The organism is Aeromonas sp. HMWF016 (genome assembly GCF_963878195.1).
Classification (GTDB): domain Bacteria; phylum Pseudomonadota; class Gammaproteobacteria; order Enterobacterales; family Aeromonadaceae; genus Aeromonas; species Aeromonas lacus.
This window is the reverse complement of sequence record NZ_CAWNWX010000102.1, coordinates 7,542-64,973: the sequence shown is the minus strand read 5'-3', so window position 1 is coordinate 64,973 and position 57,432 is coordinate 7,542. Positions and strand designations below refer to the sequence as shown.

Sequence of the window (57,432 nt, the reverse complement as noted above, 5' to 3'; positions counted from 1 at the left end):
TTATCCATGCTTCTTATTTCCAAATATAAAGATTTTATTCATGATGGTAGTGTATCGCCAATGTAAATTTGTCAGAAGTATTTAATGTAAAGATTGAGATATACTGCAAATCACCAATGGTTGGATATATTTATCCCCATATATTACTTAATATTCTTGAGGTACTTGGTTAGCGAGAAAGGCAGAGCAAATTCCTTCATGCCAGCCAACCTGTCCAGCTCTGTCTGACCAATCTGCTGCAATTGGGTTTGCTGGGCTTGAGTGAGCGTGGTGGTTCTCGCCTTGATTAAGGTGTCGAGAAAACTGCGGTCTCCCTCAACCGCCTTATGGAACGCCTTGAGCGCCAGCGCATCGACCTCTGCTGCGGTGCAGCGCTCCATGCTTTTCTCATGCAGATAGATCAGCACTGTCGTCTGTTGTTCCCTCTCCAGTGACCAGAAGGGGTCGCTTTTTGCGGGCAGTATGGCGCTGTGCTGTGACTTGATTGCTTCGCACCGCTCAAATGCCGGATCCAGATCGTGTAGTGACAGGGCAAAGGCGCTGGAGCTGGTTGCAAGCAGCGCAAAGAGCAAGGCAAGGCGCCTGTAGAAGGAGAGGCTCCTGCTACCCGGCGCCTTGTCTATTGCAGGGCTGTTGCGGCTGCTCATCGGCTTATGACTGCTTTTTCAGAAAGTAACTGATATGCCCCGGCGGCATATCGGGCAGCTGGCCAAAGACCTCGTAGCCCTGCTTCTGGTAGAAGGGGAGGGCCTGAAAACTGGTGGTTTCCAGATGGTAGTTGGTGATGCCCTTGCTCTGGGCGTACTGCTCCATGGCGCCGAGCAGGCGGCCGCCCCAGCCACCCTGGCGGATGCTTTCGTCGATCCAGAGCCAGTCGACGTGCAGCCAGCCCCACTTGATGTCGGCGATGATGCCGCCGTGTACCTTGCCCTCTTCATCCTTGATAAAGCTGGCGATCCGCTCGCGCAGATGGGTGCCGGCGTGACCCGTGTTGAAGCCCGAGAGACCAATGCGCAGCGCTTCGATCTCATCGTCCTGAGGCGGTTGGGGTGGGGTGAGTTGCATAGTGCTTCCTGCTTGATGGTGGTTGTCTCTATGGGGCTGCCGCTTCCAGCGCGGCTATCTCGCCGCCGCTGATAAGTGGCAGGTTGCGGCTGATCTGCTCTACCGGCCAGTCCCACCAGGCGATGGCGTTGAGACGGGCAATGGTGTCGTCGTCGAAGCGGTAGCGGATCACCTTGGCGGGGTTGCCGCCGACCACGGCGTAGGCGGGCACGTCACCGGTAACCACGGAGCGGGCGGCGATGATGGCGCCGTTGCCGACTTTTACCCCCGGCATGATCAGGGCGTCATAGCCAATCCAGACATCGTTGCCGATGACGGTATCGCCCTTGTAGGGGAGGCTGCCCGGGGCGGGGGCGGCGCTCTCCCAGCCGTTACCGAAGATAAAGAAGGGGTAGGTGGAGAAGCCGGAGGTCTGGTGGTTGGCGCCGTTCATGATGAACTTCACCCCGCGGGCGATGGCGCAGAACTTGCCGATGATGAGCTTGTCGCCGATGAAGGGGAAGTGGTAGAGGACGTTGCGCTCGAAGCCCGCCGAATCCTCCGGGTCGTCGTAATAGGTGTAGTCACCCACCTCGATATTGGGCCCCTTGATGGTGTTCTTGATAAAGCACACCTGGGGAAAGCCGTTCATGGGGTGGGGATTGGCGGGATCGGGTCCGTGCATCTGGTCTCCTTGGAGTGGCCGGGCTAGAGCGCCGGGAAGTAGCAGGCGCTCATATCGATGGGGTGATCGGGGCAATCGGGCAGATAGAACTGCCAGCCCGCATAGGAGAAGGCGCGCAGCTCGGTCTCGACAAACTTGATGGCGAGGCTCAGGGCCTGCAGGCTGTCGATGCCGTAGATAAAGGTCTTGTCGCTCAGCCCCGCCAGCTTCACCTTGCAGCGCCAGTCACCGCCAGCCGAGCGTGGATCCGGCTCGGGGGCCTTGATGGCGATCTTGAGGGTGAGCTGTTCCCCTTCGAGACTGACCGCCTCGAAACGGGCTTTGACGATGGCATTCTTCATCCTGCAACTCCTTGTGCGATTCCCCTCCTGCGGCATTGGGCTGCGTCTCCATGGAGGGATAAAAATGGGGGCGAGCCACAGGAGCCTAAACGAAGCCTCTTTTTGAAACAATGGGATATGGGCGGATCTCGGTGGTTTGCTGGTCGCGCCGGGCTGTTTCACCGTGCGGGGTACACTTGCTGTAAAGGATTGTTGGCTACCGCTGCAAATCTATCTCTTATGTTGATTGCTGGTGGGGCACCGGCTTGGGGCACAATAGGCGGCCCCTGCTGGCCACACACAAGCCACACACAAGAAGTACAGGAGCATCCATGACTCTTTCGGTATCGCAGCTTTACGAGGTGATGGCCCAGTTGCCCGATCCCGTCTTTATCCTGAGTGAAGATGGCTATTACGTGGAATACATAGGGGGCGTGGAGCAGCAATCCTATCAGGACGGCAATCCGCTGGCAGGCAAGCAGCTGCGGGATGTGCTGCCGGAGACGATGGCTCTCTGGGTCATGGCGCAGGTCGCGCTGGCGCTGGATAGCGGCCAGGTGCAGGTGGTCGAGTACGATCTGGCTGCCAGCGAGGTGGGTGGTATTAATGCCGGTGTCGGGCCGCAAGGGATGCAGCGCTTTGAGGGCAAGATTGCTCCTCTGCCATCCCTTTACGACGGCAAGCGGGCGGTCGCCTGGGTGACCCGCAATATCACCCGCCAGTTCGAGTTGCAGCAGCGCCTGCAGCGCCAGAGCGAGACCGACCAGCTGACCGGCCTCCATAACCGCCGCTACTTTTTCGAACATTGCCAGCAGGTGAGGGGCAACGAGGCCCCCTGCGGCCTGCTTATGCTCGACATCGATCACTTCAAGCAGATCAACGATCGCTTCGGCCATCGGCAGGGGGATCTGGCACTGCAGCGTTTTGCCACCTGCGTCGATGGCTGGCTGCGGGCAGACGATCTGTTTGTGCGCAGCGGCGGCGAGGAGTTCGTGATCCTGCTGCCACGGATTGATGAGGCCGGGTTGTTGCAGATGGCCGAGGGGATCCGCGCTGCGGTCGAGGCGCTGCCCGCCGAACCGGTCGGCATGACGGTCAGTCTGGGCTCCACGCTGGTTGCGCCGGGGGAGGATATCAATGTGGCCCTGGCCCGTGCCGACGAGTGGCTCTATCAGGCCAAGCGGACGGGGCGCAATCGGGTGGCGCACTGTCCTGTCTCCCCCGAAAATTAATGAACAACCCCTTGTTGATGTAAACATTAATTGGATGAAAAGTTCGCCATATTATTTCACTGATATCTCGCGAGCTATGGTGGTAATATTGGCTGCCCGATCGCTGTTCTTATTTGTGTTGTTGGGCAACAGAACAAGGGTTTATCGGTATGTTATCAAACGGGGACAAATGGGAGTGCTGGTGACGAATGCGATACATCTCACCCCGTTTTGAAACAATCCGATTCAAACGGTCATGAATTATTAACCTTGACCCGGATGGCGATTTCAACGATGGTAGCGTGGCATCTCCATTTCACTCCGGTGGCCCTGTTGGCCGCTGGTGGATTTGCTTTTTCTGCACCTGCGGCCAAATGCCGCCTGATATTGCCAGCCTGTTATTCGGGCCAATAAAAATAATGATGACAGATTAATAAGGTATATATTGCAATGAGTGTTTCTATTGCTGAAAAGAGTAACCCGGTTTCAAAATTGAAATGGGAGAAAAGTGATTCGGTATGGACCATGGGCTTATATGCCACTGCGGTCGGTGCCGGTACGCTATTTCTCCCAATTACTGTCGGCAGTAATTCGCCGGTTATTTTATTGTTTATTTTACTGCTCGCATTTCCGCTCTCTTATTATTCCCATCGAGCGTTGAGCCGCTTTGTGCTCTCCAGCTCCCACAAGGAGGGGGATATCACCCACGTGGTGGAGGAGCACTTCGGAGCGCGGGCGGGCAAGCTGCTGATGCTGGTCTATCTGACCGCCTTCTACCCCATCATTCTGGTCTACAGCATCTCCATCACCAACGCGATCCAGAGCTTTGTGGTGCACCAGCTGGGGGATGCCGAGATCCCGCGCGGTCTGCTGGTATTGGGGGTGATGCTGGGTCTGCATCTGGTACTGCTGGCGGGCAAGCAGATCGTGGTATCTGCCATCAGCGTGCTGGCGCTGCCCATGGTCGCCTTTCTGATCGGCCTCTCCATCTATCTGCTGCCCCAGTGGAGCCTCTCCTACTTCAGCGAGAGTCAGGCGCTGGACTGGCGTGATCCGGCGTTCTGGAAATCCCTCTGGCTGATCGTGCCGGTGATGGTGTTCTCTTTCAGCCATGCGCCCATTATTTCTTCCTTCAGCGCGGCGCAGAAAAAGCGCTGTCAGGAGAGTGCCGACCTGCGCGCCAAGCGGATCATCAAGTGCAGCAGCCTGCTGATTTGCGGCAGCGTGCTGTTCTTCGTGGTGAGCTGCGTGATGAGCCTGAGTCAGGCCGAGATGGCGCAGGCGCGCATCGACAATATCTCCGTGCTGTCGGCGCTGGCGAACAAGTTCTCCAATCCGCTGATCGCCTATGTGGGGCCGCTTATCGCCATTCTGGCCATGTCCAAATCCTTCCTCGGCACCTCCATGGGGGTGAGCGAGGGGACGGTGAGCATGGTGAGCGGCGCCTGTCAGGGGCTGGGACTTTCCCTGCGTGAAGCGACCATCGCGCGGGTCTCGTCAGTCATTCTGTTCGTGGTGACCGGGGTGATTACCTACTTGAACCCCAACGTGCTGGAGATCATCGAGAAGGTGAGCGGGCCGCTCATCGCGGTGATCCTGTTCCTGCTGCCGGCATGTTCCATCTATCGTCTGCCCGCCCTCAAGCGTTATCGCGGGGCGAGTACCCTCTTCGTGCTGGTGATCGGGCTGCTGGCCATCTCGGCCCTTATCTACGATCTGCTGTAACGGCGGATCCCGCACAAGTCAAAAAGGGCGACCGGATGGTCGCCCTTTTTCTTTGCCTCGGGTTTAGCCGAGCAAACTGGTGGCGCTCTGGCCCGCCATCAGCAGGCCGGCCGCCAGTACGCTGAACCAGACCAGGGTCGCGCTCACCAGCAGGTAGCCGCCGGCGACAAACAGACCATCCCGCTGCAGCATGCCGGTAGCCAGCAGCAGAATGGCCCAGGCGGGCAGGGCATTGGTGAAGGGGATGGCACCAAGGGGCAGCATCAGCAGCAGGGCGGCCAGCATGATCAGCAGACCGTTGCAGCGGTTGATGGTGCTGCTGGCGGTCAGGGCGAGCAGGCGCGGGCGGATGTAGCGGTCGATGCGGGCCAGCAGATCGGCCCCCTTGGTGAGGGTCGGCTTGAGCTGGTCGGCGGCAAAGCGGCGCTCCATCAGGATGGCGGGCAGCCAGGGTACCCGGTTTAAGGTGATGCCAATGCCGATAAAGAGGATCAGCAGGCCAAACGGGGTGCTGACGCCAGGGATGGAGACCGGCAGCAGAAAAGGGACTGTGAGCAGTACGCAGAAGATCAGCATCCCCTGCTCGCCCACCAGCGCGAGCATCTGGCGCAGGCTGATATGGCTCTCCTCGATGGCGTGGGCGGTGGCCCGCAGGGTATTGGCGAGGGTGTGTTGCGGGTCGTTGAGGGGGGCTGTCGCCATCTCCGGCATCCTTCTGCTGTCGGCTTGTGCCGGGCCACCATGACCCGGATTGGGCGTCAGCATACGTGGCCGGGGTTAATGGCCGATGAATGGCGCAGGTGCTTTTAACGCCGCGGAAAATGAGCCGGTACAGGTGCCATTTAGGATGGCGATGGGGCGGCTCTGGTATGCTTTTTGAGCAAAATGGATTGGCCGGAGGTGAGGATGAGACGAGTGGGGATGGTGATGATGGGGGCTCTGCTGCCCCTTGGGCAGGCGTGGAGCGGTGAGGGGGAGGCCGGGGTCGGATTGAGCTGGCAGGTGACGCCATTTTACGGCTACAACTCCGCCATCGATTTCAAGCGCAGCGAGGATCCGCAGCCCGCGCCGGTGTCGACCAGCCTTGACGAGCTGAAGGGGCAGGCCTCCGGCAGCTGGGGGCTGTTCATCAGCAAGGAGGTGGATGATCCCGGCATGATCGAGCTGCTCTACAGCCACCAGTCCACCACCCTCTCCCCCGATCAGCCGGATCGCCTGACGGTGGATACCCTGCACTTTGCCGGTGCACTGACCCTCGCCGACAACCTGATGGCGCCCTATATCGGTGCCGGTATCGGGGTAACGCGCTTTGCCGCCTACGACAGCGAGGTGATGCCCTCCATGTCGCTGGCGCTCGGGGTTCAGCCCCGCCTATCCGAGCATCTTGCCCTGCGGGCCGAGGTGCGGGGTTACGGGTCGCTTGCCAACGACAGCAGCGAGTTTCTCTGCAACCCGGATCAGTGTCTGTTCAAGGTGAAGGGGGATCTGGTGACCCAGTGGCAGGCCAATATCGGGCTCACCTTCCGCTTTTAGGCGGTGGAATTTCACGGAGGGAAAAGGGGCCATGGGGCCCCTTTTCCATCAGCGATGTTATGGCTAGGCCATCCATCACCCGGTCGTTCTCTGGCCGGGCTTTACTCCCCGTTATTGGCAGGGATAGCCGACACATAGCGGTCTCTGCCTGTCTCCTTGGCACTGTAGAGCGCCTGATCCACCCGCTTGAACAGCGAGACCGCCGGCTCCTGCGGCCCGCGGATGCCAAACCCGATGCTGACTGTCAGAGGATGGGCCGGATCGGGGGTTATGGTGCGGGTTGCTGCCAACAGCGCCTCTGCCAGCAGCTCCAGTTCCGTCTGGTTGGCGTCGGGCAGCAGGATCGCGAACTCCTCACCGCCGACGCGGGCTGCCAGCCCTCCGGCTGGGCAGTGCTGTTGCAGCAAGGTGCCAAACTGCTGCAACACCTTGTCCCCCATGTCGTGGCCGAAGTTGTCGTTGATCCATTTGAAGTGATCAAGGTCCAGCAGGAGCAGCACCTGATAGTCCCCCTGTTCCAAAAACAGCTGCTGATGAAAGCAGCGCCGGTTGGGCAGTCGGGTCAGATCGTCAAACAGCGCCTGTTGTCTGAGCTGGCTATTGATATGAAAGAGGTAATGCATGGTGCTCAGGATACCGATGCTGCTCAGCAGGATACCGCTGGATCGCAGCAGATCCTCGGCATAGATGGCGATCCAGAGTGGCTGCGCGACCAGTTCATCCATGATGTCGGCGGTTGCCCCCAGGATCCACAGCATCAGGCCGCAGGAGAGCAGGCGATAGGTTTTGGCTGGCAGATGGGCGCACTGCACCACCCAGAACAGAAAGATCATGGTAAGCCAGTTGACCAGCTCGAACCCCAGGCTGCTGGCATGGATCCGTTCGGCGGGGTAATGGGGCAGCAGGGTGAGATGGGTGGAGATGATGGTCAGCACCAGTATCCCCAGCAGGGCGCTATGGGCGCGGTGTTCTGCGTCAAAGTGGCGATAGCGGGTGACGCTGAGGTCGAGACGATCGGACTGCATGGTGTTCCTCGGATTGAGCCTGCCATCAGAGTGTCGAAAATGGCCCTCATCATGAATCTGTCGTGCCGTTTGTGGCGGCATGGCGTTCAGCCAGTGTAAACGGCGAGCAGGCCGGGCGCGATGATCATCACTTCGGCATGTGGGATAGCGCCTGATTTTGTGCATTTCTGGTGCGAGGGAGCCCGCTTGCCCTGTCACAGGGCGACCGGCCGTGGCTTAGCGCAACGCTCGCGCCATTTTGGTGCAAAAAGGAGTTTGTTTATATCTAATATCATGATTTAAATGGATTTTAACTTTTGGCCCACTTTATGCTTTTTACCATCAGGCGGTCATTTCTGGCCATCTGCGCCCGGCGAATCGAGGCTCGCGAGCAGTGGCCACAAGTTCAATCAAGGAAACGGAGCCGGTTTATACCGGTACGACAGGGAAGGAGAGTGCTCTATGGTCAAAAAATGGATGATGGCGGGTCTGCCGATACTGACGGCGTTGCTGGTGACCCCAAGTTGGGCCGATGAGGTCTCTCAGGTTCAGGCTGCGGTGGCACCGGTTGCCAGCGTAACGATCAACAAGGGTGACAACACCTGGATGCTGCTCTCGGCCGCACTGGTGATCCTGATGTCGATCCCCGGTCTGGCGCTCTTCTACGGCGGGTTGGTGCGTGCCAAAAACATGCTGAGCGTGCTGATGCAGGTCTTTACCCTGTTCTGCCTCATCTGCGTGCTCTGGGTCATCTACGGCTACTCGCTCGCCTTTACCGAGGGCAACAGCGTGTTCGGCTCCTTCAGCAAGGTGCTGCTCAAGGGGGTCACTCCTGACTCCATCGCGGCCACCTTCAGCAAGGGGGTCGGTATCAGCGAGTTCATCTATGTGGTGTTTCAGGGGGCCTTTGCCGCCATCACCTGCGGTCTGATCGTCGGTGCCTTTGCCGAGCGCATCAAGTTTGCTGCCGTGCTGCTCTTCTCGGTCATCTGGTTCACCTTTGCCTACATCCCGCTGGCCCATATGGTGTGGTACTGGGCGGGGCCGGATGCCTACACCAGCGCCGATGCGGCTGCCGCTGCAACCGCCACCGCCGGTTATCTGTTCCAGCATGGTGCGCTGGACTTCGCGGGCGGCACCGTAGTGCATATCAACGCCGCCGTGGCGGGTCTGGTGGGTGCCTATCTGGTGGGCAAACGTCTGGGCTACGGTCGTGATCCCATGACCCCCCACAGTCTGACCATGACCATGATCGGCGCCTCTCTGCTCTGGTTCGGCTGGTTCGGTTTCAACGCCGGCTCCGCGCTGGAAGCCAACGGTGTTGCGGCGCTGGCCTTTATCAACACCTGGGTCGCTCCGGCTGCGGCAGCCCTGTCATGGACGCTGGCCGAGTGGGTGATGAAGGGACGCCCCTCCCTGCTGGGTGCCGCTTCCGGTGCCGTCTCCGGTCTGGTGGTGATCACTCCGGCGGCCGGTCTGGTCGGCGTCGGTGGTGGTCTGGTGATGGGCCTTATCAGTGGCGTGGCGGGTCTGTGGGGCGTCCACGGTCTCAAGCGCCTGCTGGGGGCCGACGACAGTCTGGACGTGTTTGGCGTACACGGGGTGTGCGGCATTCTCGGTGCCCTGCTGACCGGCGTCTTTGCCAGCCCGGATCTGGGCGGCACGGGGGTGTGGGACTATGTCACCAATCAGGTTGCCGAGGGTTACTCCATTCTGGCGCAGGTGAAGATCCAGGCCATCGGGGTTGGCGTTACCATCCTCTGGTCCGGTGCCGTGGCGGCGATCTCCTTCAAGCTGGTTGACCTGGTGGTCGGTCTGCGGGTGAACGGCGATGCCGAGCGGGAAGGGCTGGATGTGACCACGCACGGCGAGAAGGCCTACAGCATGTAATTCCGAACGTCAGACAACAAAAAACCGCCGGTTCCGGCGGTTTTTTTATGGTGCAAGCGCGGTGGCGCGTTTAGTTCGAACTCTTAGTTCACGACGGCGACGTTGATGCTGCCGTTACCCTGGGTCATGCGGACACGGGCACCCGGGGTGAAGGTGGGGCTGGCTTTTTGCACTACCACGATGGCTTCGCCGTTCTCTTTCTTGATCTCCAGCTCGACGCCGTCGACCTGATTCATCTTGTTGCCGATGGCGTTACCGGCTGCGGCACCGGCGATGGCGCCGCCTGCGGCTGCGATATCGCGACCGGTACCACCACCGACGGTGCTACCCAGCAGACCGCCGACAACGGCGCCGCCGATGGTACCCATCAGGGAGTTCTCATCGGCCTGGATCTTGACCGGGCGGGTAGAGATGATGGTGCCGTAGCTGACGGTCTGAACCTGCTTGGCGCGGTCTTTGGTGTAGACATCGCCAGAGTAGACATCGCTATTGGCGCAACCAGTGATGGTGGTGGCGGCCAGCAGGGCAATAATGGTCATTCGTTTCAACATGATAGGCCTCCAAGGCTGAATAGAATTCAAACAATCAGTTTGATGAATTGAACTTTACTCCAAGCAAGCGGGACATGAAATCGGCAAAATGTAACCAATTATGCGTTCTGTAACCGCTTTTATCCTTGAATCGCAGCTGTATCAGTGAGCTTTTTGACCAGCACCAGCCGATCCTCGCCGGGGCCGAAGTAGTCGGCCACCTCTTCGACCAGTTGATAACCGAGCCGGTAGTAGAGGCGCTGGGCCGGGTTGGCGGGATCGACCGTGAGCCGCAGTTCGCTGATCTGCAGCCCCTCCATATTGGTCTCCATCTGACGCATCATCCGCTCGGCCAGCCCGAAACCACGCGCCTCGGGCAGCACCGCCAGCGAGAGTACCCACCCTTTGTCCCGCTCCTGACCAAAGCCACCCAGCACATAACCCACCAGCTGCCCCTCGTATTCGGCTACTAGCAGCAGATCGGGCCACAAGTCCATCGCCTGACGGAAGAAGAAGGCGGGATAGATATCTTCGCCAAAGACCTTGGCATCGATTTGCCAGATGGCGTGCATGTCGGTATGGGTCGCGGGGCGCAGCAGGGGCGGGTTGTGGTGCATCAAGGCGTCTCTGGTCAATATTGGCGAAAGGTGATGCCCTGGGTCTGTACCTTGCGATCGCTGCCACCGCGCCATTGGGCGGGGCGGGCCAGCTCGCGGACATCCAGAGCGGTATAGGCAATGTCGTGGTGAAACAGGCTCTCGGCGAGCGACTGGCGCAGGGCGAGCAGCCGCGCATCGTCGAGTTGCCAGCCGCTGACCAGTTCAGGCGCGCTTTCGTGGCGATAGAGCGCGAAGTAGTAACCAAGCCAGCGGGCCGGCAGTTTATGGATCCTGGCCTGGGTCAGCAACTGTCCTGCGCTGTATTGCTCGCAGGCTCCATACTCTTTGGCCAGGACCGCCGACATCGCCAGATAACGGCGCAGGGCCCGACGCTCACGAAAACGGGTAAACCAGCTCATCTTGTTTCTCCACTGTTCAAGGCAGACAAGGGGTCTGCGCCAGACAGCAAGATCTTAGCGGTTGAGTTCTGAATCCTGCATGAGCGATCAGGGGGGAAGCGGGCGGCTGTGAGGCAGTCTGGGTGCCTTGCGCCAGCCATCGAGCAGATGGCGGATGGCCAGCCAGGGGTGGCGCAGCAGCATGCGGGGGCCGCTCCAGCGCATCACCTGCTGGATCTGTTTGCGCATTGCCGGTGCGTAGCAGTGGATGTTGCAGTTGGCGCAGGTGGGTTTGTGACCGTGGCCGTAACGGCAGCGGGCGAGCCGCTGGTGGGCGAAATCCCGCAGCTTGCGACAGTGACGGCAGTGGGGATCCTGATGGTGGTGCTGGCAGTAAAGGCGGATCATGGCACTGACCGTCCGCTGCTCGCGCACCAGTCTGGGGTGAACGGTCGCCGCTTTGCCGGTGCTGGCGTGCGCGCCCCTTGCTGGGTTGGCTTGATGAATTTTCATGGTCGCCATTTTCCTGACCAGCCCGGGCAGGGTGTTGATACAGGTCAAAAGGGGGGACAAAAAAACAGGGCCCGCAGGCCCTGAGTTATCAGATGAGGCTGGTTGCCTGCTCCAGCCAGGCGAGATCCTCGCCTTCGAGCAGCGGGCTCAGGCGGCGGAACACCTCGGCGTGGTATTCGTTGATCCAGCGGAATTCGGCCGGGCTCAGCAGGCTGCGGTCGATCAGGCGGGTATCGAACGGTACATAGGTCAGACGCTCGAAGCCCAGCATCGGCAGCTCGCCACTCTGCTCCAGCTCGCTCACCACCACCAGGTTTTCGCAGCGGATGCCAAAACCATCTTCGCGGTAGTAGCCCGGCTCGTTGGAGAGCACCATGCCCGGTTGCAGCGCCACCATGTTCCCTTTCGGGGCGATGCGCTGGGGCCCTTCGTGGACGCTCAGGAAGTGGCCGACGCCGTGACCGGTGCCATGGTCGTAGTTGTAACCGGCTTGCCACAGCGGCATGCGGGCCAGCACGTCGAGCTGGATACCGGCGGTGCCGCGCGGGAAGCGGGCCTGATCCAGCGCGATATGACCCTGCAGAACCCGGGTAAACATCGCTTTCTGCTCGTCGGTCACCTCACCCACCTTGATGGTGCGGGTGATGTCGGTGGTGCCATCCATGTATTGGCCACCGGAATCGAGCAGATAGAGGCTGTCCTGACCAAAGGCACGCGGGGTGCCGTTGGTGTGGTGGTAGTGGCACATGGCGGCGTTGGGGCCAAGCGCCGAGATGGTGTCGAAGCTTGGCTCGACGTAGTGCTCCTGCTCGCGGCGGAACGCTTCCACCTGATCGGCCAGAGTGCCTTCATCCACCCCTTCAAATTCGCCGGAGGCAATAAGCCGATCCAGCCAGGCGAGGAAGCGGGTCATGGCCACGCCATCGCGCAGATGAGCGGCGCGCATGCCGGTCAGCTCGATCTCGTTCTTGCACGCCTTCGGCAACATGGTGGGGTCTTGGCCAGCCACCAGAATGGCGCCCGCCTCTTCCATGATGAGCTGGGTCCAGGCGTTGGCGCTGTCCGGATCGGCCAGCACCTTCTGCTGGTCTTCACCGATGCGCTGCAGCACGTCGCCCAGCTTGTCGATGGGGTAGACGGAGACATCCTGCCCCACGTGCTGGCTGAAGGCGAAGCAGTCGATCTTGTCGGTATCGACGAAGAAATCCATGGTGGTGTTGGCGTAGAGCACGGCAAAACCGAGCACTACCGGCAGCCGCTCGATATCGCGACCACGCAGGTTGAGCAGCCAGTTGATCGGCTCGGCCTGGGTCAGCAGCACGGCATCGAGGCCGCGCTTGCGCAGATCGGCGGCCAGCTGTTCGCGCTTGGCCTGGCTCGACTGGCCCGCCAGCTCTTCGCTGTAGAGGATGACCGGCGTCTTGGTCGGCTCGGGACGATCGCTCCAGTTCAGGTCGATGGGGTTCTGCTCGACCCGCACCAGCTCGATACCGCGCTCGGCCAGCACGGCCTTGGCGTTCTTGTACCAGGTCAGGCTGTGCAGACGGGCGTCGAAACCGACCCGGGTGCCGGAGGGCAGCTGCTCGGCCAGCCACTGCACATGGGGATCTTCAACCAGGTGGAGAAATTCGAACAGCTCGGACGGCGCCTGCATGCGGGCTTGCACCGTGTAGCGACCATCGACGAAGAGGGCGGCACGCTGGGCCATGATGATGGCGACGCCGGCGGAGCCATTGAACCCGGTGATCCAGTCCAGCCGCTCGGCGTAGGCGGGGATGTACTCGCCGAGGTGCTCATCATCATGGGGGACGATAAAGGCGTCCAACTCCTGCATGGCCAGCTCGGCCCTGACTTGGGCGACGCGGGTTTCAATTATCTCGAAATTATTCATGTCGTTAGTGCCAGATGGTTGCTTTATGAGTGTTCATTTCTTGTGGCCGCCAGCCAGGATCCGCTTGATCGACTGGCCTGCTGCCTCGATATGCTGCCTGAGCAGCACCACTGCTTCGTGCTTGCGCCGGGCGCGGCACAGCTCCAGCAGTTGGGCGTGTTCACGCTCCGCCTTGTCCACGCCATCGGTGGCAAAGAGCAGCTCGAAGCGGACATAGCGGTCACAGCTCAGATTGATCTGGGCGATCAGTTCAAGTGCCTGGGGGCGACCGGCTGCCTGATAGAGGGTGGCGTGAAAGCTGTGGTTCAACTCGGCCCAGTGTTCGATCTGGGTGCCTGACTCCAGGGCGTGATCAAACTGGGCGAGGATGGCCTCCGCCTCGGCGAAGGTGGCTTCCGTCATCTTGTCGACGGCGTGGAACAGGGTATCGGCTTCCAGCAGCGCTCGCAAATAAAAGAGCTCGTCGATGGCTGCGGCGTCCAGCATGGTGACGACGGCGCCGCGGTGGGCCTCGAATTTCACCAGCCCCTGTGCTTCCAGCTGCATCAGGGCTTCCCGCACCGGAATGCGGCTCACGGCCAGCTCCTTGGCGATGGCATCCTGACGCAGAGGGGCGCCGGCGGGGAACTCCCCACGGAGGATCCGGCCGCGGAGGTTTTCCATCACCATCTGGGTTCGGGTCTTGTAGGGTGGGGTCATGGTCGGGTCACGATTGGGCGTTACAAAATTGTATATTGTATAAAGTTTGGCTGAATCTACCCCGTCACACCCGGCATGGCAAGGTTTAGGGGCTCGCCGCGGCATGGCTGGCGGCGTTCGGAACTCCATAAAAACAAAAATGCCGGTCAGCGTGGCTGACCGGCATCATCATCGTTGAGGCGAAGGGGTCTGTTACAGCTGCGGACCTGCCGCTACCAGACGTTTGCCCTCGTCGTTATCAGTGAAGCGCTCGAAGTTCTTGATGAAGCGCTGGGCCAGATCCTGCGCTTTGGCGTCCCACTCGGCCTTGTTGGCGTAAGTGTCGCGCGGGTCGAGGATGGCCGGGTTCACGTCGTGCAGTGCAGTCGGCACTTCCAGATTGAAGATCGGCAGCACCTTGGTCTCGGCCTTCTCGATGGAGCCATCCAGGATGGCGTCGATGATGGCGCGGGTATCCTTGATGGAGATGCGCTTGCCGGTACCGTTCCAGCCGGTGTTGACCAGATAGGCCTCTGCACCTGCCGCTTCCATCCGTTTCACCAGCTCCTGACCGTACTTGGTCGGGTGCAGGGAGAGGAAGGCTGCGCCGAAGCAGGAGGAGAAGGTCGGGGTCGGCTCGGTGATGCCGCGCTCAGTACCAGCCAGTTTGGCGGTGAAGCCAGAGAGGAAGTGGTACTTGGTCTGCTCCTTGGTCAGCTTGGAGACCGGGGGCAGCACGCCGAAGGCGTCGGCAGTCAGGAAGATCACCTTGGTGGCGTGACCTGCCTTGGAGACCGGCTTGACGATGTTCTCGATGTGATAGATCGGGTAGGAGACGCGGGTGTTCTCGGTACGGGAACCATCATCGAAGTCGATGGTGCCATCGGCAGCAACGGTCACGTTCTCCAGCAGCGCATCGCGGCGGATGGCGTGGTAGATATCCGGCTCGGCCTCTTCGGAGAGCTTGATGGTCTTGGCGTAGCAGCCCCCTTCGAAGTTGAACACGCCGTGGTCATCCCAGCCGTGCTCGTCATCGCCGATCAGCTGACGCTTGGGATCGGTGGAGAGGGTGGTCTTGCCGGTGCCGGAGAGGCCAAAGAAGATGGCTACGTCGCCGTCCTGACCCACGTTGGCGGAGCAGTGCATGGAGGCAATGCCGCGCAGGGGCAGGAAGTAGTTCATCATGGAGAACATGCCCTTCTTCATCTCGCCACCGTACCAGGTGCCACCGATGAGCTGCATCTTCTCGGTCATGTTGAAGGCAACGAAGTTCTCGGAGTTGAGACCCTGCTCCTTCCAGTTCGGGTTGGTGCACTTGGCACCGTTCATCACCACGAAGTCAGGCTTGAAGGTTTTCAGCTCTTCATCGCTCGGGCGGATGAACATGTTTTTCACGAAGTGTGCCTGCCAGGCCACCTCGGTGATGATGCGTACGGCCAGGCGGGTGTCCGGGTTGGCACCGCAGAAGCCGTCGACCACAAACAGGCGCTTGCCGGAGAGCTGTTTGGTGACCAGCCCTTTCAGATGTGACCACACTTCGGGGGTAATCGCTTTGTTATCGTTTTTACCCTGGTCAGACCACCACACAGTATCCTGGGTAGTGGCATCTTTGACGATATATTTATCTTTCGGAGAGCGGCCGGTGAAGATACCGGTGTTGACGTTGACGGCGCCCAGTTCGGTGACGACGCCGCGCTCGAACCCTTCCAGGTCAGGGCGAGTCTCTTCCGCGAAAAGCTGCTCGTACGAGGGGTTGCGAACGATTTCCTGGCTGTTTTTGATGCCGTACTGGTCCAGTCCTAATTGTTGGGCCAGGGTGGGTTCTGCCACGATTGTCATTGTATTCTCCTGGGTTCAGAGGTTTGTAGGGTTCTATCTGACGTTCATCCTATCACTTAGGTGGTAGAGTTTAGCGATCGCCATCAAACTTTATAAAATAGGGTGTTTTTTTGTTATTAAAGTTAAAGGCGGGTTTTGCCCGCCTTTAATTAGTGTAACTTGTTTGCATCATTGCCGGGAGCCCTGCTGAACAGGGTTTCGACATCGATCCCATTAAATTGGTACTGGGCGCCGCAATAATCACAGTGCATGTCGATCTTGCCGAGCTCCTGCACCATATCCATCACCTCTTCCTTTTCTATCTGCAGCAGGGCCCCTTCACAGCGCTCGCGGGAGCAGGTGCAGCGGAACTCGACCGCCTGCGGATCGAACACCCGTACCTTGTCCTGATGGTAGAGACGGTAGAGGATCTCCTCGGCTTCCAGACCAAACAGCTCTTCATCCTTGATGGTGCTGGTGAGCTGGGTCAGGTGCTCGAAGTCGTTGCTGTGATCCTCGCTCTGGGCGGGCAGCTCCTGCAGCATGATGCCGGCGGCGCGCGGTTCGCCCTCGTGGTAACCGGTGCGGATCCACAGCTTGGTCGCCAGCTGCTCGGACTGGGCAAAGTAGTGCTCCAGACAGCCAGCCAGAGTGTCGGCGTCCAGCGCGATGATGCCCTGATAGCGTTCGCCCTGATCCGGCGTGATGGTGATGACCAGCTGGCCGTTGCCGATCAGGCTCTGCAGCTTGTTGTCGCTCGGCAGTTCGCCTTCAAAGCGGGCCACGCCGCGCAGCTGCTGGTTGTGGTCGCCGTTGATGACGGCCAGACGCACCGGGCCATCGCCCTGCAGCTGAACGGTGATGGAACCTTCAAACTTGAGGGTGGCGGTCAGCAGGCTGGTGGCGACCAGCAGCTCGCCCAGCAGTTTTTGCACCTGCACCGGGTAGTTCTGGGCTTCCACCACATGGCGGTAGGTGTGATCCAGCTGGACCAGCTCGCCACGTACTTCGTACTCTTCAAACAGATAGCGATACAGCAGATCTTGGTTGCTCATCATATGTTCCTGGGTTCTTCGGTGAGGTAAATCGGGCGGGCTGGGGTTGCTGCCAGCCCGGTATCAAATCGGGGTCGGTCAGTACTGTTTGACCTTGAGCAGCTGGCGCCGCTCCTGCTTGTCGGGGCGACGCTCCGGGCTCGGCGCAAACTGGCTGTTGAAGCGGCGCGCCTCGCTGTTTTCGGCCCGCTTTTTCAGGCTTTCGGCAGTCTCTTCATAGAGCTGCTGGGCGAGCGGTGCCGATTTGCGCTGATCGCTGATGGCCAGCACCCGCACTTCCCGCTCATCCTGCCCCTGCCAGAAGCGGATCAGCGCACCCACTTCCACCTGTTTGCCCGGTTTACTGCGCTGACCATTGTAGTGCACCTTGCCGCCGTCAATCTGATCCCGCGCCAGCGAGCGGGTCTTGTAGAAACGGGCCGCCCACAACCACTTGTCGAGACGAACCTCAAGGGCGCTTTCCGGATGATTGGCCATGAACCGGCTCCATAACGGGGAAAAGGGGTGGTCGATTATACCAGAGGCGGGCCGCTGGATAGAAACCGGCCGGCAGCGAAGGCGTGCCCCGCTGCTGTCCTGACCACGCAACATATGGGCAGTTTGCTGATTAACAAGGGAAAAGCGGGGGATCTGGCCGTAAGGGGTAGATTGCCTGCCATATGTTGCATAAAAGATGTCGCCCCTCGCGGGGCGCCATCGTTCAGTGCAATTGGCCGGTCAGGTCGGTGCTCAGAAGCGATCCTGCGGTTCGACTTTCTTCTCCTCCTTGCCTTCGCTGTGGGCGATGGCGGTGCGGATAAGGTCAACCCCGGCACGGATAATCAGCACCCCCATGTTGACCAGCTTGACGCAGACCCACATGAAGGTGATGAGCAGGATCAGCTTGAGCACGGTCTGGAACGCTTCCAGGAAGTTCTGCTCCAGCTGGGCGGTCAGGCCGTTGGCGCTGGTCATCAGCCAGGTGTAGACCTCGCGCACGAACGGGATGCGGCTTGGCATCTCCAGTACGTCCAGTGCCGCAGGCAGGGCCTGAAAGATGACGATGCTGCCGAACAGGATCAGGATGACACCGATGGCGATGCCGAGGAAAAAGCCGAACTGTCTCATGGAGGGCTCCAGCGGTTGCTGCATGACATTGAAGATAGCCGCCAATAGTAGGGAGTGCCCTCGCTCATCGCAATCTTCCCGGTGCGGCCATCATGGCCGGATCAGCGCTGAACAGGCCGCCAGCATTGCCCAACTATCTGATTTCTGGGAGGCTTGTCGCCATTGTGCATAGGGAAAGCAAATTGATGTCGAGAACCCTCTTTTTACTGTTGCTGGCGCTGTTTGCCGCTTTGCCAGCCCTGAGCGCCGAACCGACGGCGGCAGTCTGCGCCATCCGCCATCAGGATCAACTGCTGCTGGTGCAGGATCGCATCTCCTCCCGCTACAGCCTGAGCGGCGGCTACATAGATGGCGATGAGCGCCCCGAGCAGGCCGCGCTGCGCGAGCTGTATGAAGAGACCGGTCTGCGCGGGGAAGTCGTCGCGGATCTTGGCCGCTGGCAGAAAGCGCAGGTCTTTGCCTGCCGTACTCTGGAGCCTATCGTCGCCCAGCAAGATTCCGATTTTGTCTCGCTGCTGAAGGCCCCCAATCTGGGCGGGGAGATCCTCAACGCCCGCTTGATTGCGGTGGACAAGCTGCCCCGCGCGCAGCGCCGCTTCCCGGAGCAGCTCGACTGGCTGCAAGCCCGGCTTGGCGAGCTGCCCGAGAGCGAGGTGCGCTGGCAGGCCGATTTCGTGGCGCAGGGCAATGCGCTGCATCGGACCGAGATCCCGCTGATGATGCGTCTGCAACAGTGGCTGGGGCCCGATGTCTGGTGGCTGTCGGTCAGCAATCTGTTTGGTTCAGGCGGCTTTCAGCTTGCCCTGATACCTTTGCTGCTCCCGCTGCTGGGGTGGCCGCGGCTGCGCCAGCTGCTCTTTGCCATGCTCTGGCTCGGGCTGCTGGTGCAGGCGAGCAAGGAGGGGATCGGCTGGTCGCGCCCCTTCCATCTGCAACCTGAACTGGCGACTCACAGCGCCCAGGGCTTTGGCATGCCGAGCGGTCACACCGCCTCGGCCCTGCTGTTCTGGGGGGCGCTGCTTGGCTGGCTCTGGCCTGCCCGGCGCGGGCTGGCTTACTCGCTGGCGCTGCTGCTGGCCCTCACCACCGGTCTGGCGCGGGTCTGGCTCGGGGTGCACTTTATCTCCGATGTGGCGGTTGGCCTGCTGATTGGCGCCTTGCTGCTGGCGGTTCGCCCCTACTGGCGGCTGGATCAGCGCGCTTCTGCCTGGGGCTTGCTGATCGTCGCCGCACTGGTTTGCGCTGGCCTGAGCCAGTCGGCCCATCTGGCCGGGATCGGGCTGGCGGCGCTGGGCCTCTGGCTCGGGGGGCGGGTCACGCTGGTGCGCGACGGATATTCCCCGTGGCTGACCGGCGCCGTGGTGCTGGCGGGCATGCTGCTGATGGTGGCGGGCGCATGGGCATTGCCGCTGTTGACCAGTAGTTCGCTCACTATCCTGCTTGGTCAGTTTGCGCTCTTTTTCGGGCTGGGGCTCTGGTTGAGCGCTGGCCTCTGGTGGATACTATCTCTCTTGAAACAAGACTCTCGACCCAGGGGCGGATGCCCTGACAGGGAAACCCTATGAACATGAAAAAAGTGGATTTGGCCAAGATAACCCTGGGGGTGCTGTTTCTCAGCATCCTGATTATCTCCTGTTTCTTGGTGCTGCAGCCCTTCCTGCCTGCACTGGTGTGGGCCACCATGATCACCATCGCTACCTGGCCGCTGATGCTGATGGTGCAGCGGCTGTTGTGGGGCAAACGGTCGCTGGCGGCCCTCTTTATGACGCTGGTGCTGCTGCTGATGTTCGTTATCCCGCTCTTTATGACGCTGGCCAATGTGGCGGAGAAGGCGCCCATGCTGATCGAGCTGGGCACCAATATCAGCCAGTCGCCGCCGCCCGAGCTGCTCTGGCTGCAACAGATCCCGCTGGTGGGTGACAAGCTCTACGGCTTCTGGCAGCAAATTCTGGCGAGCGGTGGTCAGGTGCTGTTTGCCAAGCTGGCTCCCTACTTTGGCCAGACCGCCCGCTGGCTTGCCGCTCAGGCGGGCAATCTTGGGCTGCTGTTCGTTCACTTCCTGCTGACCGTCGGCATCTGCGGCCTGCTCTACCACTCCGGTGAAGTGGTGGCGACCGGCATTCGCCGCTTTGCCCACCGTCTGGCCGGGCAACGGGGCGACAACGCTACCGTGCTGGCCTCCCAAGCGATCCGTGCCGTGGCCATGGGCGTGGTGGTGACCGCGCTGGTGCAATCCTCGGTGGCCGGTATTGGCCTGCTGATTGCCGGTATCCCCTACGCCATGGTGCTGGTGGTGGTGATGTTCCTGCTGATCGTCGCCCAGATCGGCCCCTTCCCGGTGCTGCTGGCCTGTATCGGCTACCTCTACTGGAGCGGCGACACCACCTGGGGCACCTTCCTGCTGGTCTGGTCACTGTTTGCGGGCACCATGGACAACTTCCTGCGCCCCTTCCTCATCAAGCGCGGCGCCAACCTGCCGCTGATCCTCATTCTGGTGGGGGTTATCGGTGGCTTGCTGGCGATGGGGATCATCGGTCTGTTTATCGGCCCCGTGGTGCTGGCGGTGGGTTACACCCTGCTGGATGCCTGGATCAAGGAAGATGACCAACCGGCGACTGCGGCAGTTGAAGCGCCCAAGGCCGAGTGATGGTTCGGTAACAAGACGATTCAGTCTCCATCTATGATGCAAAGAGCCGCCCGGTGTGAACTGGGCGGCTCTTTTGTTTGTGGTGATCGTGGTTTATGGCGATCGAGTCAGATTGGTTGATCCTTGCCAGCCTCCATATCCCACATATGACCGTCTCATGTAGGTTCGATTAGCGAAGCGTAATCGGACGATCGAGATGCTGCTGTTCCGGTTCTATCCATAAGTCGGCGGTGACCCGTCAGAGGGGGAATACGGGTGACTTATGGCGGTAAAGCAGACCGGATAAGCGGTATAAGCTGAATTTATGGGTTTGTGTTAAATGACCCAGTTTTTGCTTATACCGACACCTATCCAACCCCCACGCCACGATTTGGCCCGTTACAAGCCAGCCACAGGTAATGGCCGATCCGTGCCAACCCGTATGCAACTCGTGTTACCGACTATGCCGGTTTGATTAGCGAAGTCAGATTGGAGGATCGAGATGCCGCCATCCCGGTATTTCCGTGAATCAGCGGCATCTGGCAGAGGGGGAATCGGGTGGCCGTTATAGCGGGGGAATGGATTTACGCGAATGTCCGATTACGCCTGACGGCTAATCGAACCTGCGGGCTGGAATTCATGAACAGTTGGAATATGCAATAATTGCGTCTTGAACGGGGTAGAGGGCTACCCTGCCAAACAGAGCTCCCATCCAACAAACATAAGCCGAATCTGGGTTGAACACAGCGGACAAGAAACAAGAGATGAGCATTCACTACCGCCCGGCGGGCACACAGGATATCGAAGACATAGCTGCCCTTATGTTGGCAAATACCGCCGCACAGGGGGGGCAGTTGACCGGAGAATTTCCACCAGCGCTGATTGCTGAATGGCTGGCAGCAAACCGGCAACACAATATGCCTATCATGCTGGCATTTGATGAGGAGGATCTAGCAGGCGTACTGTTTACCAGCGTGCTAGGTTGGACCGAGTCGCCGGTGGTGCAGGCCATGCTGGCACAGCACCTCCCAAACGCCAACGAGTACCTGTACGGCCCGGTATGCATTGCCGATAATCAGCGCGGCAAGGGAATCCTGCCTGGATTGTTTGCCCAAGTACAAGCAGCATTGCCGGGCAAAAAAGCTCTACTGTTTATCAAAACTGACAATATCGCCTCCATCAAAGCCCACGCCAAAATGGGTATCAGGGAGCTGACGCGCTTTCACTGCAATGGCTGGGATTATCTTGTGCTGCAGGAGGTTTAGTCTTGTCGCAGTAAGTGATGAAGTCGCATGAGAAGTCTGTCACCCTACGAATAGCACGGCAAAGAACCCGACACAGAACTAGAAAAAAGCCTTTAAACTCCTCCACTTTCCTATCAATGTCATGCTGCTTTGTGTGCGCTGGTATCTGGCCTACTATGGGTCTTGTACTGGCTTGGCCAGCAATTTGCCGACGGCGAACCCGACCGGAAGGAGGGCGGGCTTGCCACCCTCTGAGGCAGGTCACTGAATCTGCGGGGAGGGCGTGGTTAAATGGTCGGCTCACATCTTGCCGGATATTGCTGTGACCATGCCATCTGACCTTCAGCCGCTGCTCGCTTGGCCTGACTATCTGCAGGCATCCTGGCTGCGCTGCGCCCACCAGACCAGCGCTACCCTCTGGCATCCACCCCACAGCGCCAAGGGGCAGACCTTGCAGAGCCTGCGCCAGCGCAAGCGCGACCTGCTCACCACCGGCGAGATGGCCCTTGAGGATCTCTACGAATTTATGGAGGGGCGCCCCTGCGCCCTGCTGCTCACCGACGAGAGCGGCTGCCTGCTGGCTCAGACCGGCCACCCCGACACCCTGCGCGAACTGGCGGCGCTGGGGTTTGGCCCCGGCGCCTTTTTCAGCGAGGGACGCATCGGCACCAATGCCATCAATCTGGCGGCGCTGGAGGGAGTGCCGCTCTGCGTCAGCGGCCCCCAGCACTTCAACCAGACCCTTCACCCGTGGCACAGCTGCGCCAGCCCGGTTTACAACAGCAATGGCCGTCAGGTCGCCATCATCGCCCTGATCTGCAAGGTGGAGGAGGCGAGCGCCGGGGATCTGGCGCTCACCGTCAGCGCCGGGCGCGAGCTGGCCCATCTGCTGCAGATGGAGACCCTGATGCAGGAGTCCCAGCACCACCTGAGCGAGCTTTACGCCCTGCTCGACGGCATGGATGACGGGGTGCTGGCCTGGGATCCGCAGGGCCGACTGCGCTACCTCAATGCGTTGGCGGCACACCGGCTGCGGCTCGATCCGGCGCTCTGTCTCGGTCAGCCGCTGGAGCAGCACCTGCTGCTGCCCCAGCGGTTGCAGCTCGCCATCAAGGGGCAGACGCCGCTCAGCCATGTGGAGGTGACGCTGGAGCGACTCGGCGCTCAGGAGGGGGAGTTCATCAATGCGCTGGTGAGCCTCAAGCCGCTGCCGGGGCCGGAGGGGGTCAGCTTTATCGCCCTGCTGCACCCGGTCGATCGGCTGCGGGCCATTCACCAGCTACGCCAGACGGTGCCCGAGCTGTCGGCGTTGGTGGGGGAGTCGAGCGCCATGCGCAAGCTGCTGCGCTACGCCCGGCAGGCGGCCCAGAGTCAGGGGCCGATCCTGCTGCGCGGCGAAGAGGAGGTGGGTAAGGCCCAGCTGGCGGAGGCGATCCACTTTGGCAGCGAACGGGCCGCCGGGCCGCTCATCACCCTCAACTGCAAGGCGCTGCCGAGCGAGCGGATGGCGCTGGAGCTGATGGGTTCTGACGAAGCGGGACAGGAGCGGGCGGGCAAGTTCGAACTGGCCCACGGCGGCACGCTCGTGCTGGAGCAAGTGGAGTGCCTCTCTGCCCCCATGCAGGCGGCGCTGCTGCAACTGCTCAAGACCGGCCGCATCCAGCGCTTTGATTCGGCCCGCATCCTGCCACTCAAGGTGCGGATCATCGCCACCAGCAGCGCCCCGCTGGAGCAGCTGGTGCAGGAGGGGTTGTTTGGCCGCCAGCTGCTCTATGCCTTGCAGGCGTGCGAGCTGTGGCTGCCGGGGCTGCGGGAGCGCGCGGCGGATCTGCCGGGCCTTATCAGCCAGCAGTTGGCGGCGCAGGGGCGCGAGCCGGTGCGCCAGTTCAGTCCGGCGGCCCTCGATTGTCTGCTCGCCTATCCCTGGCCCGGCAATCTGGGGGAGCTGCGCAGCGCGGTGGAGCATGCGCTGCTTCATTCCGGTCAGGGGCCGATCCCGCCCGAGGCGCTGCCCGCCGCCATTCGGCACGGCTATCAGCAGGTGGCGGACGAGGTGGTGGGGCAACCGCTGCTCACGCTGGCGGAGCTGGAGCGGCAAGCCATCCTTCGCTGCGCTCACGCCTGCAAGGGGCAGGTGAGCCAGATGGCCCAACATCTCGGCATCAGTCGCACCACCCTGTGGCGGCGGCTCAAACTGCTCGAAATCGATCCCGCCGACTATCACGGCTGACGGCGACCCGTCGCCAACTGGCCCGCAGAAAACGAAAAGGCCCCGCAGATGTGGGGCCTTGTTATATGGCAAGGTCAGTCGTGGTGCAGTTACAGCCCCAGCTGGTGGGCGGTGACGATGGCCGCCAGAACATCCTCGGCGGTGACCTTGAATGGCATATTGTGGATGGTCTCGCCCTCGGCGGTGGAGGCTTTGGCCACCTCCATCAGGCGCGTCATGTCCAGCTCCTTGACCCCCATCATATGCAGGTTGGTTGGCAGGCCCACCGAGCGGCAGAAGCCCAGCACTGTCTCGATCTCCGCCATCGGGGCATTCTCCAGCACCAGCTGCACCAGGGTACCGAACGCCACTTTCTCACCGTGGTAGAGGTGGTGACACTCGGCCAGCTGGGTCAGGCCGTTGTGGATGGCGTGGGCGGCGGCCAACCCGCTGCTCTCGAAGCCGATACCGCTCAGGTAGGTATTGGCCTCGATGATGTTCTCCACCGCCTTGGTGCAGAGCCCCTGTTCCACCGCCAGCTTGGCCTTGTAACCATCGGCCAGCAGGGTTTTGTAGCAGAGCTCGGCAATGGCCTGCGCCGCCAGCGTGGAGGCGCCCCCGGCCATGGTCTGGCTGCCGGAGACCTTGTTGGCGCGCGCCTCGAAGTAGGTGGAGAGCGCATCCCCCATGCCGGAGACCAGCAGCCGCACCGGGGCGCGGGAGACCACGCCGGTATCCATGATGACCATGTTGGGGTTGGTCGGGATCATCAGGTATTCGCTGAACTGCCCTTCCGGGGTATAGATGACCGCCAGCGCGCTGGTGGGGGCATCGGTGGAGGCGATGGTGGGCACTATGACCACCGGCACCTTCTGGTAGAAGGCGACCGACTTGGCGGTATCCAGCGTTTTGCCGCCGCCGATGCCGATGATGACGTCAAACGGCGTCTGGTTGTAGCGGGCAAGCAGGCGGTCGATCTCGGGGCGGGAGCACTCGCCGTTGAAGCAGTCGAACTCGGGCTTGATGCCCGCGCCGTGGAAGCTGGTGGCCACTGTATCGCCCACCAGCTTGGTGACGAAGGCGTCAGCCAGAATAAGCGGCTTGCTGCCGAGCGCCTTGACGTAGTTGCCGATATTGGCGAGGGCCCCGTTGCCTTGCACGTATTTGCTGGGGCTGATGATAATGCGGTCCATATTTTATCCCTCTCTCTAGTTCATAAGACTTCTTTTGAAACTAACAGGGGCGAAGGGGCGGCAGGGCCGGGGACTCCTTCGTCTTTACTTGCACAACAGTGGAGCTGCACAGGCTCAGCGAGCGAGTGCAGCACTTTGAACCAGTGGCGTCAGTCGCCGAAGCGCTCGTCGGCCAGCTGCTGGAAGCAGGCCAAGGCGGCGTTGGCATCCTCGCCGCGTGCCAGCAGGGTGAGTTGGTCGCCCTGACGCACGTTGAGCATGGCGAGCCGGGTCAGGCTGCGGGGGTTGGCCTCTTTATCCCCTTTTTGCAGCTTGAGCTCAGCGGCAAAGGGCTTGAGGGCGGCCACCAGTCGGGCGGCGGGGCGCACATGCAGGCCGTGGGGGTTATCCACCACCACCTCGCAGTGCAGCCAACCATCGTCGGCAACGGGGGCCGTCTCGGTAGCGGCCTGCGCCGCGCTGGCTGGCAGCATCGCCTGTTTCGGGCCCAGCGCGCCGAGTGCCTCGGCGGCCACCTCGTCCAGCGTCAGGCCGGAACCGGCCGCCACCACGGCGGCCAGAGTACCCTCGACCAGCGGGGCGGGGCAGAGCCGTACCCTCGCGCTCAGCTCCGGGGGCAGTAGTTCGAGGGCGGTTTCGGCGCTCAAGAGGGCGCTGCCCAAGTCCATCAGCACCAGCACACCGCTGCCGTCATCCGCCTCTTCAATCGCACTCATCACCGCGATGGCATCGGTGCCTATGGGGTGGTCGGGGTCATCGACCCCGGCCGCCAGCAGCAATCGGGCCGGGCTGCCGAGCTGGTCGGCCAGCGCTTTCAAGCCGGCCGCCAGTATGGCGCTGTGAGAGACAACTACGATTCCGATCATGTCACAACCTCGCTCTGTCACGCAGGGCGGTCAGCAGCAGCAGGGTCGAGGTAGCCCCGGCATCCTGATGGCCGATGCTGCGCTCGCCAAGATAGCTGGCGCGCCCCTTGCGGGCCTGCATCTGGATGGTGGCCTCGGTACCGGCTGCGGCGGCTGCTACTGCCTTATCCAGCGCTTCGTTGAGGGGCAGCTCTTGCTGCTGCGCCTGTTGCAGGGCGGCCAGTGCTGGCCACCAGGCATCGCACATGGTCTTGTCACCCGGCTCGGCACGGCCGCGGGAGACGATCCCCTCGACCCCGTCGCTCAGCATTTTGCACAGCTGGCTGAGGCTCAGGCTCTGGCAGGCGTCGGTACTGGCCGCCGCCCGGATAAAGAAGGTGCCGTAGAGCGGGCCGCTGGCGCCGCCGACCGAGGAGAGCAGGGTCATGCCGGTGGTTTTCAGTACCTGCCCGATATCCTTGTCCGCCACCGCGGGCAGCTTCTCGGCCACTTTAGAAAAGCCGCGCTGCATGTTGAGGCCGTGGTCGCCGTCGCCGATGTCGGTATCCAGCGCGGTGAGGTAGTCACGCTGCTCGGTAAAGATGTGTTCGCAGTCGAGCAGCCAGTTGACGATGTGATGCTTGCTTAACATGGGTTCTCCTTAGCAGCCGCGACGCAGGGCGGGGGTGTGAACGGGGGCATCCCACAGGGTCATCAGCTCGTCATCCACCTTGAGCAGGGTGATGGAGATGCCGGTCATGTCGAGGGAGGTGCAGTAGGGGCCGATCAGGTTGCGCACCAGATGGATGCCCGCCTCTTCGCACAGGGTGGCGAGGCGACCATAGACGCCATAGAGCTCGGAGATGGGGGTGCCGCCGAGGCTGTTGACCAGCGCGATAACCCGATCGCCCGCATTCAGCGGCTCGATAAAGGTGTGCTCTTCCTGCCAGCTGCCGCTGGTGCGATCCCAATGGCGCAGGGTGCGGCCATAGGGGGTGTTGTCAGCAAGCTCGCTGAACATATCGTCCACCAGGGTATTGAGGTCGGTGAAGGGGCGACGCTCGATGCCCGGTTCGCCGTGGATACCGACGCCGAACTCCAGCTCGTTGTCGGCCAGAGTGAAGGAGGGCTTGCCAGCGGCAGGGACGGTGCAGGCGTGGGTGGCAACGCCTATGGTGCGGCTCTGGTTGTTGATGCGACGGGCCAGCGCCTCGCAGCGGGTCAGGTCATAGCCCGCTTCGGCAGCGGCCCCCACCAGTTTTTCGCACAGCACGGTAGTGGCAACGCCACGGCGACCGGCGGTATAGAGGCTGTCTTTGACCGCCACGTCGTCATCGATCAGGGCGAAGCCCACTTTTACACCATCGCCGTGCAGCAGCTCGACCGCGGTTTCGAAGTTGAGCACGTCGCCGGTGTAGTTCTTCACCAAAAACAGCACGCCCGCGCCGCCATCAACGGCCTGACCGCACTCGTACATCTGATCCGGGGTGGGGGAGGTAAAAATCTCGCCGGGGCAGGCGCCATCCAGCATCCCCTTGCCCACCAGACCGCCGTGCATCGGCTCGTGGCCGCTGCCACCGCCGGAGACCAGCGCCACCTTGCCCATCACGGGGGAGTCGGCGCGGGTGATGTAGTGGGGTTCGATACGTACCTTGAGCTCGGGGTGGGCGGCTGCCATTCCCATCAGTTGTTCACGGACCACGGCATCGACGGCATTGATCAGTTTCTTCATGGCTCACTCCTTGGCTTGCCACCGCACGGGTGGGCAAATGGTTGATGGATCCAGTCTAACGACAGAAAAAAGGATAAAAATGACGGTCTGTTCGGTTCGGATTTGAAACAGGATTAGGTGCGTTGGCGTTTCAATCTGAAACGACACGGGGCAAACGGGCGGGAAACTGTTAGCGGCCTCACAGCTATGAAAAAGGGCCCCGCAGGGCCCTTCGCTATCACCGGAATAAACGGACGGGTTAGATGGCCCAGCCACCGGCATAGAAGATCACCAGCGCCACGGCGATGATGACGGTGCCGATGTTCAGCTTCTTCCACTCGGCAGCAAACAGGCGGCCGATGACCAGCGCCACGAAGCCCAGCATGATGCCGGTGACGATGTTGCAGGTCAGTACGATGAAGACGGCGCACAGCATGCCAGCGAGGGCATCGACCGAATCGCTGAAGTCCAGCTTGGTGACGTTGCCCAGCATCAGCAGACCGACGTACATCAACGCCGGTGCGGTGGCATAAGCCGGTACCAGATAGCTCAGCGGGGAGAGGAAGATCATCAGCAGGAACAGCACGCCGACCAGTGCAGCGGTCAGACCGGTCTTGCCACCGGCAGCGGTGCCTGCTGCAGATTCGATGTAGACGGCTGCCGGAGCACCACCGACGGCGCCCGCCACCATGCTGCTGACGGAGTCGGCAGTCAGGGCCTTGCCGCCGCTGATGATGTGGCCACGTTCGTTGATGAGGCCTGCTTGGCCGGCCACGGCACGGATGGTGCCGGTGGCGTCAAACACGGCGGTCATCACCAGAGCCAGCACGGTCGGAATCACCACCGGATTGAGGGCTCCGAGCAGATCCATGCTACCCACCAGTGAGCCCTTCTCGCCAGTCAGGCTCGGCATGGCGAAGAAGCCCTGCCATGTCACTTTCGGGTCGAAGATAAGGCCGAGGATGGAGATGGCGATAATCACCATCAGGATGCCGCCCGGCACCTTGCGACGCTCCAGACCGAAGATGGCAGCCAGACCCAGCACCGTCATGATGACCGGGAAAGCGGTCACTTCACCCAGTTGAACCGGCAGACCGGCCCCTTCGTTCTTGATCACCATGCCGACGCCGTTGGTGGCGATCAGCAGCAGGAACAGGCCGATACCGATACCGGTGCCGTGGGCGATGCCGGAGGGGAGGTTGTCCAGGATCCACTGGCGCACGCCGGTGACGCTGATCAGGGTGAACAGCACCCCCATCAGGAAGATGGCGCCGAGGGCGACCGGAATGCTTAGCCCCTGACCCAGTACCAGACTAAATGCGGTAAAGGCGGTGAGGGAGATGGCGCAACCGATGGCCATCGGCAGCTTGGCCCACAGCCCCATCAGCAGGGAGCCGAAGGCGGCGATCAAACAGGTGGCCACAAACACCGGGCCCTGCTCAAAGCCGGCAGCACCCAGCATGTTCGGCACCACTATGATGCTGTAGACCATCGCCAGGAAGGTGGTCAGCCCCGCGACCAGCTCCTGACGCACGCTGCTGCCGCGTGCAGAAATGGAAAAATAAGAGTCCAGAAAGCCGCCAGTCCCTGTTTGGGCGGCCATATCTTGCTTTGCCATAACTAATCCTGAAAGTGTGAAGGAAATCGTTTGCGTTGGTGGCGCGCAAAATAGCAAGAATCTGTGACAAAAGCAGCGAATAACTGGAATTTTTCCTCAAGATCTCTGCATGAGAAGCCATTCGAAGCTTGTTTAGAGACTCAATTGATAAGAGGCAGCGAAAAACAGATCGGAGATGGGGAGGGACGGGGAGGAGATGGCCGCGAGCAGATAGCAAAAAACCCGCCTTGGCGGGTTTTTTCATTCAGACCGGACAGTTGCCCGGGCGTGAATTACAGAGCTACTACGTTAGCAGCAGCCGGGCCTTTCTGGCCTTGCTCGATGGTGAACTCAACGCGCTGACCTTCGTCCAGGGTTTTGAAACCCGGGGTCTGGATGGCGGAGAAGTGAACGAACACATCTTTGCTGCCATCAACCGGGGAGATGAAACCAAAACCTTTCTCGGAGTTGAAGAACTTAACGGTACCAGTCACTTTAGACATAATAATTTCTCTTAAATTTAGTGTTAGAAATGCCATAAAATGGCAAATTTGATTTTTCGTCAGCAATACGTATGGGAAGCACTAAAGAAGGAGAATTATTCGTCAAGCATCATCGAAACAATACTTGCACTAATCACTGCTTTACTAAAATGACTGCCTAACATAATCAGGACTGAACTGCCGAACTATCGCTAACGATTAGAACACGCACTCTTTTTTAAAGCAAATGTTATCTCGTTCTTAACGTTTTATCGTGAATTTAACCTGGTGCAGTAAAAAATAAATATGATGTATATCAACCAGATGGGCGCAGCCTTTGCGCTTTTTCATGGAAAAATAATTTTCCCCGGATGGTGTGGTAAGCAAAGTGACGGCGTAAAACGACGGCTCTTGGTGGGATCAAAAATAATATTCCCGTTTGGGGATTATCAGTCTCTTGCGAGACACAAAAAAGCCGCCTCGCACAGGGCGAGGCGGCTCTTGCATCAGAATCCGGATTGCTTAGCGTTTGCTGCGAAATTTGTTGCTGACCGAATCTATCCAGCTGAACGTTTCTGGCGATGTCTGATTCTTGGCGCGTTCTTTGGCTTTCTCACGCGCCAGTCTGGATGCCGTCTTGGCTGCTTCGGCGCGATCTGCCACGATTTTCAGGCGCCCCTCTTCGCGGATCCGGTTGCGCTCGCCATTGGTCAGCTGGTGATCGGCATTGGCTTGTGCCTTTTGCAACATCAGGGCTATCTCGGCCTTTTCGGCCTCGGTCAGATCTTTCATTTCCAGCTTTTTCATGGCGCGCTCCAGCGGCAGGGTGTCAGCCACCCTAACACAGTTGTCATATCACACCCCCATGCAATCGCCGTTATGCCGAACAAAGACTTAATTGTGTGACTTCGCCGGATGTTCGCAGTCTTTTCCTGCCCGTTTGCCCCATTTCAGCTGAGAGTGAGCTGCGCTTCTGTCAGTGCCTCATCCGGTTCGACATGGATCAGCACGATGGCGTGGGGCAGCTCTGCCATGATGGCGTGCTCGATGCGATCACAGATATCGTGGGCTTCACCAATGCTCATCTCGGGCGGCAGGGTGAGGTGAAAGTCGATATGGCGGCGACGGCCGGCACGGCGACTGCGCAGGTCGTGGAAGCCGCTGGCGTTCGGACAGCATTCGGTGATGATGCGGCTGGTCATGGCCAGCTCTTCCGGGCTCATGCTCTCGTCGATCAGGGGCTGGAAGGCCTCATTGAGCATGCTGATCGCCTCTCTGACGATAAACAGGGCAACCCCGATGGCGACCAGCGGGTCGAGTATGGCGAGAGAGTGGCCAAACAGACCGGCCAGCCAGATCCCGCCAAGGCCGACCGCCACGCCAGCGGAGGTGAGCACATCCGCCTTGAGATGCAGAGCGTCAGCCGCCAGTGCAACCGACTCCTCTTCCCGGGCCACCTTGTAGAGGTAGGCAGAGACGCCGCTGTTGACCAGCGCCGAGATGACCATTACCAGCACACCCCAGCCGATGCTCTCGATGGCGGTTGGTTGCAGGATTTTGTCGACCGCCTCGAAGATGATCCAGCCCGCGGCGAGCAGGATCAGCAGCGCTTCGATGACGCCGGAGACGTTCTCTATCTTGTCGTGACCATAGGGGTGGCGATCATCGGGAGGCAGATCGGATTTTTTCACGGCGAACAGGGCGATCAGGGCGGCTACCAGATCCATGGCGGAGTGGATGGCCTCCGAGATAATACTGACCGAGCCGCTGGCAAATCCGGCCACCAGTTTAATGGTGATCAGGCTGATATTGGAACAGACCGATACCATGGCTGCTCTGGTTTTTCTGCTCATGAGACTATTTCCTGAATAAATAGCTGACTTTCCGATGTGGCCGGCCATTATATAGAGTTGTTCGAAAATAACCTATTCAGGGTTGTAACTTCATGTTTCCGGTGATATTGAGAATGCTTATTAAAATTGTGGCGCTTAAATGCATTGAATATTTATAAGTAAGTTCCTTCTCTGCCTGGTTTTATTATTCATCCATTTTTCATGCGGTTGTTCTGAGAATATCAGTGGAACAACATTTAATAATGCGAATAACTCTTTTTTGGTCTTTCATGCCGGCCCTATTCCCCTGTCTGGAACAGGGGATTTATGAGACGGAGAATGAGGCTGGATCCGGACGCATATGGGGGGTATGCTGGGTCTGGTGATGGTCAGGTGCCATCGCATATAGCGTACTGAAGTTGATGATTCGGATGACATGCTGGCTCCCTTGAGGAACCAACTGTCTGGGTAACATTTTTGGAGTTTGATGATGAGTAACAAAGAACATCACAACGGCAAAGATGCCAAGAAAAAACCGCAGATGTCACTGAAAGAGAAACGCGAAGCCAAACGTCAGAAAGCAGAACTGAAAAACGGCAGCGCAATGAAGTAACGCTCCCTTACTGCTGTTCCTTAGGAGCCAGTACAAAGCCAGCCTGTGATGGGCTGGCTTTTATGTTTCCGGCCCGCAGACAATGTCGCGATTATTCCCCCTGAAACAGCAACCCTTTGATATCCATCCCTGACGGGAAATAAATCGTTTTTCTCCAGAAAAGTGACTGCTGCGATCTGGATATAAAAAAGCCCTGATTAATCAGGGCTTTTTTAATCTTGCGACGGCTTAGAACGGTTAGATTTACCTGATACATCACGACTGAGTGAACTATGTGACAATAACTGGCTGCATGCAAAAGGATTTGAGCGCTTAAATGTCCAATTGGATACATGAGATGTAATGTTTTTTGTCAAATATCTCATAACATGCCCTGTTAAACATTACATTGTGGTCAGCGACCACTGAGTAGATGGAGCCGCCACAAAACCAAGTTTGGCATGGAGCAATTCTGTTTTTGTTAGATTGCCTGCTGCCTCTCAATCTCGGCCAGTAAGTTCTGGACTAACCCAGCAGCAAAACGCTGACGACCAACAAGCTCATCTTCGTCTTCGCCATCTTCACCATAGAAGTGAGCGTAGGCAACAGCCCCCACCTTCTCATAGCCTTCACCATGCTCGTCATCCCCAAAACGCCTAGCGAGCGCCGCGAACCCATCTTTCAAGGCCTCTGGGTGCTGTTTTGAACGAATGCGCTGAACGAATAGGGCGGCGACTTCCTCTATCGAGCCTGAGTATTTGAGCACATGAATTAGGTCGGCGGCATCCTTCCTCTCCTGACGTTGATCCAGGGCCAGTGCTTTCAAAATCACAAATGCTGGCACATCTGCAAATCGCACGATATCTACTGATAGACCACCACCATCCAGAAGTTGGGCAGAAACTTCCTTCTCCTGATACCAGTCGTGGACAATTTGGGCATGCTTAATGGTGAGTGCCGATACTCTTTCCCCATCGACGCTGATGGCCCTACCCGGCACCTCACCTCCAGCATCCCGGAGAAGCTCAACAACCACCTCAATATGTTCATTAACCCTACGACGCCAGCGCCAAGATGCGGTATTTCCCTCTTCGCCCCCACGGGTAAACCCACGTGCATTTAATTGGTCCGCAAGGCTAGTGTATTCGTCGCCAGCTGCCAGTACCTCTAGGTTTAACACTATGTCCACGTCCGAAGTACCGGCATGCAAAGGAACATCGGGCGGGGTCGCTGGAGTGAGGTACCGAGGTACCAAGCCACCGACAAGCCTCAGAGTTTCTTTCAGATTCCCAAAGGCGCTTAGCAGTGTGAGCAACGTCCTCTCACACGCCGATGTAACATTTTGATCGTATCCAGCCGCTGTTTGAGGCTTCAATCCCGTTGCCATAAAGACTCCAATTGTTCTCTGATATGTTCCGCCAGTTCTTTGTTGCGGCCTCGACCATCCAATAAGTCCAAGTAAAGAATGTAAGGGCTTGCGAAAAAGGCAGGGGGGGCCGGGCGCACATTCCGGTAAAGCAAGCTCGCGGGCTCGCGCTCAATGAGGGTGACATTAGCTCCTTTGCTCACTGGCTTCAGGCCGAGCACGTCAGCCATCTTATCCGCATAGCCCTTGGGTACAATGATCTCTGCCCCCTCAGTGCTAGTCAGCAACGGAGCATAAATATTAGCGGCTGCAGCACCTGTGAACGCCCACGGATAATCTACCTTCTGACGGTCTATCCGCTCCGCTAGGTGAGCGAGCAGGAGCTTGGGGTTTTCCACAAAGGTGTACCACTTTGACTTCTTTTCTTTGCGCTGCTGCCACTGCTCAGACCAAGCGTCCAAAAGCTTACCAGGGTGAGCGAGCATTCTGCGTTTGCTCGGTCCTCCACCAGTAGACTCCACCCACTCACGCAACGTCAGCTCCTGCAACACGAGAGAGCAGGTGTACGCGGAAGTTTCCGCTTGTTCGGCCAGTTCTCTACCAGTTAACCACCCATGACTATTCATCAGAAGCGCGTGGATTACACTTTCACGAGCCTCAGTGAAAAGCTCAATGCCTTGGGTGTTCTTTTTGGAACGGTGAGAAGGCTTTTCGATATTGATGAGCCAGCCGTCGTGCTTTAAATAAAGGCTGCCTCCCAGTTCAAATGAGGCGATATTCTGTTCCCTAAGCTCCTGCTTAGCCCCTGGGCTCAGTACGCCTGCCGCGAGCAGTCCAATCGCGTCGTGACTATGATGAGTTTCGCGTATGCTCCTGTGGAGCTGGTACACCGCATTCCTTAAGTCTCTTGGATAGACCTCCCTTTTGACTTCGACTAATACCAGTAGGGTTTTACTCGGAGCCTTGATTACGACCATGCCATCAAGCTCACCCCCAACCCCATCAAGCTCGTGCGAAGCATTGTGCACTGAGGCTTCGGGGCCGAATGCTTCAGCAAGAGTCTCCACCAGTGCATTGAGCATCTGCCTTTCGAACTCGAACCCCGAATGATGCGAGTAACGTTCCATAAAATTAGCCTCCAAAGCATCATTAGCTGAACAGCAAAAAATGCCTTTTCAGCTAATTATTAGGCCTTACTATATCATTAGCTGAGCAGCTAACAATCTGTTATAAGCTAATCTTTGTGTATCCTACCTTGTATTGGCCAGCACGCCCCATGGATGAAGGGGGGCAGTATCCTTCATTTCCCGACGATGATCTTGGGTCCTCAAGATCAAAAACGCAGGTACATCGGCATACCGTACCGCTTCCATCGAAAGGCCTTGATCATCTAAGAGATGAGCGCCGATTTTGCGGCGAATTGTTCTCAACATTTAGTGCGATTGATAATCAACCTTCTACATCCCAAAAGACTTGTAAGCTTTTAGTGTGAAAAGGCTATTGTGACATTGCCTTCCAAAAATTTCGGCCAAGCTCCCTGGGAGGCCCATTGTTCCTATGCCGAATAACAGAGGTTGAAAAGTTGTCTTCTCCCTTGTTTACAAGGAGTATAAATAGCGCTGTGTGACAACCACTGAGAGATACCATGGCTGAGAACGTACTTATCAACCTGCTGAAGCAACATGGCCCTATGCTCAGCAGCGATTTGTCCAAACTACTTGAGACCAAGTGCAGACTGAATCCCGAGGCAGCCAGGAAACGTGTTGGGCGTGGTTGCCCTGGTATGAATCGGCTCAACCATATTGTTTTCCCTCATCGCGCTCGCTTCGTATATCGCCAAGAAGACTACGGGTCCCCATTTTTCTTCAGGAATCTGATGGACGCGTTGAGAAAAACGCGGAGTACGTACTTCGCCGCGTTACAGGCTCTGGATATACGTGACAACGTTATGCCCAAAAACCATTTTCTGATCGCCTGTGGTGCCCCCATTGCTCAGAAGAAGCACGTTTCAGCCGAAAGCTTGCTAGAGAGGCTGATCAAGGCGACTTTGGTAAAAGAAGTGGCACTTCTAGGTGGTGAATTATATGTGGTACGGATAGATCATCTCCAAATGCTCGACGAGACAGCCCTGTCTGCCCAGACGAAGGGCCGTCTCATCGCCGAAAAGGTCACACTGTTTGCGGTAAAAGACTGGTCACGCAACCTAGGGATGGTCAGCTACGACTCAGTGGAAACTCGCGAGGACGAAGACTCTAGTACCTTACCAAAAGTTGGGACTTTTAATTGGGACCTGGCCGGTCCTTCGTATCTGTTTCCTATGCGAGAGTACGTTAACACCACCCTCAAACCAGGCTTTTTCGTCTGTGATATCGTCCTAAACGGCAGGGTTAGTGTTGACCAGCTGACTGGATTCATCAACAAATGCACTACGTTGCGCAGCCTCAGAAATGTTGGTAAATGCCTTCAAATCTTCGTCGCCGAAAGCTATCACAACGATGCTTTTACCCGTCTCAAGGAGATGGGGATTATTCCTGCGACCACAGAAAGTCTGTTTGGCCGTGATGTGGCATTAGCGCTAAAAGAACTATGTTCTGTGTTGCGCGACACCGCGAAGCTCACCCAAAACCCAGATGCGCTGGATAAAATATTCTGTGACCTGTCCCGAATTGAGGGCGCGACATCGACATTACGTGGCAGCCTATTTGAGTTTGCGGTAGCACAAATCACGAGATCCACATTTCTAGGATATCAGCAGGAAATGAACCGGATTGTCAGAGACTCCATCGGAGCAAAGGCCGAAATCGACATATTGGCACAGCGACCGAATCACGAAGTCGTATTCATCGAATGCAAAGGCATACATCCGATCAGCACACTCGGTGACGAAGAAGTAGAGAAATGGCTCACCAAACGCATCCCAGTGATCAGAGGTTTTGTGAAGACACATTCGGAGTGGACGCATTTAACTCAGAGATTCGAACTATGGTCGAGCGGCAAGTTTTCCGAAAACGCAATTGCGATGGTCACGGCTGCACAGGCGAATAACCCGAAGTTCAAAATCCATCTCCGTGATGCTGACTACGTGTTGGCACAAGCCATGGAGAGTAAGGAAGCTGGCCTGTTGAAGACCTATCAGCAACATTTCGTGACGCATCCGATGCAGGAGTTTGAAAGAGCCCAAACGCGAGAGAAGCGCAAAGCTGACAGAACAGCAGCTAGGTTGAATAAGCCACCGATAGAGGTTCTTCCTCAGTCGGTCAGCCTTTCTGCATCTGAAAAGTAACCGGATTTAGGGGTTCTAAATACAATCGTTTGAGCATCATACGGAAAGGAAGTGGTTGATTAGTCTAGCCGAAGGATGCTCGTGGATCATTCGCATTGAGCAAAACCTGTGTAGGTTATCGCCGATGGTGATTTATAGAGCGTCCCGCTCTCTAAATCCAGCTGCAATCAGTCCCCCTCGTAGCTCTTTTAGACTTGAATGGGGCACTGCCAGCCAAAACAAATTCTTAGCTCTAGTGATAGCTACATACCCAATCCGACCTTCCTCGCTATTTGTGCCTGCAAGTAACGCTTTGACATTGGGTTTCTTTGTCACAAATAAAACAGCTCCTATAGACTCGCCTTTCACTTGGTGCACAGTTTCTACCCTGATCCCTGGGCCGCCGTTTTGAGTCGCTACTGCACCGGCGAGGGGCTGGTCCGGTAGCTTAGTTTTCGCCAATTTGTTGCCTAACTTGCCAACGGCCTTTAATCCGTAAGTTTTCTCTATATCTGCGAGAAGAGTTTTGACATTCTTTACGAGTTTCGGATGCCATTCTGTTCCAGCTATAAGCGCAGACGATGGAAGCCCAATCTCTGTGTTACGGCTGAAACTCCACAGCAATCGTCTAAGCCCGAGCATCCACGTTTCATGGGGTGTTCCTTGCAGATTTGAGCTGAGCCTATTCGGGGGGTTATCCAGTAACCCGACGACAGCCCTGCATACAAACTTAAAGCACTCCTGATAGTGCTCCTGCTGATCTCGTAACAACGAAGCCTCAGCAAACATTGCTGTGATACCTTGCCCTGGAGGGGCTGTTTTCCCTGCTAGTACCGCCGCCCGATCCGCCCCCCGACTGAGAATCACTGCATCCTGGTGTTGTATATCTAAGCCATCAAGATGCATCTTGAATGATTCAAACAGTTTGGACAGATCCGAGTCCTTGTACCCTATGAAAAACGCTCCGCCGCCCTCCTCATGCTGCCGCTCTGACTTATCATCGCGGCCACAGAGCATGTTGGCGATATTGATGATCGGAGGTAGAGAGCGGTAGTTACGAGTGAGTTTATAGCCTGTCACCTCAGCACGATCTGTATAGGCGTCTAGGAATGAGCCGTCAGCCCCAGCGAAGCCATAGATACCTTGGTTTACATCTCCGATGAGGGAGACTTGCGCACCTGCATCGATTAACATTTTCAAGATTGCCTGATGCAGTGTACCCAGATCTTGGGACTCATCGACCAGAATCTGAGGATAGCGTGCCACCAGAGCACGCAGTATTGCAGGTTGATGGGTCAAGGTCTGATATACCCAGTATCGTCCAAGCTCATGAGTGTAGGCGCCCGTATGGCCCAGACGGTTGATACACTTTATAGCCTTGGCAGAATCAAGTTGTTCTTCCCGGCCGCGTGTATCGGTGAAAAAGAAGGTGGCCCCATCTTGCATACCTACTTTGATATCTTTGATCGGCAGCGGGTGGCTATCGTCAGACCAATAGCGAAAATTGTTTAGGAAAGGCTCCGAGCCAGATACCAAGTACGCAGCCTGAGCCGCCCCCATCGTCCGGTAAGCATGGGGGCGCAGTACATGTTGGGTGAAAAAACCGTCAAGGGTATCCACTTCCACGCGCTTACGATTGCCCTCATCCGAGAGGGCTGAGGCAAGTTGTGCATATCCCTTATTAAACGTATTGACCGCAACATTGGAGAAGGACAAAAGTACGACGCGACCACGGCTTGTTTCCATCTTCTGCCGGATTGCGATCAGACGCCTAATGGCTGTAGCCGTTTTTCCACTACCGGCGCACGCAGTCACAGCGATAGGTACCAACGGCGCATTGATTACGTCTTTCTGCTCATCAGAGAGATTCATGGTTTGACGGCTCCCTGGCAGACATGCTGGATGGCTTTCTGAAGGTAATCGGGTACCTCACACCCCGGCGTTTTGGCAATCTGCTCAGCAAATGCCTGACCGAATCGGCCCTTTTGCACATTGCTGCTGCTGTCTTTGCGCTCGAACATCCCGCAAAACAGCGCCTTGGCCTTCGCAGTGTTATCTGGTTGAGCATCAACAATCTTGCGTAGTGTTTTTGAGATCCTTGGATGTGGGTCGGCTAATGCCGTAAGCATCGGGCCGCGGTTCGCCTCAAGTAGTGCTAGATCGTATTCTAGGGTTTTCAGACCGTGGAAGACCTTCACGAAAGTGTCTTCCAACCCTTTCATCTTGATGGTGTTGCTAGATAGCCTTACATCATCCCCAAGCGATGGGTAGACCTCTTTCCTTTTAACTTTCTTCTTCACCGTTTCATCGATCGGCTCTTCCTCTTCAGGTGCGTCCGTATCTTCCAAGTAGGCAGCCTCGGCAAGCAGATCTTCAACCCCTTCCACATCCAATTCACCTTCTGCCAGGACTACGACCTCTTCTTCTTCGAAAGGATCGGCGTCGGTCACGACCGCGACCGGAATTCGTAGGCCTTGCTCACCAAACAGTGGTAGGAATGAGTCGAAATTGAGTCCCTCTACACTAATCAGGCTGACCCCGTACTCCCGGAGATCGAGGCCCATTAAAGTGGCAAGCGCGTCGACCAGCATGAGCTCTGCAGCACCCTCGACGAAAATCACTCTGCGAGCAAAAAACAGTTCTGCCCTAGTTACATCCAGATAGCGCTCAAGTTTTTCACGTTTGCCCTTGGCAAATTTGATGTCACGGGGGAAAAAAGTCTCCACGCCGGCATCGTTCTCTACTAAGCACACAAGAGATTCGAGCTTTGAATTGCTGGCAAAATTAGGCGAGTGGCTGGTGACGAACAACTGCACAGATTTTTCACCTTCACTTCCCGGTACTCCCGCGAGGTAGCGCAGCAGCACACGCTGCAATTGAGGGTGCAAATGCGCTTCTGGCTCCTCGACAATCAAGCTCCGGTAGGCTGCGTCAGGATTCTTAGCCAGCTCACTAAGCACTACCGCCATGAAAATCAGGTTGTTGAAGCCCAGCCCGTTTTGCTCAATGTCCAAAGCTTCAGCTGTGAGGGTAATCCGAGCAGAAAGGCGCTGAAAATCCGTGGCGCTGAGACCAACGGCAAGCGTTTGTGCCAGCTGTTCGCCCATCATTGAGTTATGTCGGGACGATATGGCGGTATGGGTGTGTTGAATGGACTCGTTCTGTTGAAGCTTTTCGTCGAGCTCCTTCAGAGCATCGTTGATCGCTTTGCGACCTTCGTCATCTGTGAGCAAGTGAAGCAAGCGTGCTAGCTGACTGTTACGGCTAGGTCTAAGCCCCTGCGCTGCATCCCGAAGAGGCTGTAAATAAACGCCTCGGAGGTTTTCCATCATATCTGAGGTAAGCGCAACCTCCTGGTGCTCCCCACACCAACGTTTCACTCTAAATCGCCCCGTCTGATCCACATCGGTGTACCGGACATGGATATGCGCCTCCATGGTCTTTGCGCCACATGGCTTAAGCGCTGCGAGGAAGTCAGCCTCATCTTCGAGGCTTAGATCTCTAAAGACAAAATGGAAATCGATATCTCCACTAGGCTCACCTTCGGCAGGGCGATGTCGGTCAGAGACATCAAGGCGGGGATAGGGTTCATCATGTCCTGCGAGAAGCGTCCGAAGAGCATCTACTACTGCACTTTTGCCTACGTTGTTTGGCCCTACCAGTACATTCAAACCAGGCTGGAATTTCAGCGTGGCATTACGCAACTTGCGAAAATTCTTAATCGTGAGCTCAGCGAGATACATGAAGGTCTTCGTCCTAAGTAATCGTTCCGAAATGTAGAGTATTTATCCGGGAAAAAGGGAACACTGTACCGTTTGTGTGAGCTGGCCTATCGTCAAACAAATCAAACGACAAATCAGCTGTAAGTCGCCACCAGTTTGCCAGATTCTTTGTAATAGCCATGTGATTTACATGGTATTAAAAAAGAACTCCGATTGAAACCGTTAACAAAATCCATATCCAGAGAACTTACTGTGATCTGGGCGGAATAAATGAGGGGGCTACCTCCATCAGCCCGTGGATGCCTATATTGAAAGTAGAGTTATCGTCATAGCTGAAAGGCTCATGATGGTGGCCATGGATTATCGTTGTTGCCCCAAGTGACCGGGCTAGTTCATCGATAGCCAGAAAGCCGTGTGGGTGAGCGATAGGGGCTTCATGTGTAACAAGGATATCGGCCTTAAGGCCCTCGAAGTATTGAATATCCTCGGGGAAAATTGAACTCCGATGTTTGCGAGGCAGGCCGCCTCGCCAGAGGTTTCCTTTTCCACAGTGGGCAATGAAGTTTTTCCTAGTTGTGTACCGTGGGAGGGCTGGGGGATACCAGACCTGGCTGCGGAAGATCCCGCCAAGGCCCGCAATCTTCAAGCCATCAATTTCCACGACTCGGTCATGGAGGTTACGCTCAGGGCAAGCAAACAGGTGGTCGTGATATCGAACTTCATCTGTATCATGATTGCCATGGATGAACCAAACGTCAGTCCTCTCCAGGATGGGGGCGAAGGTTTGCTCACACGACTGTGACAGGCACAGATCCCCCAATATAATCACCGCAGTGGGCTTTACCTGCTGAACACGTTGGATTATGTGGTCGAATTCCCCATGGGGGTCACCGCAAAACAAGATCATGACGTTTCCGTTGAGGCATGATAGGAACATGCACCGATGATAGCTAAAGGTTGCAGTAGACATGAATCAAATCTGAGCAATCAATTAGGGGATGCTATGCAGCAATTTACCCTCGAGGCAATGATCATGGACACATTCCGTGATCTGGAAGTGACAGTAACCAATAGGGCTATTTATCATGCATTAGTGGGGCATGAGCACATCCAGGATATTGCGCCAGAGTTGGGGCTGGCTCTGCCGCTAGGCTATCGCCTGATCTGTGTGACAACTCGACTCGGTGGAGACAAGTTCGAGATTGCTCTGGTCAATGACCATACGGTTGAAGTCGCCTATTACAACCAGGTGATTATCGTTCACTGCGAAGACTTGGAATGTCGCCCAGCTTCCCAGCAACGGGTTTGGCGCTCGTACAATCAGCACCACAAGGCCGTTCTTCGAGATCTGCCATCTGCGGTATTCTTCGGCTACATTCTGGCTCGCTATGATGTGATCCTGAGCGATAACATGCAGATCGGCGCGGGGTTGCACTTCTGGAAAGCCAGAATGTCCGAGGCGCTTTATCGTCGGTTGTACGTGTACCACTATCAGCGGATAACCGGTGAATTGCATCAAATCCGTACTGATGCCGAGCTGGCCGACCTGTCGGATCAGATATGGGGTAACCCCCAGCCGCACGAATGGCAGCTCGCTATCATTGCCTGCAAGCCGTTACCGTGCCCTTTTCATATCCGCAGATAGATCCGCTCGCCTGATACACAAAGTCCCACAGTGTCGGTGCTTTGTTTGTTTTGACACTGACGTTGTCATCCTATTTGTTGGGGGGCGATCGGGTTGTGCTTTTCGTCATCGTATTCAATAACTATCTTTTTTCTCCGTCAGAACGTTCACGGTCAATTTTTGTCAATGGTGCATTAAGCTGATGTTCTTTCATTCCATGCTTGTATGCGTTGTATTGCCAGATCACAAACTGCTGTTTGTACCTCCGGTTCTCTTCTTTAAGCTCTTCGATTTCACTTTCAAGATTCACAATCCTGGCTGCTGCAATGCTCAAGCTTGCTGGGCGCGGATTTTTAGAGCCTCGGCCTTTAAGCGCCTCTTTCTTTGTTTGATAGGCAGTCACTATTGCCTCATGTGCATTAAGGGACTGTCTTGATGGCAACTTTCCGACCAATGGCTCTGCCGCCTCGCAGATTGCGGACCAGGATAGTTTTGGTTCCTGCCATCCTCGAATTAGGTTCACGATGGCATTAATGTCTCTATTGTCCAGATGCTTAGCCAAGGCCTCCCCCTAACAAAGTTGTCAAATTATCTAACATCACAGCTTCTTCGTTTTTTTTGCCGATTCGCTCAATAGCCTCAGTAAACTTCTTTTCGGCAACACGGCGCAGCTGGCTGAAATCATTGCCCCGGAGCTTAATCTGGGCACCATTTTCAATGTCTGGATTCTCTAAAATGGCGACTAGTTCGCGAAGCCGAGTGATAGTTTTCTTGTGGTACTGATACCAGCGATCAGCCCCCATATCGCCGCTTTTCACTGCCGCGTCAGCAAGAAAAAATAGTCGCTCAGAGTTCACCAGACGTTTCTTAATTCGATCCAACTTTTCGATATCATCACCTTTAATACAAACCTGTTCGGTACAATTGATGCAATCCCGGAACTTCTCGCAAGGACTCATTGTGTAATCATGCACACAGTAGCCGTACTCCGTCACATGGACTGCGGCATGCTCTAAGGTATTGAACTCCTGCATAGTCATGGGCAGATGCTTTGCCGCTTTGCCAACAGGTCCAAATAGAGCTTTTGTGGGGTCTAGGCGTTCAGCCATGCCCACCAGTTCGTACTCGGTCATGTGGTTATAGGTTCGATTCTGCTTCACATCAGCCCGCCCTGACCACTTAGCAATTTCCAGGTTTGATAGTCCGCCGCGCTGGGCAATGGTGTTGAGCAGGTGCCTTGCCTGGTGCGATGTCAATTTAACCCGTTCTCCGTTTTCTGCACGGTAACCATGGCGATCAAAGATGTTGACATGTTTTTCTGCTAGCGTTTCACGAGGTGCTAAATCATTATTGAAGAAATTATTGGTTGGTTTATGTAACTCGATTGGAATACATCCACGCTTCCCATGGAACTGATTTGCATTCAGTGCAAATAAGGCATTGCTGTACTTAATTCCTTTATCTTTATCAAACCACGGAAAGTCATCAGGTAAGCGTGCCATAGCATAGCGCCACAGATTATTTAGCGTATGTACACCATCTTTTGCAGCCAGACCGTGACCATAGAGAGCCATGTAGCATTGCTTATGTGATTCATGGACAAAACCGAGTGCCATACAGGCTTGCCTCATCGTTAGTGGTACATCATCAGCAACATCAGGACAGTTGGCATGGCGGTAAAATTTATCTGGATGTTTCTCAATCCACTTGGCTAGTTTTCGGGCATTTTCAGATAGCATTCTGACTCTGGAAACGGCTTTTTTGGCAACGCTGATCATCACGGTTGGTATCCATTTGATATCGCCCTCATAGCCTTTCCCCGCAAAAAAACGCCAGCCATAGCGTTCTATCCCTTCACGATCCTTTTCGAACACTTCGCAATCTACAGGCAGTGCTAGTACCTCAGTTATGCGTGAGGGGGCTGACATCAACATGGCAAATACTGATGTTGTGAATATGTCCCGTTCTTGAATTGGGTCGTTGGCAAAAATTTCTGCCAACGCATGGAGAGCAATATCACTTGGAAGTTTCTCTTCCCTGTTTTTCTTCGCTTCCTTGCCTGTTTTGTTATTGTCCTCAGGACGCTTAATTGGATTGACCCAGTTGTGCACAGCGCTTGGTACAAGCTTATGTTCAACTACAAACTTCGCCAACCGCTCAATCTCTCGGCCACAATGATATGCTGAGCCATCGGAATAGTGTTGCCTTGCCAATTCAGCTGCTTCATCAAGCACTGAAATAGACAGGCCATCAATACTCGCGTTCCCATTTATTTGAAGCAAAGCCGCCTCAACCGCTCTAAGGGCCTTGCTTTCATTCTTTGCCCCCGTGGGACGATGCCCCTGCTGATAACGAAAATAGGCTTTGGAGAACTCAATGAACGCTGGGTCTTGTGCCTCTCCCAGAATAGGTTTTCGAGTAATAATGCCCAACTTGGCAAACACAGTTATGTTTGGCCAAACAGGCTCTCTCCACTTGAGGTCAGAGCCGAATACAGTCAATTCATCTCGACATTTAGCGATGAAGGCTTCAAGATTTTCTACTGCTGTCAGCGTAGACTTTGGCTTGAACTGGGCAATCTCAGCCATTGCTAATTAATCCCCGTTGGCTAAGTTCTTCACGACGTGAGGCGCAACGTATGAGCACGTCTGCTACCGCGATGATGCTACGATCGAGTACAGCAGCAATCTGGATGTCGCCTGTTATCTCTTTCACCCGTTCACGCTCATTAAGCAGGCCCTGATAGACATCTTCATGTGGGCCATCCAGCCATGGCTGAAAATGCATGCAGGTGTAGCAAGGAATAGGAACATTCGCGCCACAAAAGCCATGCTCGCCACAAGTACCAACACCCAGGCCCATCTCGGTACGAATACGGCTGGTAGGATCGTTCCCTCGCTGAGCGTCCCTCTCTGAATCGACAAGGACCCCGATAAATGCCTGAGCGTATGGCGCCAGTTGAAAACCAACTGCCTCATCCAGCTTTTTCACATGTTCGGGGATATTCTTGATATAAACACCTGCGTTTTGGCTGTCTGTATGGTCAAGCAGTTCAGCAATCACCAACTCGCCAAACCCTTCACGGGCAGCCCGTGTACCGGTGGTATAGCGAAAGCGACGAGCATTGATATGCAATAGATCACCAGTACGTTCTGACCGGATATCTGATTCTTCTACGATTAAATAGAACGTTTTAGTTATCACTGAAGAGGCGATGTGGAGTTTGTCAGTGGCGAGCAGTTGGCGGAATTCATAAGGGGATTTGATGGTCGCTAGCACATCAAGATCAGGAAACAGAGGGATCTGCTGCCGATCAGCTTCCTGCAATTCAATCCCGAGACGATTCTCAACCAGAGTAACAGCATTCCTTGCCTGAGCACTCAGGACTGCCCATAGTTCAAGAGTCATTGCATAGGGCTTGAAGCTTTCGCGAAAAAAGCTGTTACGTTGTTTGGCTCGCGGCACATTCAACACATAGAAGGGTTCACCCTTTTCATTTTCTCCGCAGAGAATATCAACCACGCGCAGCTGCGAGATCTGGATTGAGCGACGTCCCGTATGACTGACGCTAAGTGCCATAGCCAACTCAGTGATGGTAATTAAGCTCATTTCATAAGCTCGTACAACTGCCTCGTTAAACGCTTGAAGTTCATTATCCGTCAACGGCCCCTCTAGAGGATCCAATCGCTTAACCGCATCCCCCTTACGTCCCCCTTTTAACCTCCATCCCTCCAGCAAACACGCCACGTTCTTGCTAACACCGGGATAGCCCAGCATGTGCCACTTTCGCAGGAAAACACTAACGCAGCCTAACTCATGCTCATGAGCCGCATCCAAAGAAGACCTGTATCCAATCAACATGATATCGTCAATACGAGTAGCTTTAGTTGCACGAATCATGTCTAAGAAACACAGGAAAATATGTCTCGTGTATGCAGCGGACAGGTTCCTGGCATAAAAGGACAGGGTATGAAGAAACCCACTCAGAGTCTCAGGATCCAGAAGGTCATGTAACATACCAACCGAAATATTGCTGTTTTTATCTAATCTCCACATAGTTTCATGCAACATGAAATAGTACCCATTAGCTTTCGCTGGAATTCGAACGGACTCCAACGCAGGTAAGGGATTATTCGTCATCATTCTTCAAGTCCTCAGGCAAGCGAGTACCGTTACCTTTTTGTAATGCCAAAGCGGCCTCAAACCCTTTTTGCTGAATGAAACGCTTGTTGTAAGTCGCTGCGGTTCCTGAGCCATCCCTCCAGCCCATTAAGTACGAGCGGACTTGCTCTTGGCGCTCCTCGCTGACTTGCTCATCCATGGCATCCATGCGCTCTGAAAACTTGCGATTCCATGTGTGACGGAGTGAGTGTCCTGTTGCTGCATACAATTGCGGCGAGACGGTCCTGACCACGGAAAATATTTTGTGATACCCCCCTTTGGATATAGGGTTTCCCACAGTTGGCCCACGCTTGTAAGTCACAAACAGGTAGTCATTTTTCTTCGCATTTAGGACATTACGACGATCTTGGGTGATATAACTATGCAGTTCTTGAACTAAGGATTCCGCCAACGGTAATAGCCGCTCTCGAGTTTTAGCATTAGGCTCATTAGTTCTCGAGTCAGCTCGTTCATCTGCTCGCCTCACGATACGGATCCTGTTAGTGCTAAAGTCGATATCCTGTATTCTGATGTTTAACAATTCACCACCTCGAATACCAAGATAAAACAGAAGCAATATCATCAGCCGATTGCGACGCTGGACATCCATTGAAAAAGGGTTTGACGCTGATCCAGGCTGGATGTGTTCAAATAACGCATCCAATTGAACATCACTCAATGACTTGTCTTGCAAATCACCATTTCTGCCCTGTTTAGATGGTCGGCGCGTCTTTATCTGCTCCGCCATTGCATTGATCTGTTCAACAACTTCCAGCTCAGGCATCTTTAAGATATGCATCGCATACCAGCGTAAATAGTTGGCAAACGTTGTAAGGCGGGAATGTTGTGTTCCGTTATCCACGATATTGGTCAACTCATCATCCAGCCAAGGGTTGGAGAGTGCCTTTGATGACATCCTGCCTTGCTTGCGCTGAGCAAAATCTCGCAGATCGTCCATCTCATGTGGTTTGAAGAAATCTTTGGTCAATAACCGTTGTTCAAGGTTAATGCCACGACTATCTAGAAAGCGTAACAACAAGACTAGGTTGTTAGCAGCAGCTAGCATCGTGGAGAAGGCATTCCCTTTATTGCGGATTTGGGTTGTTAAAAACAGAGTTGGGTAATACATGGGAAGGCCAGAAGCACGATCCACCACCATGCAATAGCGCTCGCCACTATCCATAACAAATGTTGTAACTCTGTAGTTCTTTTCCATGCACCCACACCTCATAAACATTACACAATTACAAGGTACCCTATATGTGAAAAATCACCACTTGATACAAGACACTTTTCCGGCGCTATAAATAAAAAAAACCCCTGAATTAACAGGGGTCTACGTTTACATTCTTTACAGATAACTCTAAGGTCATCTTCAGAACGGAATGTCGTCGTCGAAATCCATTGGCGGCTCGTTGTAGACCGGCGGGGCAGACTGGGGCTGCTGGGCCGGACGGCCGTAGCCACCCTGCTGCTGCATGTTTTGCTGCGGGGCGGCGGCCGGACGCTGCTGGTTCATCGGCTGCTGCATGGCTTGCTGCGGCTGACCCCAGCCACCTTGCTGGCCACCCATGTTGTTCTGGCCCATGCCCTGACCGCCTTGCGGACGGCCACCCAGCATCTGCATGACGCCGGTGAAGCTGTCGACCAGCACTTCAGTGGTGTAGCGCTCCTGGCCACTCTGATCCTGCCACTTGCGGGTTTGCAGTTTGCCTTCGACATAGACCTGAGAGCCCTTCTTCAGGTACTCGCCAGCCACTTCGGCCAGCTTGCCCATGAAGACGACACGGTGCCACTCGGTGCGCTCTTTCTGCTCACCGGTCTGCTTGTCGCGCCAGGTTTCAGAGGTGGCCAGAGTAATGTTGGTCACAGCACCGCCACTCGGCATGTAGCGTACTTCCGGGTCTTGCCCGAGGTTACCGATCAGAATGACTTTATTGATGCCTCGACTGGCCATAATCTCTCTTCCACCTTTATATTCCGGTCAGGCAAGGCCTGGACCCACTAAATAAGTTACCGCGCTTTTTTCATGACCATGTCGTTATCATATTGAACAGCATGGTTTTTCTATAACCGTTGCAGCAATCAGAGTGCTCGTTTCGCGTGTTCTGATTCAGGTTTAGCCCCCAATAGTAACAGTTGATCACTCTGCGGGCGAGCGCTTGCTGGTGTGGATTGGGGGCAAACTCGCCGCCTTGGTCAGGGTGTGACGAAGGGGCTATCCATCGTAAAAAAGGATAACGGCGATAGATAATGCCTGTCTATTCATCCAGTAGTCTCTATGCCATACTGACTCGCTCAGGTTTCCGTATCGAGCGTGCAACAAGATGGAAAAGATCGTGGTCCGGGGTGCTCGCACCCACAACCTCAAGAACATCAATCTGACCCTGCCCCGCGACAAGCTGATCGTGGTCACCGGTCTCTCCGGTTCGGGCAAATCCTCTCTGGCGTTCGATACCCTCTATGCCGAGGGGCAGCGCCGCTATGTGGAGTCCCTCTCCGCCTATGCCCGCCAGTTCCTCTCCTTGATGGAGAAGCCGGACGTCGACCATATCGAGGGGCTTTCGCCCGCCATTTCCATCGAGCAGAAATCCACTTCCCACAACCCGCGCTCGACTGTCGGTACCATCACCGAGATCTACGACTACCTGCGTCTGTTGTTCGCCCGGGTCGGTGAGCCGCGCTGCCCGACCCATGCCATTCCGCTCGCCGCCCAGACCATCAGCCAGATGGTGGATCAGGTGCTGGCCCAACCGGAGGGGAGCAAGCTGATGCTGCTGGCCCCGGTGGTGCGTGATCGCAAGGGGGAACACACCAAGCTGCTGGAGAATCTGGCGGCCCAGGGCTACATCCGTGCCCGCATCGACGGCGAGGTGTGCGATCTCTCCGACCCGCCCGCGCTGGAGCTGCACAAGAAGCACACCATCGAGGTGGTGGTGGACCGCTTCAAGGTGCGCGATGACCTTGCCTTGCGTTTGGCCGAGTCGTTCGAGACGGCGCTGACCCTCTCCGGCGGCATCGTACTGGTAGTGCCGATGGACGGTGAAGAGGGGGTTGCCCCCATGACCTTCTCCGCCAACTTCGCCTGCCCGGAGTGCGGCTACTCCATGTCGGAGCTGGAGCCGCGCATCTTCTCTTTCAACAATCCGGCCGGTGCCTGCCCTACCTGCGACGGCCTCGGGGTGCAGCAATATTTCGATCCGGCCAAGGTGATCGGCGATCCGGCCATCAGTCTGGCCAACGGCGCCATCCGTGGCTGGGACAAGCGCAGCTTCTACTACTTCCAGATGCTCAAATCCCTCTCCGAGCACTACAAGTTTGATCTGGATACGCCGTGGGAATATTTGCCGGTCAAGACCCAGGATGTGATCCTGCGAGGTTCCGGTCGCACCGAGATCGAGTTCCGTTACATGAACGATCGCGGCGACGTTGTGGTGCGCAAGCACCCGTTCGAGGGGATCCTGCACAACATGGAGCGGCGCTACCGTGAGACTGAATCCAACTCGGTGCGCGAAGAGCTCTCCAAATACATCGCCAACAAATCCTGTGCCAGCTGCGGTGGCAGCCGGCTGCGGGAAGAGGCACGCCACGTCTTCGTCGACAACCGCAACCTGCCGGCCATCGCCGAGCAGTCCATCGGCGATGCGCTGGCCTTCTTTGAAGGGTTGAATCTCACCGGCCAGCGCGCCCAGATTGCCGAGAAGATCTTGAAAGAGATCGTCGAGCGGCTCGGCTTCTTGGTGAACGTGGGTCTCAACTACCTGAGCCTGTCGCGCAGTGCCGAGACCCTCTCCGGCGGTGAGGCGCAGCGGATCCGGCTGGCGAGCCAGATCGGTGCCGGTCTGGTGGGTGTCATGTATGTGCTGGACGAGCCCTCCATCGGTTTGCATCAGCGCGACAACGAGCGTCTGCTCAAGACACTCACTCATCTGCGTGATCTCGGCAACACGGTGATCGTGGTGGAGCACGATGAGGACGCTATCCGCCTTGCGGACCATGTGCTCGACATCGGTCCGGGAGCCGGGGTGCACGGCGGGGCCATAGTCGCGCAGGGTACGCCGGAGGAGATCATTGCCAATCCCGAGTCACTCACCGGTGACTACCTCTCCGGCCGCAAGCAGATCGCCATCCCGGCAGAGCGTACCCCGCTCACTGGCAAGTGGCTGAAACTCAAAGGGGCGAGCGGCAACAACCTGTGCAACGTCAACCTGGATCTGCCCATCGGAGTGATGACCTGCGTCACCGGCGTGTCTGGCTCCGGCAAGTCGACTCTGATCAATGACACCCTGTTTCGCATCGCCCACCGCGAGCTGAACAAGGCGACCGAGTCCACACCGGCGCCCTATCGCAGCGTGGAAGGGCTTGAGCATCTGGACAAGGTGGTGGATATCGACCAGAGCCCCATCGGCCGAACCCCGCGCTCCAACCCGGCCACCTATACCGGTCTGTTCACCCCGATCCGTGAGTTACTCTCCGGCACCCAGGAGGCGCGTTCGCGCGGCTACCAGCCGGGCCGCTTCTCCTTCAACGTCAAGGGGGGCCGCTGCGAGGCGTGTCAGGGGGATGGGGTCATCAAGGTGGAGATGCACTTCCTGCCGGATGTCTATGTGCCGTGCGACGTCTGCAAGGGCAAGCGCTATAACCGCGAGACCCTGGAGGTGAAGTACAAGGGCAAGAACATCCACGAGATCCTCGAGATGACGGTGGAAGATGCCCGCGAGTTCTTCGATCCTGTGCCCGCAGTGGCGCGCAAGTTGCAGACCCTGATGGATGTGGGCCTCTCCTATATCCGCCTCGGCCAGTCGGCGACCACCCTGTCGGGCGGTGAGGCGCAGCGGGTCAAGCTGGCACGCGAGCTCTCCAAGCGGGATACCGGTCAGACCCTCTACATTCTGGACGAGCCGACCACCGGGCTGCACTTCCACGATATCCAGCAGCTGCTCAAGGTGCTGCACCAGCTGCGGGATCGTGGCAACACCATTGTCATCATCGAGCACAATCTTGATGTAGTGAAAACTGCCGACTGGATCGTCGATCTGGGGCCGGAGGGAGGCGCCGGTGGTGGCCGTATTCTGGTGACGGGGACACCGGAGGAGATATGTGCCAATAAAGAGTCTCATACAGCACGCTTTTTACGGCCCCTGCTGGAGAGATAAACCGTTATAATCGTGGGGCCTTGGGCCCCTTTTTTATGATGAAAATCGGGAGCTTGGAGGTTTCTGGCGGTGCGTGGCATCGCAGCATCACTGCAATGGATATGTCGGTTTATGGCTCAGGCTTCGCGCACCATCGATCATCAGTTGGCTTACTCCATGTTTCCTATCTGGCTGGGCGCCATCTTGTTGCTGCTGATCGTGGTGGCCTGGGCTCAGGTGCCAGCCGCCAATCGGATTGAAGATCAGCGGATGAGGGAACATTTGCTCCGGGTCAGTCGGGTGGTGCAGGCCGATCTGGCCTCACTCAATGCCTTGAGTCGTGACTGGGGGCTTTGGGATGATAGCTACCGCTTTATGGCCAGCAAGAAGCGCGCTTACATTGAATCCAATCTGCTTAATGACATGTCGATGCAGGACTTTAGCCTCAACCTGATGAGCTTTATGGATCTCAATGGTTATGAGGTCTGGACCCGCACCCTGCTGCCCGATGCCCCCGGTGTCAATCCGGGTCAGTTTCCCTACTTTCTTGACGAGTTGAAAAGAGAGCTGAGAGAGCAGTCATTGGCACTGGGCGGAGGCAATCTGCACGGGATCCGCGCTTCGCAATGGGGGCCTCTGATGTATGCCTGGCAGCCCATACGGGATAGCAAGGGAGCATCCACGTCCAACGGCTTCTTGCTGCTCTTGCGCTGGCTCGACAAGAGCTACCTTGGCGAGGTATCGGAGCGCACCGCTCTGCCGCTGACCATTACCCATATCAATACGGATCTCACCGCCTCGTTTACGCCGCTGGGGCCACAAATGACCTATCGCCTGACCAATCTGGGTCTGGCGCGTCTTCGAGGAGAGGTTCGCCTGCTAAACAGTGAGCGCCAGCCTGTGCTGACTCTGCAAATCGAAGAGGAGCGCACGGTTTTGAGCGGTGTACTGGAGGGGGCGCTCTGGACTTTCGTTGGCATGCTGGCTATCAGCTTCATCTGCGTCACCATCGCCATGTCCCGCTTGAAGGCTATCGTGCTGACTCCCCTGCAGCAGCTGGTTGCGGCGTTGCAGCGCTTTGGCGATAAACCGGATGCAGGCTTGATCCCGGAGATCGACAGCAGTGTCGAAATGGCCATGCTGAGCGGCAAGTTTCGTGAAATGGCCAGCAAGGTGAGTGAACAGCATGATCATCTGCTGGCGAGATCGAACCGGATGGAAGCGGCCGCCTTCACCGATCCGTTGACCCGCTGTTTTAACCGACGTTATCTGGATGAGTGGTTGCGATCCCATGCGGCGACCCCTTGTCTGTTGTTACTGCTCGATCTCGATCACTTCAAACGGATCAACGACGAGCTGGGGCACGATATCGGTGATCTGGTGCTGGGTCAGCTGGCCGAGTTGCTGCGCAAAATGGTAGCTGGCGAGAGTGAGCCTCTCATCAGGTTGGGAGGAGAGGAATTTCTGCTGCTGTTGCAGATAGAAGATGAACAAGAGGTGGCCCTGCGCGTCGAATACATCCGCCAGCGGATTGCTCAGCATCGTTTTGGTCGTGAGGAGCTGCCACTGTGGTTGACGGTTTCTGCGGGATACTGCAGTTACCCGCTGCATGGTGCGATGCCGGATTCATTCTGGAGCCATAGCTTCAAGCTGGCCGATATGGCGCTTTATCAGGCGAAACAGGGGGGCCGCAACCAGTGGCGAGGTTATTCGGGGAGAGTGCCTGATGATGCTGTTGGTCAATCCGCTGAACAGCTCGCGCATAGCTTGCTGTTAACCGAGCAGATGTCAAAGAGTCGCGTTTAACCCTGACGCACGAGCACAAGGTAGGCTATCGCGAACATGAAACCGAACAGGATAAAGAGAAAGGAACCTATTCCCCAGATGGCAGCAAGTATGGCTCCCACCTTTTGCCACCGAGACTGATTCTTCATAAATAAACCATTACTTCCTGATAACTTGTGCGCCGCAAAAATACGCTTTTTTACATTGATTAACAACAAGTCGCCGAGGGGAATTGCCCAGATAAGGTGTGATTGGATTGCACCTTAATCGAAGCGGTATTGTCATCAAGGCAACGCTATCGAGGCTTTTGGCTTTCCGAGAGGGGGATTAAACGAACCGCAAAGATGTCAGCGCAATCAATTTATTTCTGTGCAACCTTTGCTCCAAGTCAATAACTTTGCATTTACAAGGATCTATAGTCAGCGGGCTTACAGCATCAAATGAAAACAAAAAAGGATTACGTGATGAAAAAATTACTTCCTCTGATGATTGCCGCTGCAGTGACCTCTCCTTTCGCCATGGCCCACCAGGCTGGCGACATTCTGGTTCGTGGCGGTGCCGCAATTGTCTCCCCCCAAGGGAGCAGTGACAACGTACTGGGTACCGGTGAATTTGAAATCAATAACAATACTCAGCTGGGTTTGACTCTTGGTTACATGATTACCGATAACTGGGGTGTCGAATTGCTTGCTGCAACGCCTTTTTCTCATAAGGTAAGCACTGCTGGCTTGGGTGAAATTGCCAAAGTTAAGCACCTGCCGCCGACCCTGATGGGTCAATACTACTTCGGTGATGCCAAGAGCAAGGTTCGTCCGTATGTTGGTGTCGGCATCAACTACACCACCTTCTTTGACGAGAAGGGCGTTGGCAAACTGGATGGTGCCAATATCAGTCTCGATGATTCATGGGGATTGGCGGGCCAGGTTGGTATCGATATGGCTGTAACTGACCGCTGGTTTGTGAACGGCTCAGCCTGGATCATGGACATTGACACTGATGTAAAAGTTGATGGCGTTGGCACTTTTAAAACACATATTGACCCAATGGTCTTTATGCTGGGTGTTGGCTACCGTTTCTGATGATCTGATTCTGACGGCCCTTTGCTCTGGGGCCGTAGAAAATAGCAATGTACGTCTCTTTCAGCCCGGCTTGTGTCGGGCTTTTTTGTCCCCGCAATTGCCGCTGATTGTGATCCAGTCCCATACAAATCAATTAAATACCCAAGCCTGGTTTCAGTAATTAGCCACCCCCGCCGATAGTGACTATGTTCACTTTACTTTCCCCCAATGAGTGAGGATGTCTCCATGGGTTTATCTATTGTGCAGCGGATCATCGCAGGATTCGTGTTGATGCTGCTGTTGCTGATCCTGCTTGGCATGATCAGTACTTTCAAAATCAAAGGGATCAACGAGGGCCTATCGGCAGTCTCCGATCGGGCTACACCACTGGTCGTCGCCGTCGCGGGTCTCAAGGGGGCGTTGCAGGATAGTAACCGTTGGGTGCTGGTATACCGTACCAGTGAAGATGCGGCTCAACTGCCGCAGCTGGCCAGCCAGTTCAAAGAGCAGCAGAACCGTTTTGCCCAGCTTAGTCAGGAGATGGGCAAATTTACCGACGTGGCGGATGCCCGAGCCCGTTTTCAGCAGGTCGAAAATGCCACTCGCCAGTTCTACTCGCTGGCAGATCAGGTGCTTGCCCAGCATGGCCAATGGGTCAGTGCGCTGGATCAGCGCCGCAAGCTGGAGATGGCGTTTATCCGCCTCGAAGATACCTACCAGTGGGCTGCCGACTTGCTGCTGCAACAGACGGCCAGCAAACGCTCCATGCGCAACAAGGCTGAGCTGATTACCTCCGGTATTGCCCGTGATTTGAAGAATATCCGTCGTGCCGATGCCAAGACCGATCTGAACGAGCTGGAAAAGGTGCTGAGCAAGGATATCGAGATGGCCCGCAAGCGGCTGGATCGGGTGCTGGTGCCTGATGATGTGAAAGCCCGTTTCGTTGCCAATCTGGATCGAATGCAGGAGCTGGCACTTGGCCCGCAGGGCCTGCTGGCAACCATGCGTCAGGCCCAGCAGCTGGAGTTGTCACTGGCAAGCCAGAACCAGCAGCTAGATGCCAGCTTGATCAACAGCCTGAACCTGCTCGATGAGATGGGGAAATCCGCGAGTGCAATTGCCAGTGAAAGCCGGGTCAACGCCGATGCGGCGGTCACCAGCGCCAGTTTCTGGATCCTGGTGGTAGCTGCCATCTCTGCCGGTGCAGCACTGGTGATTGGTTATACCACCACCCGCAGCATTCAGCGGCCGTTGCAGATGATCGACAAGGAGCTGAGCTACATGGCGGCTGGGGACATGACGCGCCGCATCAACTATCGCAGCAGTTGCGAATTTGGCAGCCTCTCCCGCTCCATCGATACGCTGGCGGGCAAGACTGGTGAGCTGCTCTCCCAGATCAATGCGGGCTCACGCCATCTGGTGGATGAAGCGAGCCGGGCTGCCGAGATCAGCGAACGTGCCATGTCGCGGGTACAGGAACAGAAGAGCCAGACCGATCAGGTCGCAGCAGCCATCACCGAACTTGAAGTGAGTGCGACCGAAGTTGCGCGTTCTACCGATGGCACCAAGCGCGAGGTTGATCTGGCGGATGAAGAGGCTCGCAGTGGCCGCCAGAAAGTTGCGACCACCCGCCGAATTACCGAACAACTGGCCGGTGCCATGGAGGAGGCCGTTGGCATCACCTACAAGCTGGGCGAGTTCAGCAACAACATCGGCAGCATTCTTGATGTGATCCGCAGCATTGCCGAACAGACCAACCTGCTGGCGCTGAACGCCGCCATCGAGGCGGCCCGGGCCGGCGATGCAGGTCGTGGCTTTGCGGTGGTCGCTGATGAAGTACGGGCGTTGGCCAATCGCACCCAGACGTCGACCGAGGAGATCCAGGGGATGATCGAGAACCTGCAGAGCTCCAGCAAACATGTCGTCGAAGTGATGGGGCGCAGTCAGGAGCAGACCCAGAATTGTGTAGAGCAGACTCGCGAGATGGACAGTGCACTGCAATCCATCGCCGATCGGATGGGTGCCATCAAGTCGATGGCGGATCAGGTGGCGCACGCCGCTCAGGAGCAGATCTCGGTCAGCCAGGGAGTGGCTCGCCATATATCGGGTATTGCCGAGGTGGCTTATGAGACGGAGCGCGAAGCGCGCGAGTCGGCCAGCAGCAGCGAAGTGCTGGCTGAACTGGTCGCCAAGCAGCAGCAACTGATTGCACATTTCAAGGTCTAGGAGGGCTTATGTCTAAAAAGTGGATTGGAGCCCTGAGTCTCCTGTTGTGTGGCCAGTTGATGGCCAGTGAGTTGGTGATAGAGAGCTGGCGTACCGATGACAAGGCGCTGTGGGAACAGAAGATCATCCCGGCATTCGAGGCGTCGCATCCCGGTATCAAAGTAAGTTTTCATCCGGTGCAGAACGTCAACTATATGCCGACCCTGTGGGAAAATCTGAAGGGTGGCAAGGCCGGTGACCTCATCACCTGTCGCCCGTTCGATGATTCGCTAGCGCTGTTCAAGGCGGGTCATCTGGCTGAGCTGACCGAGATGGCGGGGATGGAAAACTTCCCGAGCTTTGCCCAGTCGCCCTGGCAGACCGATTCGGGCGCTCAAACCTTCTGCGTACCCATGGCGTCGGTGATCCATGGCTTCTTCTACAACAAGAAGATTTTCAGCGAACTGGGGCTTGCCGTACCGCAAACTCGTGATGAGTTCTTTGCTGTGCTCGACAAGGTGAAGGCGGATGGCCGTTACGTGCCGCTTGCCATGAGTGGTTCCGAGAGCTGGGTTGCCTCCGAACTGGGTTTCCAGAACATTGGTCCCAACTACTGGAAGGGTGAGGATGGGCGACTGGCGCTGATTGGCGGGCAGGAGCGGCTCGACAATCCGCAATATGTGAAGGTGTTCGACGAGCTGGCTCGCTGGCACGACTATCTTGGCGAGGGGGCCGATAGTCGCGATTACGCAGCCAGCAACGAGCTGTTTACCTCCGGCAAG

The 57,432-nt window shown here is 56.7% G+C and carries 51 protein-coding genes (1 of these 51 cut by a window edge); 16 read left to right on the top strand and 35 right to left on the bottom strand.

Going from position 1 to position 57,432, the window contains the following annotated elements:
- The 5 genes from AACS24_RS17135 to AACS24_RS17115 all read right to left on the bottom strand — a co-directional run.
- The coding region annotated (locus tag AACS24_RS17135; protein ID WP_108571450.1) for an SEC-C metal-binding domain-containing protein crosses the window boundary (this coding region is incomplete at its 3' end): on the bottom strand, positions 1-8 show 8 of its 816 nt. Its footprint begins 808 nt before the window's first position.
- Between the two features lie 135 nt (positions 9-143).
- Positions 144-647: a hypothetical protein gene (locus tag AACS24_RS17130; protein WP_108571444.1), complete on the bottom strand. Its 504-nt coding sequence runs from the start codon at positions 645-647 to the stop codon at positions 144-146.
- A 4-nt stretch (positions 648-651) separates the two neighbouring features.
- Positions 652-1,065: a GNAT family N-acetyltransferase gene (locus AACS24_RS17125; RefSeq protein WP_108571443.1), complete on the bottom strand. Its 414-nt coding sequence runs from the start codon at positions 1,063-1,065 to the stop codon at positions 652-654.
- 28 nt (positions 1,066-1,093) lie between these two features.
- Positions 1,094-1,729, bottom strand: coding sequence for a Vat family streptogramin A O-acetyltransferase (locus AACS24_RS17120; RefSeq protein WP_108571442.1), 636 nt, complete (start codon positions 1,727-1,729; stop codon positions 1,094-1,096).
- A gap of 23 nt (positions 1,730-1,752) precedes the next feature.
- Entirely contained in the window at positions 1,753-2,070 is a 318-nt protein-coding gene (locus tag AACS24_RS17115; RefSeq protein WP_108571441.1) for a DUF6968 family protein, read from the bottom strand.
- A 311-nt stretch (positions 2,071-2,381) separates the two neighbouring features.
- On the opposite strand from AACS24_RS17115, the gene AACS24_RS17110 reads away from it, so the two are divergent.
- Entirely contained in the window at positions 2,382-3,281 is a 900-nt protein-coding gene (locus AACS24_RS17110; protein WP_108571440.1) for a GGDEF domain-containing protein, read from the top strand.
- 429 nt (positions 3,282-3,710) lie between these two features.
- Positions 3,711-4,985 (top strand): amino acid permease, encoded by a 1,275-nt coding sequence (locus AACS24_RS17105; RefSeq protein ID WP_033113726.1) that lies wholly within the window; start codon positions 3,711-3,713, stop codon positions 4,983-4,985.
- Positions 4,986-5,048: 63 nt separating this feature from the next.
- Here AACS24_RS17105 and AACS24_RS17100 read toward each other — a convergent pair whose 3' ends face one another.
- Positions 5,049-5,687, bottom strand: a complete 639-nt coding sequence (locus AACS24_RS17100) for an exopolysaccharide biosynthesis protein (RefSeq protein ID WP_033113727.1) — start codon at positions 5,685-5,687, stop codon at positions 5,049-5,051.
- Positions 5,688-5,891: 204 nt separating this feature from the next.
- Here AACS24_RS17100 and AACS24_RS17095 point away from each other — a divergent pair, with 204 nt between their 5' ends.
- Positions 5,892-6,518, top strand: coding sequence for an outer membrane beta-barrel protein (locus tag AACS24_RS17095; protein WP_108571439.1), 627 nt, complete (start codon positions 5,892-5,894; stop codon positions 6,516-6,518).
- 101 nt (positions 6,519-6,619) lie between these two features.
- Here AACS24_RS17095 and AACS24_RS17090 read toward each other — a convergent pair whose 3' ends face one another.
- Positions 6,620-7,543 (bottom strand): GGDEF domain-containing protein, encoded by a 924-nt coding sequence (locus AACS24_RS17090; protein ID WP_108571438.1) that lies wholly within the window; start codon positions 7,541-7,543, stop codon positions 6,620-6,622.
- A gap of 441 nt (positions 7,544-7,984) precedes the next feature.
- Here AACS24_RS17090 and amt point away from each other — a divergent pair, with 441 nt between their 5' ends.
- Positions 7,985-9,412 (top strand): ammonium transporter, encoded by a 1,428-nt coding sequence (gene amt, locus AACS24_RS17085; protein ID WP_108571437.1) that lies wholly within the window; start codon positions 7,985-7,987, stop codon positions 9,410-9,412.
- An 83-nt stretch (positions 9,413-9,495) separates the two neighbouring features.
- On the opposite strand, the gene AACS24_RS17080 is transcribed toward amt, so the two are convergent.
- The 10 genes from AACS24_RS17080 to AACS24_RS17035 form a co-directional block, all read right to left on the bottom strand.
- Positions 9,496-9,963 (bottom strand): outer membrane lipoprotein, encoded by a 468-nt coding sequence (locus AACS24_RS17080; RefSeq protein ID WP_042032208.1) that lies wholly within the window; start codon positions 9,961-9,963, stop codon positions 9,496-9,498.
- Between the two features lie 119 nt (positions 9,964-10,082).
- Positions 10,083-10,559, bottom strand: a complete 477-nt coding sequence (locus tag AACS24_RS17075) for a GNAT family N-acetyltransferase (protein ID WP_108571436.1) — start codon at positions 10,557-10,559, stop codon at positions 10,083-10,085.
- A gap of 14 nt (positions 10,560-10,573) precedes the next feature.
- Positions 10,574-10,960 (bottom strand): DUF6559 family protein, encoded by a 387-nt coding sequence (locus AACS24_RS17070; RefSeq protein ID WP_108571435.1) that lies wholly within the window; start codon positions 10,958-10,960, stop codon positions 10,574-10,576.
- A gap of 87 nt (positions 10,961-11,047) precedes the next feature.
- Complete coding sequence (locus AACS24_RS17065; protein ID WP_033113734.1) at positions 11,048-11,452, bottom strand: nitrous oxide-stimulated promoter family protein; 405 nt, start codon at positions 11,450-11,452, stop codon at positions 11,048-11,050.
- Positions 11,453-11,540: 88 nt separating this feature from the next.
- Complete coding sequence (locus tag AACS24_RS17060; protein ID WP_033113735.1) at positions 11,541-13,343, bottom strand: aminopeptidase P family protein; 1,803 nt, start codon at positions 13,341-13,343, stop codon at positions 11,541-11,543.
- Positions 13,344-13,376: 33 nt separating this feature from the next.
- Positions 13,377-14,042: a GntR family transcriptional regulator gene (locus AACS24_RS17055; protein ID WP_033113736.1), complete on the bottom strand. Its 666-nt coding sequence runs from the start codon at positions 14,040-14,042 to the stop codon at positions 13,377-13,379.
- A 192-nt stretch (positions 14,043-14,234) separates the two neighbouring features.
- Positions 14,235-15,860 carry a phosphoenolpyruvate carboxykinase (ATP) gene (gene pckA / locus AACS24_RS17050; protein ID WP_041209673.1) on the bottom strand — a complete coding sequence of 542 codons (1,626 nt, stop codon included), beginning with the start codon at positions 15,858-15,860 and terminating at the stop codon, positions 14,235-14,237.
- Positions 15,861-16,009: 149 nt separating this feature from the next.
- A complete protein-coding gene (gene hslO / locus AACS24_RS17045; RefSeq protein WP_033113738.1) occupies positions 16,010-16,894 on the bottom strand; it encodes an Hsp33 family molecular chaperone HslO in 885 nt (294 codons plus the stop codon).
- Positions 16,895-16,972: 78 nt separating this feature from the next.
- A complete protein-coding gene (gene hslR, locus AACS24_RS17040) occupies positions 16,973-17,371 on the bottom strand; it encodes a ribosome-associated heat shock protein Hsp15 (protein ID WP_033113739.1) in 399 nt (132 codons plus the stop codon).
- A gap of 252 nt (positions 17,372-17,623) precedes the next feature.
- Positions 17,624-18,001 carry a hypothetical protein gene (locus AACS24_RS17035; RefSeq protein WP_033113750.1) on the bottom strand — a complete coding sequence of 126 codons (378 nt, stop codon included), beginning with the start codon at positions 17,999-18,001 and terminating at the stop codon, positions 17,624-17,626.
- Between the two features lie 185 nt (positions 18,002-18,186).
- Between AACS24_RS17035 and AACS24_RS17030 the strand changes: the two genes are divergently transcribed.
- From AACS24_RS17030 to dhaR, 4 genes are all read left to right on the top strand, one after another.
- Positions 18,187-19,566: a bifunctional NUDIX hydrolase/phosphatase PAP2 family protein gene (locus AACS24_RS17030; protein WP_108571433.1), complete on the top strand. Its 1,380-nt coding sequence runs from the start codon at positions 18,187-18,189 to the stop codon at positions 19,564-19,566.
- Positions 19,563-20,648 (top strand): AI-2E family transporter YdiK, encoded by a 1,086-nt coding sequence (ydiK, locus tag AACS24_RS17025; RefSeq protein WP_181364220.1) that lies wholly within the window; start codon positions 19,563-19,565, stop codon positions 20,646-20,648. Before AACS24_RS17030 ends, ydiK begins: the two co-directional genes overlap by 4 nt.
- A 743-nt stretch (positions 20,649-21,391) precedes the next feature.
- Positions 21,392-21,892, top strand: a complete 501-nt coding sequence (locus AACS24_RS17020; RefSeq protein WP_033113743.1) for a GNAT family N-acetyltransferase — start codon at positions 21,392-21,394, stop codon at positions 21,890-21,892.
- A 307-nt stretch (positions 21,893-22,199) separates the two neighbouring features.
- Positions 22,200-24,101, top strand: coding sequence for a dihydroxyacetone kinase operon transcriptional regulator DhaR (gene dhaR / locus AACS24_RS17015; protein ID WP_108571448.1), 1,902 nt, complete (start codon positions 22,200-22,202; stop codon positions 24,099-24,101).
- A gap of 89 nt (positions 24,102-24,190) precedes the next feature.
- Here the strand turns inward: dhaR and AACS24_RS17010 are convergent, their stop codons facing one another.
- From AACS24_RS17010 to AACS24_RS16975, 8 genes are all read right to left on the bottom strand, one after another.
- Entirely contained in the window at positions 24,191-25,273 is a 1,083-nt protein-coding gene (locus AACS24_RS17010) for a glycerol dehydrogenase (protein ID WP_108571432.1), read from the bottom strand.
- Between the two features lie 149 nt (positions 25,274-25,422).
- Entirely contained in the window at positions 25,423-26,139 is a 717-nt protein-coding gene (gene dhaM / locus AACS24_RS17005; protein ID WP_108571431.1) for a dihydroxyacetone kinase phosphoryl donor subunit DhaM, read from the bottom strand.
- Between the two features lies 1 nt (position 26,140).
- Positions 26,141-26,770 carry a dihydroxyacetone kinase subunit DhaL gene (dhaL, locus tag AACS24_RS17000; protein WP_075112818.1) on the bottom strand — a complete coding sequence of 210 codons (630 nt, stop codon included), beginning with the start codon at positions 26,768-26,770 and terminating at the stop codon, positions 26,141-26,143.
- 9 nt (positions 26,771-26,779) lie between these two features.
- Positions 26,780-27,850, bottom strand: coding sequence for a dihydroxyacetone kinase subunit DhaK (gene dhaK / locus AACS24_RS16995; RefSeq protein ID WP_108571430.1), 1,071 nt, complete (start codon positions 27,848-27,850; stop codon positions 26,780-26,782).
- Between the two features lie 238 nt (positions 27,851-28,088).
- The gene (locus AACS24_RS16990; protein ID WP_181364219.1) at positions 28,089-29,447 is read right to left on the bottom strand and encodes an NCS2 family permease; all 1,359 of its coding nucleotides are present in this window, start codon (positions 29,445-29,447) and stop codon (positions 28,089-28,091) included.
- 272 nt (positions 29,448-29,719) lie between these two features.
- A complete protein-coding gene (gene cspE / locus AACS24_RS16985) occupies positions 29,720-29,929 on the bottom strand; it encodes a transcription antiterminator/RNA stability regulator CspE (RefSeq protein WP_156854046.1) in 210 nt (69 codons plus the stop codon).
- Between the two features lie 501 nt (positions 29,930-30,430).
- A complete protein-coding gene (locus tag AACS24_RS16980) occupies positions 30,431-30,715 on the bottom strand; it encodes a DUF3811 domain-containing protein (RefSeq protein WP_033113748.1) in 285 nt (94 codons plus the stop codon).
- 143 nt (positions 30,716-30,858) lie between these two features.
- Complete coding sequence (locus AACS24_RS16975; protein ID WP_108571429.1) at positions 30,859-31,761, bottom strand: cation diffusion facilitator family transporter; 903 nt, start codon at positions 31,759-31,761, stop codon at positions 30,859-30,861.
- 466 nt (positions 31,762-32,227) lie between these two features.
- Between AACS24_RS16975 and AACS24_RS16970 the strand changes: the two genes are divergently transcribed.
- Positions 32,228-32,353: a hypothetical protein gene (locus AACS24_RS16970; RefSeq protein WP_019445191.1), complete on the top strand. Its 126-nt coding sequence runs from the start codon at positions 32,228-32,230 to the stop codon at positions 32,351-32,353.
- A gap of 460 nt (positions 32,354-32,813) precedes the next feature.
- Here the strand turns inward: AACS24_RS16970 and AACS24_RS16965 are convergent, their stop codons facing one another.
- Together AACS24_RS16965 and AACS24_RS16960 are read right to left on the bottom strand one after the other, a co-directional pair.
- The gene (locus AACS24_RS16965; protein ID WP_108571428.1) at positions 32,814-33,719 is read right to left on the bottom strand and encodes a hypothetical protein; all 906 of its coding nucleotides are present in this window, start codon (positions 33,717-33,719) and stop codon (positions 32,814-32,816) included.
- Complete coding sequence (locus tag AACS24_RS16960) at positions 33,704-34,825, bottom strand: type IV toxin-antitoxin system AbiEi family antitoxin (RefSeq protein WP_108571427.1); 1,122 nt, start codon at positions 34,823-34,825, stop codon at positions 33,704-33,706. Before AACS24_RS16960 ends, AACS24_RS16965 begins: the two co-directional genes overlap by 16 nt.
- A gap of 518 nt (positions 34,826-35,343) precedes the next feature.
- Here AACS24_RS16960 and AACS24_RS16955 point away from each other — a divergent pair.
- A complete protein-coding gene (locus AACS24_RS16955; RefSeq protein WP_108571426.1) occupies positions 35,344-36,981 on the top strand; it encodes a hypothetical protein in 1,638 nt (545 codons plus the stop codon).
- A 132-nt stretch (positions 36,982-37,113) separates the two neighbouring features.
- Here AACS24_RS16955 and AACS24_RS16950 read toward each other — a convergent pair whose 3' ends face one another.
- The 3 genes from AACS24_RS16950 to AACS24_RS21980 all read right to left on the bottom strand — a co-directional run bounded on the left by AACS24_RS16950 (position 37,114) and on the right by AACS24_RS21980 (position 41,589).
- Positions 37,114-38,832 carry a UvrD-helicase domain-containing protein gene (locus AACS24_RS16950; RefSeq protein ID WP_108571425.1) on the bottom strand — a complete coding sequence of 573 codons (1,719 nt, stop codon included), beginning with the start codon at positions 38,830-38,832 and terminating at the stop codon, positions 37,114-37,116.
- Positions 38,829-40,703, bottom strand: a complete 1,875-nt coding sequence (locus tag AACS24_RS16945; protein ID WP_108571424.1) for an AAA family ATPase — start codon at positions 40,701-40,703, stop codon at positions 38,829-38,831. Before AACS24_RS16945 ends, AACS24_RS16950 begins: the two co-directional genes overlap by 4 nt.
- A 226-nt stretch (positions 40,704-40,929) precedes the next feature.
- Complete coding sequence (locus AACS24_RS21980) at positions 40,930-41,589, bottom strand: metallophosphoesterase family protein (RefSeq protein WP_108571423.1); 660 nt, start codon at positions 41,587-41,589, stop codon at positions 40,930-40,932.
- Between the two features lie 96 nt (positions 41,590-41,685).
- Here AACS24_RS21980 and AACS24_RS16935 point away from each other — a divergent pair, with 96 nt between their 5' ends.
- Positions 41,686-42,327: a hypothetical protein gene (locus tag AACS24_RS16935; protein WP_108571422.1), complete on the top strand. Its 642-nt coding sequence runs from the start codon at positions 41,686-41,688 to the stop codon at positions 42,325-42,327.
- 121 nt (positions 42,328-42,448) lie between these two features.
- Here AACS24_RS16935 and AACS24_RS16930 read toward each other — a convergent pair whose 3' ends face one another.
- The 5 genes from AACS24_RS16930 to AACS24_RS16910 all read right to left on the bottom strand — a co-directional run bounded on the left by AACS24_RS16930 (position 42,449) and on the right by AACS24_RS16910 (position 48,424).
- Entirely contained in the window at positions 42,449-42,868 is a 420-nt protein-coding gene (locus AACS24_RS16930) for a hypothetical protein (RefSeq protein ID WP_181364218.1), read from the bottom strand.
- A complete protein-coding gene (locus tag AACS24_RS16925; RefSeq protein WP_108571421.1) occupies positions 42,861-44,894 on the bottom strand; it encodes an integrase in 2,034 nt (677 codons plus the stop codon). Before AACS24_RS16925 ends, AACS24_RS16930 begins: the two co-directional genes overlap by 8 nt.
- Positions 44,887-46,449: a site-specific integrase gene (locus AACS24_RS16920; protein WP_219927734.1), complete on the bottom strand. Its 1,563-nt coding sequence runs from the start codon at positions 46,447-46,449 to the stop codon at positions 44,887-44,889. The genes AACS24_RS16925 and AACS24_RS16920 overlap by 8 nt, the downstream gene beginning before the upstream one ends.
- Positions 46,436-47,683 carry a tyrosine-type recombinase/integrase gene (locus AACS24_RS16915; RefSeq protein WP_108571420.1) on the bottom strand — a complete coding sequence of 416 codons (1,248 nt, stop codon included), beginning with the start codon at positions 47,681-47,683 and terminating at the stop codon, positions 46,436-46,438. The genes AACS24_RS16920 and AACS24_RS16915 overlap by 14 nt, the downstream gene beginning before the upstream one ends.
- A gap of 159 nt (positions 47,684-47,842) precedes the next feature.
- Complete coding sequence (locus AACS24_RS16910; protein ID WP_108571419.1) at positions 47,843-48,424, bottom strand: single-stranded DNA-binding protein; 582 nt, start codon at positions 48,422-48,424, stop codon at positions 47,843-47,845.
- 370 nt (positions 48,425-48,794) lie between these two features.
- On the opposite strand from AACS24_RS16910, the gene uvrA reads away from it, so the two are divergent.
- The 5 genes from uvrA to AACS24_RS16885 form a co-directional block, all read left to right on the top strand.
- Positions 48,795-51,623 (top strand): excinuclease ABC subunit UvrA, encoded by a 2,829-nt coding sequence (uvrA, locus tag AACS24_RS16905; protein WP_108571418.1) that lies wholly within the window; start codon positions 48,795-48,797, stop codon positions 51,621-51,623.
- A gap of 111 nt (positions 51,624-51,734) precedes the next feature.
- Positions 51,735-53,408 (top strand): diguanylate cyclase, encoded by a 1,674-nt coding sequence (locus AACS24_RS16900; protein WP_108571417.1) that lies wholly within the window; start codon positions 51,735-51,737, stop codon positions 53,406-53,408.
- Positions 53,409-53,851: 443 nt separating this feature from the next.
- Entirely contained in the window at positions 53,852-54,466 is a 615-nt protein-coding gene (gene ompW, locus AACS24_RS16895) for an outer membrane protein OmpW (protein ID WP_042032192.1), read from the top strand.
- Positions 54,467-54,691: 225 nt separating this feature from the next.
- Positions 54,692-56,671 (top strand): methyl-accepting chemotaxis protein, encoded by a 1,980-nt coding sequence (locus AACS24_RS16890; protein WP_108571416.1) that lies wholly within the window; start codon positions 54,692-54,694, stop codon positions 56,669-56,671.
- Positions 56,672-56,679: 8 nt separating this feature from the next.
- Positions 56,680-57,432: ABC transporter substrate-binding protein (locus AACS24_RS16885; protein ID WP_258222974.1), on the top strand; the 753-nt coding region annotated here is incomplete at its 3' end.

What these genes read in the sequence shown, in the direction of transcription:
- AACS24_RS16955 (WP_108571426.1), top strand. Translation starts at nt 35,344, where the DNA reads ATGGCTGAGAACGTACTTATCAACCTGCTGAAGCAACATGGCCCTATG.
- AACS24_RS17065 (WP_033113734.1), bottom strand. Translation starts at nt 11,452, where the DNA reads ATGAAAATTCATCAAGCCAACCCAGCAAGGGGCGCGCACGCCAGCACC.
- AACS24_RS17035 (WP_033113750.1), bottom strand. Translation starts at nt 18,001, where the DNA reads ATGAGACAGTTCGGCTTTTTCCTCGGCATCGCCATCGGTGTCATCCTG.
- hslO (WP_033113738.1), bottom strand. Translation starts at nt 16,894, where the DNA reads ATGAGCAACCAAGATCTGCTGTATCGCTATCTGTTTGAAGAGTACGAA.
- AACS24_RS16945 (WP_108571424.1), bottom strand. Translation starts at nt 40,703, where the DNA reads ATGTATCTCGCTGAGCTCACGATTAAGAATTTTCGCAAGTTGCGTAAT.
- AACS24_RS21980 (WP_108571423.1), bottom strand. Translation starts at nt 41,589, where the DNA reads ATGATCTTGTTTTGCGGTGACCCCCATGGGGAATTCGACCACATAATC.
- AACS24_RS17115 (WP_108571441.1), bottom strand. Translation starts at nt 2,070, where the DNA reads ATGAAGAATGCCATCGTCAAAGCCCGTTTCGAGGCGGTCAGTCTCGAA.
- uvrA (WP_108571418.1), top strand. Translation starts at nt 48,795, where the DNA reads ATGGAAAAGATCGTGGTCCGGGGTGCTCGCACCCACAACCTCAAGAAC.
- dhaK (WP_108571430.1), bottom strand. Translation starts at nt 27,850, where the DNA reads ATGAAGAAACTGATCAATGCCGTCGATGCCGTGGTCCGTGAACAACTG.
- AACS24_RS17030 (WP_108571433.1), top strand. Translation starts at nt 18,187, where the DNA reads ATGTCGAGAACCCTCTTTTTACTGTTGCTGGCGCTGTTTGCCGCTTTG.
- AACS24_RS17120 (WP_108571442.1), bottom strand. Translation starts at nt 1,729, where the DNA reads ATGCACGGACCCGATCCCGCCAATCCCCACCCCATGAACGGCTTTCCC.
- AACS24_RS16980 (WP_033113748.1), bottom strand. Translation starts at nt 30,715, where the DNA reads ATGAAAAAGCTGGAAATGAAAGATCTGACCGAGGCCGAAAAGGCCGAG.
- AACS24_RS16900 (WP_108571417.1), top strand. Translation starts at nt 51,735, where the DNA reads ATGGCTCAGGCTTCGCGCACCATCGATCATCAGTTGGCTTACTCCATG.
- AACS24_RS17060 (WP_033113735.1), bottom strand. Translation starts at nt 13,343, where the DNA reads ATGAATAATTTCGAGATAATTGAAACCCGCGTCGCCCAAGTCAGGGCC.
- pckA (WP_041209673.1), bottom strand. Translation starts at nt 15,860, where the DNA reads ATGACAATCGTGGCAGAACCCACCCTGGCCCAACAATTAGGACTGGAC.
- AACS24_RS16965 (WP_108571428.1), bottom strand. Translation starts at nt 33,719, where the DNA reads ATGGCAACGGGATTGAAGCCTCAAACAGCGGCTGGATACGATCAAAAT.
- AACS24_RS16910 (WP_108571419.1), bottom strand. Translation starts at nt 48,424, where the DNA reads ATGGCCAGTCGAGGCATCAATAAAGTCATTCTGATCGGTAACCTCGGG.
- AACS24_RS17070 (WP_108571435.1), bottom strand. Translation starts at nt 10,960, where the DNA reads ATGAGCTGGTTTACCCGTTTTCGTGAGCGTCGGGCCCTGCGCCGTTAT.
- AACS24_RS17010 (WP_108571432.1), bottom strand. Translation starts at nt 25,273, where the DNA reads ATGGACCGCATTATCATCAGCCCCAGCAAATACGTGCAAGGCAACGGG.
- AACS24_RS16920 (WP_219927734.1), bottom strand. Translation starts at nt 46,449, where the DNA reads ATGATGACGAATAATCCCTTACCTGCGTTGGAGTCCGTTCGAATTCCA.
- dhaM (WP_108571431.1), bottom strand. Translation starts at nt 26,139, where the DNA reads ATGATCGGAATCGTAGTTGTCTCTCACAGCGCCATACTGGCGGCCGGC.
- dhaL (WP_075112818.1), bottom strand. Translation starts at nt 26,770, where the DNA reads ATGTTAAGCAAGCATCACATCGTCAACTGGCTGCTCGACTGCGAACAC.
- AACS24_RS17095 (WP_108571439.1), top strand. Translation starts at nt 5,892, where the DNA reads ATGAGACGAGTGGGGATGGTGATGATGGGGGCTCTGCTGCCCCTTGGG.
- amt (WP_108571437.1), top strand. Translation starts at nt 7,985, where the DNA reads ATGGTCAAAAAATGGATGATGGCGGGTCTGCCGATACTGACGGCGTTG.
- AACS24_RS16890 (WP_108571416.1), top strand. Translation starts at nt 54,692, where the DNA reads ATGGGTTTATCTATTGTGCAGCGGATCATCGCAGGATTCGTGTTGATG.
- AACS24_RS17055 (WP_033113736.1), bottom strand. Translation starts at nt 14,042, where the DNA reads ATGACCCCACCCTACAAGACCCGAACCCAGATGGTGATGGAAAACCTC.
- AACS24_RS16915 (WP_108571420.1), bottom strand. Translation starts at nt 47,683, where the DNA reads ATGGAAAAGAACTACAGAGTTACAACATTTGTTATGGATAGTGGCGAG.
- cspE (WP_156854046.1), bottom strand. Translation starts at nt 29,929, where the DNA reads ATGTCTAAAGTGACTGGTACCGTTAAGTTCTTCAACTCCGAGAAAGGT.
- AACS24_RS17110 (WP_108571440.1), top strand. Translation starts at nt 2,382, where the DNA reads ATGACTCTTTCGGTATCGCAGCTTTACGAGGTGATGGCCCAGTTGCCC.
- AACS24_RS16935 (WP_108571422.1), top strand. Translation starts at nt 41,686, where the DNA reads ATGCAGCAATTTACCCTCGAGGCAATGATCATGGACACATTCCGTGAT.
- AACS24_RS16970 (WP_019445191.1), top strand. Translation starts at nt 32,228, where the DNA reads ATGATGAGTAACAAAGAACATCACAACGGCAAAGATGCCAAGAAAAAA.
- AACS24_RS17020 (WP_033113743.1), top strand. Translation starts at nt 21,392, where the DNA reads ATGAGCATTCACTACCGCCCGGCGGGCACACAGGATATCGAAGACATA.
- AACS24_RS17100 (WP_033113727.1), bottom strand. Translation starts at nt 5,687, where the DNA reads ATGGCGACAGCCCCCCTCAACGACCCGCAACACACCCTCGCCAATACC.
- AACS24_RS17125 (WP_108571443.1), bottom strand. Translation starts at nt 1,065, where the DNA reads ATGCAACTCACCCCACCCCAACCGCCTCAGGACGATGAGATCGAAGCG.
- AACS24_RS16990 (WP_181364219.1), bottom strand. Translation starts at nt 29,447, where the DNA reads ATGGCAAAGCAAGATATGGCCGCCCAAACAGGGACTGGCGGCTTTCTG.
- AACS24_RS17105 (WP_033113726.1), top strand. Translation starts at nt 3,711, where the DNA reads ATGAGTGTTTCTATTGCTGAAAAGAGTAACCCGGTTTCAAAATTGAAA.
- ydiK (WP_181364220.1), top strand. Translation starts at nt 19,563, where the DNA reads ATGAACATGAAAAAAGTGGATTTGGCCAAGATAACCCTGGGGGTGCTG.
- ompW (WP_042032192.1), top strand. Translation starts at nt 53,852, where the DNA reads ATGAAAAAATTACTTCCTCTGATGATTGCCGCTGCAGTGACCTCTCCT.
- AACS24_RS17130 (WP_108571444.1), bottom strand. Translation starts at nt 647, where the DNA reads ATGAGCAGCCGCAACAGCCCTGCAATAGACAAGGCGCCGGGTAGCAGG.
- AACS24_RS17090 (WP_108571438.1), bottom strand. Translation starts at nt 7,543, where the DNA reads ATGCAGTCCGATCGTCTCGACCTCAGCGTCACCCGCTATCGCCACTTT.
- AACS24_RS17075 (WP_108571436.1), bottom strand. Translation starts at nt 10,559, where the DNA reads ATGCACCACAACCCGCCCCTGCTGCGCCCCGCGACCCATACCGACATG.
- dhaR (WP_108571448.1), top strand. Translation starts at nt 22,200, where the DNA reads ATGCCATCTGACCTTCAGCCGCTGCTCGCTTGGCCTGACTATCTGCAG.
- AACS24_RS16960 (WP_108571427.1), bottom strand. Translation starts at nt 34,825, where the DNA reads ATGGAACGTTACTCGCATCATTCGGGGTTCGAGTTCGAAAGGCAGATG.
- AACS24_RS17080 (WP_042032208.1), bottom strand. Translation starts at nt 9,963, where the DNA reads ATGTTGAAACGAATGACCATTATTGCCCTGCTGGCCGCCACCACCATC.
- hslR (WP_033113739.1), bottom strand. Translation starts at nt 17,371, where the DNA reads ATGGCCAATCATCCGGAAAGCGCCCTTGAGGTTCGTCTCGACAAGTGG.
- AACS24_RS16975 (WP_108571429.1), bottom strand. Translation starts at nt 31,761, where the DNA reads ATGAGCAGAAAAACCAGAGCAGCCATGGTATCGGTCTGTTCCAATATC.
- AACS24_RS16950 (WP_108571425.1), bottom strand. Translation starts at nt 38,832, where the DNA reads ATGAATCTCTCTGATGAGCAGAAAGACGTAATCAATGCGCCGTTGGTA.
- AACS24_RS16925 (WP_108571421.1), bottom strand. Translation starts at nt 44,894, where the DNA reads ATGGCTGAGATTGCCCAGTTCAAGCCAAAGTCTACGCTGACAGCAGTA.